General features: G+C 58.2%; 59 protein-coding genes and 1 tRNA gene (2 of these 60 cut by a window edge). 18 read left to right on the top strand and 42 right to left on the bottom strand.

The genetic code is table 11. From position 1 onward, the window contains the following. A protein-coding gene (gene cysE / locus BWR59_RS11340) for a serine O-acetyltransferase (protein ID WP_081565729.1) crosses the window boundary here: on the bottom strand, nt 1-671 show its 5' portion. Its footprint begins 118 nt before the window's first position; only the first 671 of its 789 coding nucleotides appear in the window; its start codon is at nt 669-671; its stop codon lies off the left edge, out of view. Then, on the bottom strand, nt 671-1,444 hold the full coding sequence (gene trmJ, locus BWR59_RS11335) for a tRNA (cytosine(32)/uridine(32)-2'-O)-methyltransferase TrmJ (protein WP_081565728.1): 774 nt from the start codon (nt 1,442-1,444) through the stop codon (nt 671-673). Before trmJ ends, cysE begins: the two co-directional genes overlap by 1 nt. Nucleotides 1,445-1,680: 236 nt before the next feature. Between trmJ and suhB the strand changes: the two genes are divergently transcribed. After that, nucleotides 1,681-2,496, top strand: a complete 816-nt coding sequence (gene suhB, locus BWR59_RS11330; RefSeq protein WP_081565727.1) for an inositol-phosphate phosphatase — start codon at nt 1,681-1,683, stop codon at nt 2,494-2,496. A 41-nt stretch (nt 2,497-2,537) separates the two neighbouring features. On the opposite strand, the gene BWR59_RS11325 is transcribed toward suhB, so the two are convergent. Then, complete coding sequence (locus tag BWR59_RS11325; RefSeq protein ID WP_081565726.1) at nt 2,538-3,473, bottom strand: LysR family transcriptional regulator; 936 nt, start codon at nt 3,471-3,473, stop codon at nt 2,538-2,540. Between the two features lie 134 nt (nt 3,474-3,607). Between BWR59_RS11325 and BWR59_RS11320 the strand changes: the two genes are divergently transcribed. Next, nucleotides 3,608-4,852, top strand: coding sequence for a cation:dicarboxylase symporter family transporter (locus tag BWR59_RS11320; RefSeq protein ID WP_081565725.1), 1,245 nt, complete (start codon nt 3,608-3,610; stop codon nt 4,850-4,852). Nucleotides 4,853-4,923: 71 nt separating this feature from the next. Here the strand turns inward: BWR59_RS11320 and BWR59_RS11315 are convergent, their stop codons facing one another. The 8 genes from BWR59_RS11315 to queA form a co-directional block, all read right to left on the bottom strand. After that, a complete protein-coding gene (locus BWR59_RS11315; protein ID WP_081565724.1) occupies nt 4,924-6,525 on the bottom strand; it encodes an argininosuccinate lyase in 1,602 nt (533 codons plus the stop codon). 66 nt (nt 6,526-6,591) lie between these two features. After that, a complete protein-coding gene (locus BWR59_RS11310; RefSeq protein WP_081565723.1) occupies nt 6,592-7,833 on the bottom strand; it encodes an OprD family porin in 1,242 nt (413 codons plus the stop codon). Nucleotides 7,834-8,052: 219 nt separating this feature from the next. Then, nucleotides 8,053-8,595, bottom strand: coding sequence for a glycine zipper 2TM domain-containing protein (locus BWR59_RS11305; RefSeq protein WP_081565722.1), 543 nt, complete (start codon nt 8,593-8,595; stop codon nt 8,053-8,055). 119 nt (nt 8,596-8,714) lie between these two features. After that, nucleotides 8,715-9,626 carry a protein translocase subunit SecF gene (secF, locus tag BWR59_RS11300; RefSeq protein WP_081565721.1) on the bottom strand — a complete coding sequence of 304 codons (912 nt, stop codon included), beginning with the start codon at nt 9,624-9,626 and terminating at the stop codon, nt 8,715-8,717. A gap of 9 nt (nt 9,627-9,635) precedes the next feature. Further along, a complete protein-coding gene (gene secD / locus BWR59_RS11295) occupies nt 9,636-11,504 on the bottom strand; it encodes a protein translocase subunit SecD (RefSeq protein ID WP_081565720.1) in 1,869 nt (622 codons plus the stop codon). Nucleotides 11,505-11,565: 61 nt separating this feature from the next. Beyond that, on the bottom strand, nt 11,566-11,904 hold the full coding sequence (gene yajC, locus BWR59_RS11290) for a preprotein translocase subunit YajC (protein ID WP_081565719.1): 339 nt from the start codon (nt 11,902-11,904) through the stop codon (nt 11,566-11,568). A gap of 55 nt (nt 11,905-11,959) precedes the next feature. After that, nucleotides 11,960-13,075: a tRNA guanosine(34) transglycosylase Tgt gene (tgt, locus tag BWR59_RS11285; protein ID WP_143490821.1), complete on the bottom strand. Its 1,116-nt coding sequence runs from the start codon at nt 13,073-13,075 to the stop codon at nt 11,960-11,962. Between the two features lie 14 nt (nt 13,076-13,089). Next, on the bottom strand, nt 13,090-14,169 hold the full coding sequence (queA, locus tag BWR59_RS11280) for a tRNA preQ1(34) S-adenosylmethionine ribosyltransferase-isomerase QueA (protein WP_081565717.1): 1,080 nt from the start codon (nt 14,167-14,169) through the stop codon (nt 13,090-13,092). Nucleotides 14,170-14,277: 108 nt separating this feature from the next. On the opposite strand from queA, the gene BWR59_RS11275 reads away from it, so the two are divergent. After that, a tRNA-Leu gene (locus tag BWR59_RS11275) sits at nt 14,278-14,362 on the top strand. Nucleotides 14,363-14,659: 297 nt separating this feature from the next. On the opposite strand, the gene BWR59_RS11270 is transcribed toward BWR59_RS11275, so the two are convergent. The 3 genes from BWR59_RS11270 to BWR59_RS11255 all read right to left on the bottom strand — a co-directional run bounded on the left by BWR59_RS11270 (nt 14,660) and on the right by BWR59_RS11255 (nt 16,716). Further along, the gene (locus BWR59_RS11270; protein WP_081565716.1) at nt 14,660-15,043 is read right to left on the bottom strand and encodes a hypothetical protein; all 384 of its coding nucleotides are present in this window, start codon (nt 15,041-15,043) and stop codon (nt 14,660-14,662) included. Between the two features lie 396 nt (nt 15,044-15,439). Continuing rightward, nucleotides 15,440-15,823, bottom strand: coding sequence for a hypothetical protein (locus BWR59_RS11260; protein ID WP_081565714.1), 384 nt, complete (start codon nt 15,821-15,823; stop codon nt 15,440-15,442). Between the two features lie 47 nt (nt 15,824-15,870). Continuing rightward, complete coding sequence (locus BWR59_RS11255) at nt 15,871-16,716, bottom strand: RNase A-like domain-containing protein (protein WP_081565713.1); 846 nt, start codon at nt 16,714-16,716, stop codon at nt 15,871-15,873. Between the two features lie 365 nt (nt 16,717-17,081). Here BWR59_RS11255 and BWR59_RS11250 point away from each other — a divergent pair, with 365 nt between their 5' ends. After that, a complete protein-coding gene (locus tag BWR59_RS11250) occupies nt 17,082-17,408 on the top strand; it encodes a hypothetical protein (protein ID WP_081565712.1) in 327 nt (108 codons plus the stop codon). A gap of 113 nt (nt 17,409-17,521) precedes the next feature. Here the strand turns inward: BWR59_RS11250 and BWR59_RS11245 are convergent, their stop codons facing one another. The 3 genes from BWR59_RS11245 to BWR59_RS11235 form a co-directional block, all read right to left on the bottom strand. Beyond that, a complete protein-coding gene (locus BWR59_RS11245; protein ID WP_081565711.1) occupies nt 17,522-17,896 on the bottom strand; it encodes a hypothetical protein in 375 nt (124 codons plus the stop codon). A gap of 19 nt (nt 17,897-17,915) precedes the next feature. Beyond that, nucleotides 17,916-18,290: a hypothetical protein gene (locus tag BWR59_RS11240; protein ID WP_143490814.1), complete on the bottom strand. Its 375-nt coding sequence runs from the start codon at nt 18,288-18,290 to the stop codon at nt 17,916-17,918. Between the two features lie 276 nt (nt 18,291-18,566). Beyond that, nucleotides 18,567-19,310, bottom strand: coding sequence for an SDR family oxidoreductase (locus BWR59_RS11235; protein WP_081565709.1), 744 nt, complete (start codon nt 19,308-19,310; stop codon nt 18,567-18,569). 145 nt (nt 19,311-19,455) lie between these two features. On the opposite strand from BWR59_RS11235, the gene BWR59_RS11230 reads away from it, so the two are divergent. The 3 genes from BWR59_RS11230 to BWR59_RS11220 all read left to right on the top strand — a co-directional run bounded on the left by BWR59_RS11230 (nt 19,456) and on the right by BWR59_RS11220 (nt 21,931). Beyond that, entirely contained in the window at nt 19,456-20,382 is a 927-nt protein-coding gene (locus tag BWR59_RS11230) for a LysR family transcriptional regulator (protein WP_081565708.1), read from the top strand. A gap of 159 nt (nt 20,383-20,541) precedes the next feature. Further along, on the top strand, nt 20,542-21,204 hold the full coding sequence (locus BWR59_RS11225; RefSeq protein ID WP_081565707.1) for a hypothetical protein: 663 nt from the start codon (nt 20,542-20,544) through the stop codon (nt 21,202-21,204). Nucleotides 21,205-21,319: 115 nt separating this feature from the next. Further along, nucleotides 21,320-21,931, top strand: a complete 612-nt coding sequence (locus BWR59_RS11220) for a DedA family protein (RefSeq protein WP_081565706.1) — start codon at nt 21,320-21,322, stop codon at nt 21,929-21,931. A 1-nt stretch (nt 21,932) separates the two neighbouring features. Here BWR59_RS11220 and BWR59_RS11215 read toward each other — a convergent pair whose 3' ends face one another. Both BWR59_RS11215 and BWR59_RS11210 read right to left on the bottom strand, forming a co-directional pair. Then, nucleotides 21,933-22,229: an addiction module antidote protein gene (locus BWR59_RS11215; protein WP_081565705.1), complete on the bottom strand. Its 297-nt coding sequence runs from the start codon at nt 22,227-22,229 to the stop codon at nt 21,933-21,935. Continuing rightward, a complete protein-coding gene (locus BWR59_RS11210; protein WP_081566024.1) occupies nt 22,222-22,518 on the bottom strand; it encodes a type II toxin-antitoxin system RelE/ParE family toxin in 297 nt (98 codons plus the stop codon). Before BWR59_RS11210 ends, BWR59_RS11215 begins: the two co-directional genes overlap by 8 nt. Before the next feature lie 114 nt (nt 22,519-22,632). Here BWR59_RS11210 and BWR59_RS11205 point away from each other — a divergent pair, with 114 nt between their 5' ends. Both BWR59_RS11205 and BWR59_RS11200 read left to right on the top strand, forming a co-directional pair. Beyond that, complete coding sequence (locus tag BWR59_RS11205) at nt 22,633-23,418, top strand: transporter substrate-binding domain-containing protein (RefSeq protein ID WP_081565704.1); 786 nt, start codon at nt 22,633-22,635, stop codon at nt 23,416-23,418. An 88-nt stretch (nt 23,419-23,506) separates the two neighbouring features. Then, a complete protein-coding gene (locus tag BWR59_RS11200; RefSeq protein ID WP_081565703.1) occupies nt 23,507-24,475 on the top strand; it encodes an ATPase in 969 nt (322 codons plus the stop codon). Here BWR59_RS11200 and BWR59_RS11195 read toward each other — a convergent pair. The 9 genes from BWR59_RS11195 to hmpA all read right to left on the bottom strand — a co-directional run bounded on the left by BWR59_RS11195 (nt 24,472) and on the right by hmpA (nt 33,559). Then, entirely contained in the window at nt 24,472-25,095 is a 624-nt protein-coding gene (locus BWR59_RS11195) for a CatB-related O-acetyltransferase (protein WP_081565702.1), read from the bottom strand. The two genes, BWR59_RS11200 and BWR59_RS11195, sit on opposite strands and share 4 nt — an antisense overlap. Before the next feature lie 40 nt (nt 25,096-25,135). After that, nucleotides 25,136-26,038, bottom strand: a complete 903-nt coding sequence (locus tag BWR59_RS11190) for a glycosyltransferase family 2 protein (protein WP_081565701.1) — start codon at nt 26,036-26,038, stop codon at nt 25,136-25,138. Nucleotides 26,039-26,283: 245 nt separating this feature from the next. Then, nucleotides 26,284-27,174: a heme o synthase gene (gene cyoE, locus BWR59_RS11185; RefSeq protein ID WP_081565700.1), complete on the bottom strand. Its 891-nt coding sequence runs from the start codon at nt 27,172-27,174 to the stop codon at nt 26,284-26,286. Nucleotides 27,175-27,184: 10 nt separating this feature from the next. Further along, nucleotides 27,185-27,517: a cytochrome o ubiquinol oxidase subunit IV gene (cyoD, locus tag BWR59_RS11180; protein ID WP_081565699.1), complete on the bottom strand. Its 333-nt coding sequence runs from the start codon at nt 27,515-27,517 to the stop codon at nt 27,185-27,187. Beyond that, the gene (locus tag BWR59_RS11175; RefSeq protein ID WP_081565698.1) at nt 27,518-28,150 is read right to left on the bottom strand and encodes a cytochrome o ubiquinol oxidase subunit III; all 633 of its coding nucleotides are present in this window, start codon (nt 28,148-28,150) and stop codon (nt 27,518-27,520) included. It abuts the gene before it with no gap. Between the two features lie 3 nt (nt 28,151-28,153). Beyond that, nucleotides 28,154-30,172 carry a cytochrome o ubiquinol oxidase subunit I gene (cyoB, locus tag BWR59_RS11170; protein ID WP_081565697.1) on the bottom strand — a complete coding sequence of 673 codons (2,019 nt, stop codon included), beginning with the start codon at nt 30,170-30,172 and terminating at the stop codon, nt 28,154-28,156. Nucleotides 30,173-30,175: 3 nt separating this feature from the next. Next, the gene (gene cyoA / locus BWR59_RS11165; RefSeq protein ID WP_081565696.1) at nt 30,176-31,111 is read right to left on the bottom strand and encodes a ubiquinol oxidase subunit II; all 936 of its coding nucleotides are present in this window, start codon (nt 31,109-31,111) and stop codon (nt 30,176-30,178) included. 469 nt (nt 31,112-31,580) lie between these two features. Beyond that, nucleotides 31,581-32,090: a disulfide bond formation protein B gene (locus tag BWR59_RS11160; protein ID WP_081565695.1), complete on the bottom strand. Its 510-nt coding sequence runs from the start codon at nt 32,088-32,090 to the stop codon at nt 31,581-31,583. A gap of 287 nt (nt 32,091-32,377) precedes the next feature. After that, nucleotides 32,378-33,559, bottom strand: a complete 1,182-nt coding sequence (gene hmpA / locus BWR59_RS11155; protein ID WP_081565694.1) for an NO-inducible flavohemoprotein — start codon at nt 33,557-33,559, stop codon at nt 32,378-32,380. 290 nt (nt 33,560-33,849) lie between these two features. On the opposite strand from hmpA, the gene BWR59_RS11150 reads away from it, so the two are divergent. From BWR59_RS11150 to BWR59_RS11130, 5 genes are all read left to right on the top strand, one after another. After that, on the top strand, nt 33,850-34,746 hold the full coding sequence (locus BWR59_RS11150; protein WP_081565693.1) for a chemotaxis protein: 897 nt from the start codon (nt 33,850-33,852) through the stop codon (nt 34,744-34,746). Further along, nucleotides 34,701-35,249 (top strand): GNAT family N-acetyltransferase, encoded by a 549-nt coding sequence (locus BWR59_RS11145; RefSeq protein ID WP_230981992.1) that lies wholly within the window; start codon nt 34,701-34,703, stop codon nt 35,247-35,249. Before BWR59_RS11150 ends, BWR59_RS11145 begins: the two co-directional genes overlap by 46 nt. A 52-nt stretch (nt 35,250-35,301) precedes the next feature. Continuing rightward, on the top strand, nt 35,302-35,625 hold the full coding sequence (locus BWR59_RS11140) for a hypothetical protein (RefSeq protein ID WP_081565691.1): 324 nt from the start codon (nt 35,302-35,304) through the stop codon (nt 35,623-35,625). 172 nt (nt 35,626-35,797) lie between these two features. After that, entirely contained in the window at nt 35,798-36,550 is a 753-nt protein-coding gene (locus tag BWR59_RS11135) for a YkgJ family cysteine cluster protein (RefSeq protein ID WP_081566023.1), read from the top strand. 9 nt (nt 36,551-36,559) lie between these two features. Then, nucleotides 36,560-37,522, top strand: coding sequence for a GlxA family transcriptional regulator (locus BWR59_RS11130; protein WP_081565690.1), 963 nt, complete (start codon nt 36,560-36,562; stop codon nt 37,520-37,522). Nucleotides 37,523-37,531: 9 nt separating this feature from the next. Here BWR59_RS11130 and BWR59_RS11125 read toward each other — a convergent pair whose 3' ends face one another. The 7 genes from BWR59_RS11125 to BWR59_RS11095 form a co-directional block, all read right to left on the bottom strand. Continuing rightward, the gene (locus BWR59_RS11125) at nt 37,532-37,768 is read right to left on the bottom strand and encodes a hypothetical protein (protein ID WP_081566022.1); all 237 of its coding nucleotides are present in this window, start codon (nt 37,766-37,768) and stop codon (nt 37,532-37,534) included. Nucleotides 37,769-37,874: 106 nt separating this feature from the next. After that, nucleotides 37,875-38,798: a fimbrial protein gene (locus tag BWR59_RS11120; protein ID WP_230982001.1), complete on the bottom strand. Its 924-nt coding sequence runs from the start codon at nt 38,796-38,798 to the stop codon at nt 37,875-37,877. 71 nt (nt 38,799-38,869) lie between these two features. Continuing rightward, on the bottom strand, nt 38,870-39,631 hold the full coding sequence (locus BWR59_RS11115) for a molecular chaperone (protein WP_081565688.1): 762 nt from the start codon (nt 39,629-39,631) through the stop codon (nt 38,870-38,872). After that, nucleotides 39,628-42,051: a fimbria/pilus outer membrane usher protein gene (locus BWR59_RS11110; protein WP_230981991.1), complete on the bottom strand. Its 2,424-nt coding sequence runs from the start codon at nt 42,049-42,051 to the stop codon at nt 39,628-39,630. The genes BWR59_RS11115 and BWR59_RS11110 overlap by 4 nt, the downstream gene beginning before the upstream one ends. Nucleotides 42,052-42,342: 291 nt before the next feature. After that, nucleotides 42,343-43,098 (bottom strand): molecular chaperone, encoded by a 756-nt coding sequence (locus BWR59_RS11105; RefSeq protein WP_081565686.1) that lies wholly within the window; start codon nt 43,096-43,098, stop codon nt 42,343-42,345. Nucleotides 43,099-43,156: 58 nt separating this feature from the next. Continuing rightward, nucleotides 43,157-43,738 (bottom strand): fimbrial protein, encoded by a 582-nt coding sequence (locus tag BWR59_RS11100; RefSeq protein WP_081565685.1) that lies wholly within the window; start codon nt 43,736-43,738, stop codon nt 43,157-43,159. Between the two features lie 335 nt (nt 43,739-44,073). Next, nucleotides 44,074-44,403: a hypothetical protein gene (locus tag BWR59_RS11095; RefSeq protein WP_081565684.1), complete on the bottom strand. Its 330-nt coding sequence runs from the start codon at nt 44,401-44,403 to the stop codon at nt 44,074-44,076. Nucleotides 44,404-44,702: 299 nt separating this feature from the next. Between BWR59_RS11095 and BWR59_RS11090 the strand changes: the two genes are divergently transcribed. The 4 genes from BWR59_RS11090 to BWR59_RS11075 are packed head-to-tail and all read left to right on the top strand — an operon-like array spanning nt 44,703 to nt 51,062. Further along, nucleotides 44,703-45,875, top strand: a complete 1,173-nt coding sequence (locus BWR59_RS11090; protein ID WP_081565683.1) for an efflux RND transporter periplasmic adaptor subunit — start codon at nt 44,703-44,705, stop codon at nt 45,873-45,875. Further along, nucleotides 45,872-49,006, top strand: a complete 3,135-nt coding sequence (locus BWR59_RS11085) for a multidrug efflux RND transporter permease subunit (RefSeq protein WP_081565682.1) — start codon at nt 45,872-45,874, stop codon at nt 49,004-49,006. The genes BWR59_RS11090 and BWR59_RS11085 overlap by 4 nt, the downstream gene beginning before the upstream one ends. A gap of 24 nt (nt 49,007-49,030) precedes the next feature. After that, nucleotides 49,031-49,708, top strand: coding sequence for a heavy metal response regulator transcription factor (locus tag BWR59_RS11080; protein ID WP_081565681.1), 678 nt, complete (start codon nt 49,031-49,033; stop codon nt 49,706-49,708). Then, nucleotides 49,698-51,062: a heavy metal sensor histidine kinase gene (locus BWR59_RS11075; protein ID WP_081565680.1), complete on the top strand. Its 1,365-nt coding sequence runs from the start codon at nt 49,698-49,700 to the stop codon at nt 51,060-51,062. Before BWR59_RS11080 ends, BWR59_RS11075 begins: the two co-directional genes overlap by 11 nt. Nucleotides 51,063-51,185: 123 nt before the next feature. On the opposite strand, the gene BWR59_RS11070 is transcribed toward BWR59_RS11075, so the two are convergent. From BWR59_RS11070 to pmbA, 7 genes are all read right to left on the bottom strand, one after another. After that, the gene (locus BWR59_RS11070) at nt 51,186-51,524 is read right to left on the bottom strand and encodes a zinc ribbon domain-containing protein YjdM (protein WP_081565679.1); all 339 of its coding nucleotides are present in this window, start codon (nt 51,522-51,524) and stop codon (nt 51,186-51,188) included. Between the two features lie 215 nt (nt 51,525-51,739). Beyond that, nucleotides 51,740-52,627 (bottom strand): ZIP family metal transporter, encoded by an 888-nt coding sequence (locus tag BWR59_RS11065; protein ID WP_081565678.1) that lies wholly within the window; start codon nt 52,625-52,627, stop codon nt 51,740-51,742. Nucleotides 52,628-52,654: 27 nt separating this feature from the next. Beyond that, on the bottom strand, nt 52,655-53,266 hold the full coding sequence (locus BWR59_RS11060) for a superoxide dismutase (RefSeq protein ID WP_081565677.1): 612 nt from the start codon (nt 53,264-53,266) through the stop codon (nt 52,655-52,657). A gap of 1 nt (nt 53,267) precedes the next feature. After that, nucleotides 53,268-53,729, bottom strand: a complete 462-nt coding sequence (locus BWR59_RS11055; RefSeq protein ID WP_081565676.1) for a hypothetical protein — start codon at nt 53,727-53,729, stop codon at nt 53,268-53,270. 44 nt (nt 53,730-53,773) lie between these two features. Next, nucleotides 53,774-55,150 carry a class II fumarate hydratase gene (locus BWR59_RS11050; protein WP_081565675.1) on the bottom strand — a complete coding sequence of 459 codons (1,377 nt, stop codon included), beginning with the start codon at nt 55,148-55,150 and terminating at the stop codon, nt 53,774-53,776. Further along, on the bottom strand, nt 55,143-55,538 hold the full coding sequence (locus tag BWR59_RS11045) for a FagA protein (RefSeq protein WP_081565674.1): 396 nt from the start codon (nt 55,536-55,538) through the stop codon (nt 55,143-55,145). Before BWR59_RS11045 ends, BWR59_RS11050 begins: the two co-directional genes overlap by 8 nt. Nucleotides 55,539-55,773: 235 nt before the next feature. Continuing rightward, nucleotides 55,774-56,116: the 3' portion of a metalloprotease PmbA gene (gene pmbA, locus BWR59_RS11040; RefSeq protein WP_081565673.1), read on the bottom strand. It continues 1,004 nt past the right edge of the window; the window shows 343 of its 1,347 coding nt (coding positions 1,005-1,347); its start codon lies beyond the right edge, outside the window; it ends in the stop codon at nt 55,774-55,776.

Raw genomic sequence — 56,116 nt, 5'->3', positions numbered from 1 at the left:
CCCATGTCTTCCATACGCACATCGACCGCCTGCAGATGATCGAGCAGTTGACCAATCGCCTTGGCCACCGGGTCCGGCATGTCTTCGCTGACCCCGTAGGCATCGAAACCGATCTTCTCGGCCATCGCCTTGCGCTTGGCTTCGGCCTCGCTTTCATCGGCTTTCACGATGATACGACCCGGAATGCCCACCACGGTCGCCCCAGCCGGAACCGGCTTGGTCACCACGGCATTGGAGCCGACCTTGGCGCCGGCGCCGACGGTAAACGGCCCAAGCACCTTGGCGCCCGCCCCCACCACGACGCCGGATTCCAGGGTCGGATGGCGCTTGCCTTTATTCCAGCTGGTGCCACCCAGAGTCACGCCCTGATAGAGCGTCACGTCGTCGCCGATCTCAGCGGTTTCGCCAATGACGATGCCCATGCCGTGATCGATGAAGAAGCGTCTGCCGACTTTGGCGCCGGGGTGGATCTCGATACCCGTCAACCAGCGGCCGAAATTGGAGACCATGCGCGCCGGCCATTTCAGGTCTTTGCGCCACAACCAGCCAGACAGCCGATGCAGCCAGATCGCGTGCATGCCGGGATAGCAGGTCAGCACTTCGAATGCGTTGCGGGCCGCCGGGTCGCGATGAAACACGCTTTGAATATCTTCTCGCAGACGCTCGAACATCACTGATCCTTCCGCTTGTAGGGCTCGCCGTTGGCCGCTTTCTGGGTCTCGGTGAGAATGCCACGCAAAATGCTCATTTCAGATCGGTTTACCGCGGAGCGTCCGTAGAGCCGGCGCAACCTCGCCATCAAATGACGAGGCTTTTCCGGATCGAGGAAGCCGATGTTGACCAGAGTCGCTTCCAGATGCTCATAGAATTTCTCCATCTCATCCATTGTCGCGAGCTCGGTACTGCGCACCGAATTGACCTCGAACTTCTCGACCTTGGTCGCCTGCCCACCCGCTGCCAGCCAGGCCATCCGCGTCTCGTAGCTGAGCACCTGAACCGCCGCAGCAAGATTCAGCGAGCTGAACTCCGGATCTGACGGGATGTGTACGTGGTAATGGCAGCGCTGCAGCTCCTCGTTGGTGAGTCCCGCATATTCTCGACCGAACACCAGCGCAATCTCTTCCCCGAGCGCAGCGTGCTCGACTGTCTTGGTACCTGCTTCGCGAGGGTCCAGCAGCGGCCACGGAATACGACGATCCCGCGCGCTGGTGCCCAGCACCAGGTTGCAGCCAACCAAGGCATCTTCAAGCGTGGCAACCACCTGCGCGCTTTCGAGGATGTCGCCGGCGCCGGAGGCTCGCGCGTCAGCCTCGTGATGCGGAAAGCTTGCCGGATCGACCAGCACCAGACGCGAAAGCCCCATGTTTTTCATGGCACGAGCAGCGCCACCGATATTTCCCGGGTGACTGGTGCCGACCAGGACAACACGAATATTTTGCAGCAATGGCGTGATCTCGCTAGCAGGTGAAAAGGGGGACGAATCTTACAGAAGCGCCCGGCCCAACGCTATGAACCCTTGAGCCGAAGGACCTACATACACCGATAAGGGCCCCCTAACCAGCGCCAATCCGTTTGTCATGAGGCGACCGGACGCATGGCAAAGGCTTCCTTCGCGCTGGAAATCGTCGGCGAGAACCCATAGAATGCCCGGCTCTCTTTAACGACCTAGGTGATACATCCATGCAGCCCATGCTGAATATCGCGCTGCGCGCCGCCCGCAGCGCCAGCGAATTGATTTTCCGCTCCATCGAGCGCCTGGATACCATCAAGGTCGACGAAAAAGACGCGAAAGACTATGTAACCGAGATCGATCGCGCCGCAGAAAAAACCATCATTGATGCCTTGCTCAAGGCCTACCCGACTCACGGCATCCTCGGCGAAGAAACCGGCCTGCGTGAAGGCACCGGCGAAGGCGCCGATTACCTGTGGATCATCGATCCGCTGGACGGCACCACCAACTTCGTTCGCGGCGTTCCGCACTTCGCGGTCAGCATCGCCTGCAAATACCGTGGTCGCCTGGAACACGCCGTGGTTCTGGACCCGGTTCGCCAGGAAGAATTCACCGCCAGCCGCGGTCGTGGCGCTCAACTGAACGGCCGCCGTCTGCGCGTCAGCCCTCGCAAGAGCCTTGAAGGCGCCCTGCTCGGCACCGGTTTCCCGTTCCGCGAGAACCAGTTGGACAACCTTGAAAACTACATGAACATGTTCCGCTCGCTGGTTGGCCAGACTGCTGGCATCCGCCGCGCTGGCGCAGCGAGCCTGGATCTGGCTTACGTCGCAGCCGGTCGCTTCGATGCGTTCTGGGAGTCGGGTCTGTCGGAATGGGACATGGCCGCTGGCGCCCTGCTGATTCAAGAAGCAGGCGGTCTGGTCAGCGACTTCAACGGTGGCCATGATTTCCTCGAGAAGGGCCACATCGTTGCCGGCAACACCAAGTGCTTCAAGGCCGTACTGACCTCGATCGCACCGTTCGTCCCGGCTTCGCTGAAGCGTTAACGCTCGGCAGCTGCAAAAAAACCGGCGGCGTGCCGGTTTTTTTATGCCTGTTGCGATGCCCTGCGGCCGCTCAGCTCCCGCGACAGGCTTATGAAATTCTGCAGCGGGGGCAGCTGATTGAAGCTGCGGCACACCAGCGTGATCGGCGCATGCAAGCGCGGCCTGGCGTTGGCAATCCGGCAATACACGACACTCTCCTTGTGCACATCCTTCATGGATGCCGGCACGATGGAAATCCCCGCACCGGCAGCGACGAGGCTGACGTTGGTCAGCATGCGCTCCACTTCGAAAGCGATCTTAGGATCGAAGCCTGCGTTCTGACACGCCTTGATCAGATTCGCATACATGCCGGGAGCGCCTGGCCGACGGACAAGAATGAACTGTTCGGCCTGCAGATCACCGAGTGAAATCGACGGAGCCTCAGCAGAACTATCATGCCCCGCCAGCAAGTGATGACCGACTGGCAACGTCAGCAGCATCTCCTCGTTGAGCAGACGATGAAATTCAATACTTTGATGCCGACTGACGGGTGCACGCAAAATCCCGACATCAACGCCGCCATCGACAGTCAGATCAGTAAGCTTCTGTGCACTGCCTTCCTTCAACGAGACGGCAACGCCCGGATAACGCTCGCGGTAAGCGCGGATAATGCGCGGGATCAGCGGGTGAGCTGCTGCCGAACTGGTGAAGCCGATACTCAACTGACCTTCGATGCCGTGAGCAGCGCGAGACGCCTTGAGCGAACCCTCTTTCACTCGCGCCAGAATGTCCTGCGCTTCTTGCAGGAAGACCAGCCCGCCCGCTGTCAGATCCACGCCTTTGGGATGACGCTTGAACAGGTCGAATCCCAGCTCCTCCTCCAACGCACGAATCTGCTGGCTCAGCGGTGGTTGCTGCATGTTCAAGCGGGCGGCAGCACGGGTGAAATGTCGCTCTTCGGCCACCATGACGAAATAGCGCAGATGACGAAGCTCCATGGTGGTCTATCCCGCAGCAAGGTTTTATGATTGTCGCCCGATCGATGCGACATTGACCGGCAAGCGTGCCCAATCCGCCCGACGCTGACAAGGCACGCTCATAACAATAAATACGCTGAAAAACCGGAACATCGATGCCAGCAAGGCTTCTGCGAACCGCCACCCTGCAACTTCTCTTGGCCATCGTCTGTGGCGCGCTGCTGGGCGTCTTCGATCCACAGCTCGCAATCGAAATGAAACCGCTGAGCGATGGTTTCATCCGCGTCATCGGCTGGCTGATGCCGTTCATGATGTTTCTTCTGGTCGCCTCCGGCGTCGCCGGCCTGCAGGTCAGGCAGCGCGGCCTTGGACGCAAGGTGCTGATCTATTTTCAGACCATGGCGCTGGTGTCGTTAGCGTTGGGTTGTTTGATCGCCGAGGTCGTGCATCCCGGTACCGGCGTCGGACCGGACGCCTCGCACGTTCCCGTTAATTTGTTAAGCGCACAAACCACAGGTGAGTTTTCATGGTCGACAGTCAGCGTGGTGCTCACCCGCGCACTCACGCAAAACCCGATACTGCAGATTATGCTCGCCGGTTTAGTCGCAGGCGCTGTTATCGCTCGCGCGAAAGACCATCGACACGCGGTGGCCCTTCGCGCTTTGCTTGAAAACGCCGTGGGCGTGCTATTCAAGATTCTGAAAGTGGTACTGCGCTTTGCACCGCTTGCGGCGTTCGGTGCCATTGCGTTCACCATCGGGCGATTCGGCCCGGCGTCGGCCGTACCCTTGCTCAAGTTCGTGGCCGTCATGTATCTGGCGTCTGCGGCGTTTGTTCTCCTGATTTTGGTGCCAGTAGCCCGAGCATCGGGTGCCCCGCTCTGGCGGCTGATCGTTCATCTGAAGGACGAACTGCTGCTGGTCACCTTCACGGGCTCATCCGTGGCCGCACTGCCAGGCTTGATCGAGAAAATGCAGACGCTGGGCTGTGACCGGCAACTCACGCGATTAGTGCTTACCTCCGGCTACAGCTTCAACCTCAGTGGATCGAATATCTACCTGATAACGGCGGTGCTGTTCCTGGCGCAGATGTCGGGGATCACGCTGACCGGAAGCGAACTGTCGACGCTGCTGCTGATAGCGCTTGTGACATCGCTCGGCTCAACCAGCATGGCAGGCTCAGCCTTCTTCACTTTGATTGCAACCCTGAACCTGTTCCACCTCGTGCCGCTGGAAGGTGTGGGTCTGTTGCTGGGGGTGGAGCGCCTGATGAAGTGCCGGGTATTGACCAACGTCTTGGGCAATTGTGTGGCGTGCCTGGCGATTGCGCGCTGGCAGAATGCGCTGGACCGGCCGGCGATGAAGGCCATGATTGAAGTTAAGCGAAGCGAGCCGCTGTAGCAGCCCGGTTTGCCGGCAGTGTCGACCTTGAGATCGCTGCCGTCGGCAATCGGACCACTACAGCGCGAGGGTTACGGAGCCTTGGAGGACAGTAGTTTCTCGAACGCCCGGTCCAGACCGCCTTCAGCCTGAGTCAACTTTTCCCGACGCTCACGCAACCACGCCTGATCCGCGTCCAGCGTCTTGTGCGCCTCCGCCAGCATGCGTTTGACTTCCTGCGGCTGAGGGCCGCCGGTGCCTTTGCGGGTGTTGACCATGTTCTCCGGCGACAGCGCCGCGCGAAATGTCGCTTCGTCCAGCGGCAGGGTGTTCTGCTTCCACTGATACTTGTCGGCTGCCTTGGCATACAGCTTCTGCGCATCGGCATACGGGAAAGTCTTCGGCGTGAAGCCTTCGCTACGCGCCTGCTCGACAATCAACGAAGCAAAGCTGTGACCGATGCGGAACGGCACCTTTTGCGTACGCTCCAGGGTGTCGGCCAACTCCATCGACGTGGTCCACTCATTCTCAAGCTCTTCACGAGCGCGCTGAGGATTGACCTGCAGGGCATCCAGCACGGCATCCATGGCGCCGAACATATCTTTGGTGGAATCGAAGACACCCAAAGAATCGAAGGCGAACTTGTAATCGGTCATGCCGGTGGTGACGTTGTGCGCGCGCAGGGTCACGGTCTGCGCCAGGCCCACCACATCAGAAGCGGTTTCGCGGGCGCGCATCAGCAGACCTGGGTTGCGCTTCTGTGGCATGGCGCTACTGGTGTAGGTCTTTTCCTCATCCAGCAGTAACCACGGGCGAATCTGGTGGTACTGCGTATGGATGTCGCCAATCATTGCGCCGACCCGAATCGCCGACGAAGACGCGATGTTCGCCGCCTCGATAGGGATGTCATAGGTCGATACCTGACTGGAATCCAGCGAATTCTCGCGCACACCGTCGAAGCCCAGCAGTTCAGCCATGCGTTCGCGATTCAACGGATAGGCCGAGTTCGCCAGCACCGCAGTACCCATCGGGCTTTGATTCAGGCGTTGATACAGCTCGCGAATCCGCTGGCCGTCACGATCGAACGCCGCTTCGAATGCCAGCAAATAATGCGCATATGTGATCGGCATCGCCTGCACGCCGTTGGTGTACGCCGGAATCAGCGTGTCGACGTTCTTGTCCGCCAGCTCCAGCAGGCGCTTGCGCGTAGCGTTCATCGCTTCGCTGTAGGCCAGCACGTCAGAGCGCAGCTTGGCCAGGCGGTAGGTCGCGAGCATGTCCTGACGGCTGCGCCCCGAGTGAATCAGCGAGGCTTCCGGCCCGATTTTGTCGGTCATGATTTGCTCGAGCTGGAGCACGTCGCTCGGGCGCTTGCCGTTGGGCTGGTCCGCCTGATCGATGGCATAACGCACACCTGTGGCGATTTTCTGGCCCATCTCGGGTTTGACGATGCCCTCCTCCGTGAGCATCACGATAGAGGCCTTGTTGATACGGTTAAGCCAGGAAAACTGGCTTTCGCCCTTGTTGCCTTTGGCCTTGGATTTGTCGACCGTGGCGCCGATTTTTGCGGCTTGGGCAGCGCACTGTTCAGTGGTGGCGCAGGGCAGCTCAGCGGTATTCGCTGCATAGGCGCCGTGGCTGTTGAACAGGGCAAAGGCGACGGCCAGATGGATGAGGGTCTTTCTTGTTGGCATTTCAGGCTCCGTTGCGGCGAGTGCCGAGGGTGAGCGTTGTAGGGATGATGCAGAAGACGTCAGGAATCAGAACAGCGGCAGCGTGTAGCTGACGATGACGCGGTTCTGGTCGATGTTATTGCCGCCGTTGCTGCGGTAAGTGCCGTTGCGCCACTTCAGTTCGAGGTTCTTCAATGCCCCGCTCTGGAACACGTAACCGATGTCGGTGTTGCGCTCCCATTCGGTTCCCTCCTTGTTGCCGCGTGCGAAATTATCGCCCTGTAGGTAGCGGGTCATGAACGTCAGGCCGGGCAGGCCAACAGCGGCAAAGTCGTAGTCATAACGGGCCTGCCATGAGCGCTCTTCCGGATTGGCGAAGTCCGGAGAAATCATCACGTAGTTGACGAGGAAAGAGTCGGTGCCAGCCAGGTGCGGAAAGCCAGTCTCGCCGTTCATGCGCTGATAGGCGACGCCAAAGCCGTGACCAGCAACGGTGTAGGTGAACTTCGCACCAACAGCCGTATTGTCGACGTTGGTGTTGCCGTCCTTGAGCGAGCGCGCGTACCGCAGATCACTCTTCAAGGATTGAGATTCGCCCAGCGGAAAGTTGTGAACCAGGGTCACGATGTGCTGCTTGTAGTTGTTCTCCAGACCGCCGTAGTTGTAAGACGTAGTCAGCCCCTTGGTCCAGTTGTAGCTGGCACTGGCAAAGTCGAACTTATCGCTCGGGCGGCCGCCCTTGATGCCTTTGCCTTCGGCCTCGATATCTTCGTGCCCGCTGTCGTTGCGTTCGGTGTTGCTGGTCAGCCGCCCGACGTTGAGCGTCATGTCGGTGATGTCTCTGGACGTCACCTGCGCACCACGAAAGGTCTGCGGCAACAGACGGCCATCGTTGGGCAACACGGTAGGCAATTTCGGCAGCAACGTACCGATTCGCAGCACACTCTTGGAGATCCGGGCCTTGGCAGTCACGCCGGCACGGCCGTAATCATCCGGAGCCTTCTCATCCCCAACCGGCAGCAAGCCGGTATTGCGACGGTCCGGGCTCGAATCCAGCTTCAACCCGAACAGGCCGATGGCATCGACCCCGAACCCGACCGCGCCTTCGGTAAACCCCGACTCGTAGTTGAGGATCAGGCCCTGAGCCCATTCATCGCGCTTGGACTGGCTGGCGCCGTCTTGACGGTAGTCGCTGTTGAAATAGAAGTTACGAAATTCGAGATCAGCCTTGCTGTCTTCGAAAAAATCGGCTTCGGCGAAGCCAGGGAAGGTCAGGCTCAGTCCGAGGGCAGCAGACGTGAGGCCGAGAGAAACGGAGCTTTTATGCATTTTTATTCCCGCGTGGCGTAGCTGATTTTTATTGGTTTTGTCGTATGAACCCGGCAACGCGTCAGTCACAGGGCCATGGGAAAAAGCTTACGCGGCGGTATTAGCGATTAAAAATATATAGTTACTACCAACTCCAGACGTTATAGATATGATGAAATCAAAGGCAAAAAAAACACCCCTGCCAGAGGGGTGTTTTGATGATGCGTCGAAACAGTGAGCTTACTGAGCCTGGCTCAACTCCAGCTGACCATCCTTGTTAACCGGGATCTGGCTGCCTGGATCGCGATCCATACGCACCTGACCGACCTTGTCGTTCAACTTGTATTTGACATTGTAGCCAACAACCTTGTCGCTGATATCGTTAACCGTGTTGCAACGGCTTTCGGTCGTGGTGTAGGTGTCGCGATTCTGCATGCCTTCCTGCACCTTGTTACCGGCATAACCACCACCGACAGCGCCCGCAACGGTCGCAATCTTTTTGCCGTTACCACCGCCTACCTGGTTACCGAGCAGGCCACCCGCTACGGCACCGATGACACTACCCACGATCTGGTGCTGGTCTTTGACCGGTGCGCGATGGGTGACCGCGACATCTTTGCACACTTCACGAGGGGTTTTGATCTGTTCTTTCACAGGCTCTACGGCAAGTACCTCCGCGTACTCGGGGCCGCTTGATTTAACGAGGCTATAGGTGGCCAAAGCACCACCGGCGGTTACACCGACAGCACCCAATACAGCACCAACTAGCAACGATTTGTTCACGTGAACCTCCTGACCATATTCAGCGCAATTGCTCGCGCTACTCCCAGCCTTGGAGCACAAAAAAAGGCGCGAGTTCACACTCGCGCCTTTTTGACTGGATGACCGGTCAGGAGCAATCGTTATGGACGATCATCAACCTTGTCGGTAGTCACAGGCGGCAGCAGGTCTTCGGTACGCAAATTCAGCCAGATCAGTACCACGTTGGCGATGTAGATCGAGGAGTAAGTACCGGCCAGCACCCCGATGAACAGCGCGACGGAGAAACCGTGCAGGCTGTCGCCACCGAAGATCCACAGCGCGACGATGGCCAGCAACGTGGAGATCGACGTCGCCATGGTGCGCAGCAGCGTCTGCGTGGTAGAAATATTGATGTTCTCGATCAGCGATGCCTTGCGCAGCAGACGGAAGTTCTCACGAACCCGGTCGAATACCACGATGGTGTCGTTGAGTGAGTAACCGATGATCGCCAGCACCGCTGCCAGTACCGTCAGGTCGAAGGTCACCTGGAAGAACGACAGGATACCCATGGTCACGACCACGTCGTGAATCAGCGAAACGATCGCGCCGACCGCGAATTTCCACTGGAAGCGGAAAGCCAGGTAGACCAGCACGCCGCCCAGGGCGAGCAACATGCCGATACCGCCTTGGTCGCGCAGCTCTTCACCGACCTGCGGGCCGACGAATTCGACGCGCTTGACGGTCACAGGGTTGTCAGCGCCAGTCTTGCGCAGCGCTTCGGCAACCTGAGCACCCAGCTGTGGATCTTCACCCGGCATACGCACGAGCAGGTCGGTGGTAGCACCGAAGCTCTGCACGATAGCCTCGTGATAACCCGAAGCGACCAGCTCCTCACGAACCTTGCCCAGATCGGCAGGGCGCTCGTAAGTCAGCTCGATCAGCGTACCGCCGGTGAAGTCCAGACCGAAATTGAGCCCTTTGCTGAACCAGCTAAATAACGCCAGCGCGGTGAGGAGCATGGTGATGGCGAACGCAACGTTGCGAACGCCCATGAAGTTGATGGTACGTTTCATGGCAGCCCCTTAAATCCACAACTTCTTGAAGTCACGACCACCGAAGATCAGGTTGACCATTGCGCGGGTCACCATGATGGCTGTGAACATCGAGGTAAAGATCCCCAGCGACATGGTCACCGCAAAGCCCTTCACCGGGCCTGTGCCCATGGCGAAGAGAATGCCGCCGACCAGCAGCGTCGTCAGGTTGGCGTCGAGGATCGCGGTGTAGGCGCGGTCGAAACCTTCGTTGATCGCACGTTGCACGGTCATGCCATTGGCGATCTCTTCACGAATACGCGAGAAGATCAGCACGTTGGCGTCCACCGCCATACCCATGGTCAGCACGATACCGGCGATACCCGGCAGGGTCAGCGTTGCACCCAGCAGCGACATCAGTGCCAGCAGCATGACCATGTTGAAAGCCAGTGCGACCGTCGCGATTAGACCGAAGAAGCGGTAGATGGCGAGAATGAACAGCGAGACGAACAGCATGCCCCACAGGGATGCGTGGACACCCTTGGTGATGTTGTCGGCACCCAGGCTCGGGCCAATGGTACGTTCTTCAGCGAAGTACATCGGCGCGGCCAGACCACCAGCGCGCAGCAGCAGCGCAAGCTCCGACGACTCGCCCTGACCGTTCAGGCCAGTGATGCGGAATTGAGCCCCCAGCGGCGACTGAATGGTCGCCAGGCTGATGATCTTCTTCTCTTCCTTGAAGGTCTGCACCGGAACGTCTTTCTCGACGCCACCCACAACCTGTTTGGTGTAGGTGGTCGTCGGTTTCTGTTCGATGAAGATCACGGCCATGCTTCGACCGACGTTGGCGCGGGTCGCGCGGCTCATCAGATCGCCACCGTGACCATCGAGTTTGATGTTCACTTGCGGACGGCCGTGTTCGTCGAAGCCCGCCTTGGCGTCGGTGACCTGGTCGCCGGTGATGATCAGACCACGCTCGACGGCGGCAGCCGGACGATCGCCTTCGCGGAACTCGAACATTTCGGTGGTGGCCTTGGAGTCATCGGGACCTGCGCCCAGACGGAACTCAAGGTTGGCGGTCTTGCCGAGAATACGCTTGGCTTCGGCGGTGTCCTGCACGCCTGGCAGCTCGACCACGATGCGGTTGGCACCCTGACGCTGAACCAGTGGCTCGGCCACGCCCAGTTCGTTGACCCGGTTACGGACGGTGGTCAAGTTCTGCTTGATCGAGTATTCGCGGATCTCGGCGACCTTGGCCTGAGTCATGGCCAGACGCAGGATCGGCATCTCGCCACGATCGCTCATGATGATATCGAAATCGGTGTAATCCTTGCGGATCAGGGCACGGGCCTGTTCGCGCGAATCGGTGTCGCTGAAACCCAGCTGAATGACATTGCCATCTTGCGGCAGGCTGCGATAACGCAGTTTTTCCTTGCGCAGCAGACTTTTCACTTCACCTTCGTAGACGTTCAGACGTGCGCTGAGGGCCTTGTCCATGTCGACTTCAAGGAGGAAGTGCACGCCACCGGAAAGGTCAAGACCCAGCTTCATCGGGCTTGCGCCGATGCTGCGCAACCATTTCGGAGTGGTCTGTGCCAGGTTCAGTGCAACGACGTAGTCGTCACCCAGCGCCTTGCGCGCGACATCCTTGGCTGGCAGCTGGTCTTCCTGTTTGGTCAGACGCAACAAACCGCCCTTGCCATTCTCGGCCAGAGACGCGCCCTTGACCGCGATGCCAGCATCGGTAAGCGCCTTGCTTACGCGATCCAGATCAGCCTGGTTGACCTGCAGCGCGGTGCTTGCGCCGCTGACCTGAATAGCCGGGTCATCAGGGTAGAGATTGGGTGCGGAATAAATAAAGCCGACCACCAGCACTGCCAGGATCAGGATGTATTTCCACAGAGGGTATTTGTTCAACATCACGCCGCCTGCTTAGAACGCGGGGCGCCTTGCGCGCCCCGTCGATTGGTAAAGGACTGAATCAGAGGGCTTTCAAAGTGCCCTTAGGCAGGGTGGCAGCGATTGCGCCCTTCTGGAACTTCAGTTCTACAGTGTCGGAAACTTCGAGCACGACGAAATCGTCGGTCACTTTGTTGATCTTGCCAGCGATACCGCCAGTGGTGACGACTTCATCACCTTTCTGCAAGTTGCCCAGCAGGTTCTTTTGCTCTTTGGCGCGCTTGGCCTGTGGACGCCAGATCATCAGGTAGAAGATGACCAGGAAGCCGACCAGGAAGATCCACTCGAAACCGCCACCCATTGGGCCCGCAGCGGCAGGTGCCGCAGCATCAGCCATGGCGTTAGAGATGAAAAAGCTCATTTAACACTCCAGTTGCATAATTTTAATAATAAGAAGCGGTTAGACCGGCTGTCAGTCAATCCAGCGGCGGCGTCGCAAGCCCGCGTTTGGCATAGAACGTATCGACAAAGGCGGCCAATGTACCCTGTTGAATAGCCTCGCGCAAACCAGCCATAAGCAGCTGGTAATGCCGCAAATTGTGGATCGTATTGAGCATGCTCCCCAGCATTTCGCCGCACTTGTCCAGGTGATGCAGATAAGCGCGGGAGAAGTTCTGGCAGGTATAGCAATCGCAGGTCGGATCCAGCGGCGACTCATCGTAACGATGGAACGCGTTTCGAATCTTCAGAACACCGGTGTCGATGAACAGATGACCGTTGCGAGCATTGCGCGTAGGCATGACGCAGTCGAACATGTCGACTCCGCGCCGCACACCTTCAACCAGGTCTTCGGGCTTGCCTACACCCATAAGGTAACGAGGTTTGTCAGCCGGCATACGGCCTGGCAAGTAGTCCAGAACCTTGATCATTTCATGCTTGGGTTCGCCCACCGACAGACCGCCGATGGCCAGGCCGTCGAAGTCCAGCTCGCTCAAGCCTTCCAGCGAGCGCATCCGCAGGTTTTCATGCATGCCGCCCTGAACGATCCCGAACAGCGCCGCAGTGCTCTCGCCATGAGCGATCTTCGAACGCTTGGCCCAGCGCAGAGACAGCTCCATCGAAGTACGCGCGACATCTTCGTCGGCCGGGTACGGGGTGCATTCGTCGAAGATCATCACGATGTCAGAGCCGAGATCGCGCTGAACCTGCATCGACTCTTCAGGCCCCATGAACACCTTGGCGCCGTCGACCGGAGACGCGAAGGTGACGCCCTCTTCCTTGATCTTGCGCATGGCACCGAGGCTGAACACCTGGAAGCCACCGGAGTCGGTCAGAATCGGGCCTTTCCACTGCATGAAATCGTGCAGGTCGCCGTGGCCCTTGATCACTTCGGTGCCAGGACGCAGCCAGAGGTGGAAGGTGTTGCCGAGGATGATCTGCGCACCCGTGGCTTCGATATCACGAGGCAGCATGCCCTTGACTGTGCCGTAGGTACCGACCGGCATGAACGCCGGGGTTTCGACCACGCCACGGGGGAAGGTCAGACGACCACGACGAGCCTTGCCATCGGTGGCCAACAGCTCGAACGACATACGACAGGTGCGACTCATGCTAGATCCTCTGGGGCCGAGTCCGCCGGGCTTGAAGCCTCAGGGGCAGTCGGCGCGGGATTGCGCGTGATGAACATCGCATCCCCGTAACTGAAGAAGCGGTACCCGTGCTCCACTGCAGCCGCGTAGGCCGCCATGGTTTCCGGGTAACCGGCGAAGGCCGAAACCAGCATCAACAGCGTGGATTCAGGCAAATGAAAGTTGGTGACCAGGGCATCGACCACGTGAAACGGCCGCCCCGGGTAGATAAAGATGTCGGTGTCGCCGCTGAACGCCTTGAGCACGCCATCACGCGCGGCACTCTCCAGAGAACGCACACTGGTAGTCCCCACCGCGACCACTCGACCGCCGCGCGCACGGCACGCCGCCACGGCATCGACCACTTCCTGAGTGACTTCCAGCCACTCGTTGTGCATGTGGTGATCCTCGATGCGCTCGACGCGCACCGGCTGGAACGTTCCCGCACCGACGTGCAGCGTGACGAAGGCGGTTTCGACGCCCTTCTCCGCAATCGCGTCCATCATCGTCTGATCGAAATGCAGCCCCGCCGTTGGCGCCGCCACCGCACCTGCACGCTGCGCGTACACAGTCTGATAACGCTCGCGGTCGGCGTCTTCATCCGGGCGATCTATATAAGGAGGCAACGGCATATGCCCGACGCGCTCGAGCAGCGGCAGCACCGGCTCGGCAAAACACAGCTCGAACAACGCATCATGGCGCGCGACCATCTCGGCCTCGCCACCGCCATCGATGAGGATCGACGAACCCGCTTTCGGCGACTTGCTGGAACGCACATGAGCCAGCACGCGGTGCTGATCAAGTACGCGCTCCACCAGAATTTCCAGCTTGCCGCCCGAGGCTTTCTGCCCGAACAAACGCGCAGGAATCACCCGGGTATTGTTGAAAACCATCAAATCGCCGGGACGCAAATGCTCCAGCAAATCAGTGAATTGGCGATGAGCCAGCGCACCGCTCGGCCCGTCTAGGGTCAGCAAACGGCTGCCGCGACGCTCCGCCAAAGGGTGGCGAGCGATCAGGGCATCAGGGAGTTCGAAGGTAAAGTCAGCAACACGCATGATGGGGTTCGTCTAGCAGGGCCGGGAAGTTTAGCCGAAAACATGAAAATTGACCATGAAACATGATTGACCAACGGTAGGCTCGTCTCTATACTTCGCCGCCATTGAGCCCTGATGGCGGAATTGGTAGACGCGGCGGATTCAAAATCCGTTTTCGAAAGGAGTGGGAGTTCGAGTCTCCCTCGGGGCACCAAACAGCAGCACCTTCAAGTGGTTACGTAGCTTGAAGCACAAAAAAACCGGCCAGATTTGAGCCGGTTTTTTTGTGGGCGGGATTTGGTGATTCAGCAGCACCAGGGCATCTGATGCGCCATGCCGGCGCCAGTGCTGGAAGGCTTCAGGCCAGGCTGGAAATCACTGGCTCCAGCGTTTTCCGCGGACAGTCGCTGCATGCCACGGCTTCAGGGCGCAAATAGCCCAAGATGCGGATCAGCGTCATGGGTCACCAACAACGCGACTCACGCCAACTCCAATGGTCAGGCGCTCATGGCTACGTGCGTGTAAAAAGGCCAAATACTGAGCCGACGAAGGTATCTAGAGCGCAATTACGTTTTCGACCGATTTCCGTATCCAGAACCTCGCTTACCTCAGTCAGAAATTCGAACAATCCGCAATTAAAGTAATACTCTACAAACATCAATTCCTGATTGAACGGCGGATCATAGTAATCCACGAACTGCCCTACTGAAAATTTTCTTAGATAGCGCTTTATTTGCTGCCTCAACAAAAATATATCCAGCCAATAGTACTCCTGCACATAGTCGTGCACTATCTCCGGCAACGTGACTTGCACCTCGTCCGAATCTTCCCCCGAGAATGCGTCGACTGCTCTGCCTGCCTCATACATAAACCCCATGATATGCCAATATGCCACACGCCCGCCTTAATCAGTAAACATCGACCGGCCCGTCGCAGGACCTTAAACCCCATCCAGAAACGCACTTGCTTCAGGGGATGGGAAAAGCAGTCAATACGTAATACGGCATAGAATTGAACTCCCTGAATTCAATAACCACCTCTACACGCCGCATTTCTACTTGCACATCCGGCTCTTCCTTCATCACGCCCCAGCCTACGACCCTATCCAGAGTCAGCTTGAATGAAACCACGTGTTTCCTTAGGTATGCGGCGACGAGTGAGTGCAACTTTATTCTCAGGTTATGAACGTGCACTACCTCCTTTAACGCCCACTCCGCAGTCTCAATATCGCTGAAAGTCGAAACCCTCCCTATACTTCTCATATCTGTGCCCCTGGCGTGACAACCAATGTCTATTTACGAATAAAAAATGAAAAAGCGTTGCCAATAATTACGTCCACAAAACGAGCTCTCTTCTTAGGGATTTCCGCATCTAAAAGCGTCAATACCTGATGCAAAAACGGGAATAATTCACATTGGAAATAATACTCGACGAAACACAACTCTTGATTGAACGGTGGGTCGCGATGATCTACCTTGCCATCCACCGCATACTTAGCCAAATAATTTATTATCTGCCTGCGCAACAAGAAAACATCAAGCCAATAATAATCATTCACATACGTATGAACAATTTCTTCCAAGGTATCGGGAACAATCACCTCGCCCTCCGGCATGAATTCGCCAACTGCCTCCCCGACGTCGTACATAAACCCCATAATATGACCGTATGCCATAGCTCCCTCATACTCTTAAAAACTAGAAACCAATCCGTCAAGCCAGATTAAGGCACTGGAAAAGCCGTAAATATGTACATCGGCATATTATTGAATTCTTTAAGCTCAATAATGACTCTAACCTTAGTCATCTCTAAAGGCACATCCGGAGCTACCCGTTTGATCCCCCACCCCACGGGGGTATTAAGCTCCATATTCAAAACAAGTCTCTCTTTTTTCAGTAGGAACCGCGCCTTTGAATAAAACTGGATTTTCAGTCTATTAGCCCGTAAAACTTGACTAACTGCCCATTCAGCCATCTCTACGGTCCGAAATGTAGACATGACTTCTGCATTACTTCTTTTCTTCAAGCGTCTCTGTAGCCCCGCCAAGACCATTGCGATGTGAAACTGTTTAGTATGCCCGCCAATGCCATTCCTAGGGGCATTAGGAAATCTTTCACTTACTTCGACCGTCATCCTCCCCGCCCGCACCGAAGAAATCCTGAACGCGTTATAGAGCGAAGCCGTAGATAGCGGCACCGCAAACTCAGCCGCAAGCGCGACGACTTGTCCGGTGGTGCGCGATGCACCCATCACTTCAGCAGCGCTCATGCCAGCTCTGAACGCATATGAGTCAGTTTCTTTGCCGGTTACCAATTGGTGTGCGCCGGCCGCCAACTGGTCGGCGGCGTGTACGCCCAATGCGACACAGCCTACTTTGGAAATCATCGTAGGTTCCGGGATGGCGCATAACACCCCAGCGCCGGCGAGTTCGATGATGCCTCCTACCAAACGCAGGCTGCCAAGGACTCGATTGGTGGAAATTTCATAGGGTGAGAGGGACTCGCGCTCCAGAATGGCTGCCATTTGGGCAAGGCTGAGCGTGACGCGAAACTCGTCCTGGTCGGGCAAAGGTCATTTCCTTATGATTAATGGATTGAGATTCCCAAAGTCGAGGACGTCAAAAAGACAGGTACTGCCGTGTGAATGCAGTGCTGCGCCAAGCAATTAATCAGCTGAGATTTTTGCTCTATGGGGAGTAGAAACTAGCGCGGGCTTTTTTGAGCAACAAGGCGGACGGCGAAAATCAGAAATGCCCTACAGGCATAGGGACTATTGGCTACAGATTGAGTATGGGCGGTCGGGTGTGTGAGCTTCACTCACTGTAGACATCACGACTTGCCATGCGACCCCGGACACGAGGTGTGACAATTCAGGTATTGGCTAGAAGAAAAAATCGCCTGAAAATGCGCCCGCCAAAAATCAGGAAGATCCCAATGGAAGTGGAACGTGTCCGGCACCTAGACTGCAGCGAGCCTGATAAATTCGGGATGCATGAGTACTACTATGAGTGGGATGACTACTGGTTCACTGACGGAGCCCTGTTCCTCTTGGCCCGAAGCCACACCGACGAACCGGAAGAAGCGGACTTTATGGGAATCAATCTTGATGGGGAATCTCGAGAAATCGCGCTGACGGACTTAAGCCACCCGTTATTTATAGCGGCATATGCCTATCTGTTGACCGAGGGGAAGGTTAAATTCAATCGGTTCACTGGCAAAGGGTACAAAGTCATGGATACACTTTCGCCAAACGAGATCTGAATGGGTGTCAGAACAGAAAGACTGGCGCGGACTATTTTGGCCAGTGGCACGGAGGAGAAAATGCAGAAATATCCTACGGGTCACTGTAGAGTCGCTTTCCGTTCGCAGACCACCTAGAGTGACCTGAACCACTTTACTAGATCAGCGAGCAAAGACCTGTGCGTCTCCGCCTCTCTCTGCTGAATCATCGGTAATACCTGAGAGAACAGAACCGATTCTTCGTAGCCAAATCGCTCAAGTACGAAGAGCAGGTTGTCATCATAGGGAAAGATTGCATCCAGTGAGTAATCCATCTCATCGCACTTTTTCAAATACGCCATCATATCTTTCTTAAGCGATCTAATTGCCAAGTATGATTTTTTGTCCACCCACAAAATCACGACTCCTTCCACTGAGAGCTGCTCGGTTCGCACTTCCTCAGGAAGATGATCCTGTATCCCATCCCCAAGGTCACACATAAAGCTATAAAGCTGACGATAGCTACGCATTACTGCCCCTATAACTGTGTCAATTGTGATAACCAATCTCTGATCTGAGCCACGCACTGAAGTCTTTGAGCACGGATCTATTTGTATTTACAGCCCTGGCCTTGAGTATCAGCAATACCTCGCCAAGCAATTCGGGTTCCTCACAGCCGAATCTTTCAGGTATGAATAACAGATCAAAATCAAAAAAGATCTGGTCAACCGAAAGGTCCCCCACGCTGGATTTTTTTATGTACGACGAGATATCCTTCTCAAGCGAACGGATGGCTAAGCAGGATTTGTTATCAACCCACTGAGCGACTATCTGATCTAAAGAAAGTGGTGCTGTCCGCTGTTCCTCCGGCAAATGATCTTGGATACCATCACCTAATTCCCGCATAAAATAGATCAGTTCCATATAGCTACGCATGACCACCTCAAAGGACGGAAACTAGCGCGGGCTTTTTTGATGAACAAGGCGGGAATGGAAATTCAGAAATGCCCTACAGGTAGAGGCGCAATTGGGCTACAGGTTTGGGTACGAAGGCGGGATAGGTGGGGTGTATTTGCCTCTGGCGAATGAACTCGCTTCTACGGCGGGGCGACGCAAAAGCTTCTGTCATAGGTATCGCAAGCATTGGGTTGGCTGCGGCAGAAGTCATCCTGCCGCAGCATCTCTCATCGCTCACTACATTTAGAAATCCTGCGAAGTAGGCCGCAGTACGATCTCGTTGATATCCACATCGCCTGGTTGCTCGATCGCGTAGGCAATCGCACGAGCAACCGACTCAGCCGGGATGGCCTGTTTGTAGAACTCATTCACGACATCGGCACTTGGCTGGTGGCCACTGCCGAATTTCAGTTCGGAGTCCACTGCACCCGGTTCGATGGTGGTGGTGCGGATTTTTCCGCCGACTTCGTGGCGCAGGCCGTCGGAGATGGCGCGGACGGCGTATTTGGTGCCGCTGTAGACGGAGCCGCCCGGGCTGAAGACCTTGATGCCGGCCACGGACGAGATGTTGATGAAGTGGCCGAAGCCTTGGGCTTCGAATTTTGGCAGTGCGGCGGCGATGCCGTACAGCACGCCTTTGACGTTGATGTCGATCATGCGGTCCCACTCGTCGACGCGCAGTTCGGCGATGGGCGAGATTGCCATGAAGCCGGCGTTGTTGATCATGACGTCGACTTTTCCGAAGTCGTTGACGGCGTTTTCGATCAGGGCGGTCAGGTCTTCTCTGCGGGTGACGTCGACGGTGTAGGCGGATGCTTCGCCGCCAGTGGCTTTGATTTCCTTGACGATGACGTCCATGCGCTCCTGGCGACGAGCGCCGAGGACGACTTTGGCGCCGAGTTTTGCCAAGTGGCGGGCGGTAGCTTCGCCCAGACCGCTGCTCGCGCCGGTGATGACGACGACTTTGCCTTGGATGCCGTTGCTCATGGTGAATCTCCTGCAGAGGGTGGGAAGTGGTTGAGCAGGAGTTTGCAGTGGATCTTCTGCTCAGAAAATGGAAGAGTTTGGCTTTTAGAATTCCACTTTCTGGAACACGCTGTTCATCTCATCGGCGCGACAAGGATCCCGATCAATGCTCAATCGCATGGAAATGCTCCGTGTCTTTCTGGTCGCGGTGGAAGCGCCGAGCTTTCGCGAGGCTGCGCATCGGCTGGGGACATCGCCGCAGAAGGTGACGCGGGCGGTCAAGGAGTTGGAGCGCACCTTTGCCGAGCCGCTCTTTCATCGCAGCACACGACAGGCGACGCTCACGGCGTTCGGGGCAGAGATCGCGCAGCAGGCGCGGGAGACGCTGAATCAGTTTGACCGGCTATTCGTGTCGCACTCAAAACCGCAGAGCGCCGATATCGCTGGCCGTGTCGGGATCACCGCACCCCATGCCATCGGCAAGCTGTACATGGCGGAGTTTTTAAAGCCGCTGATGCAACAACATCCGGGGCTGCGAATCGAGTTGAATCTGGATGACCAACTGACGGATGCGGTGCTGTCGCGGATCGACATCGGGATCCGTATCGGGGCGGTGCGTGATCGGCGATTCATCGCGCGGGCAGTGGCTCAGGTGCCGCTGAAGATCGTGGCGGCCCCCGCGCTGATTGCAGCGGTGGGCGCACCGTCGAGCATGGAGGCGCTCAAGCCGTTGCCGCTGTCGGTGCTGATCGACCGGAACAACGGCAGGCCGTGGCCGTGGTTTTTTTCGGACGGTGAGAGTTACTTGCCGCCCTCCCCTGCGTTCAGCTGCGATGACCCGGAAACGGAGCTGGAGTTTGTCCTGGCCGGTCTGGCGTTCGGGCAGATGCCGCACTATCTGGCGGAGCCTCATCTGAGTGATGGCTTGCTGGTCGAGGTGCTCGCCAACTGCGCGCCGCCGACGGTGGACTTGATTGTGTACCGCACACAGTCGGGGCCGGTGCCGCCCAGAATCCGATTGGTGTATGACCATCTGATCGCCTGTCTTTCGGACGATGCGATGTTTCCCAAGCCCTCGAGGGATAACGGATAGGGTTGGCGTGTTCGGTTTTGCTCTGAGCCCGGATTCGACCACCTGCCCTTTTTCGTGCCCTCGCCCCTGCAAAACCCCAGTTCTCAACTAGCCTGAAAATTGACTGATCCAGAGCGAATGGACCAAACGTTTAACCTCGCTGATCGGATAAAAACAACAATGAAAGATCCCTATGCGTTCGGTTTTTACTGCGCCATGTTCGCCCTAGCAGCGATGACCGGCGCGGTGTTCTACGAGTCCTACACGGGTGCGGGCATTTCGGGGTCGGCACGGGCGTATGACGTCATCAACTCCTGTTCTGCGCTGGTTCAGGCCCTGGCGGCGATAGGCCTGGTAGGGCTGGCGTTCAAGGCGTACCGGGCATGGAAGAACGAGATCATTCACAACAAGGCGCTGGGCATCATATGGGATGCCAATGTGGCGTTTCGCGAGATCGAGCTGAGCTTCAACGAGTGGTTTTTCGGCCCCAATGCTGTGGACAAGGCCAACAGCGATGGCACGCGGATCACCTCGCAACTGGCTGCGAGCCCCTTCGGCGCAAGCCTGCGCAGTTTCAAGAAGCAGTGCATTCTCATCGACAAGGTGGTGATCAAGGACAACTGGCAATGGGTGAACCACGCCACCGAGCTGGACATGCTGGCGCGCGTGTTGAGCATGGACGCCTTTCGCCCGACCACCAAGGCCAAGGAAACCGCCAACATCATCGACTTTCTCTACTCTCGCGAAGGCGAGGCGCTGAAACGCACTCAGGGCGAGTGGGAAATGCTGATGAAAGTGATTGAGAAAGATCTCGCCGCACTGGAAGCCGAGTACAGCGAATAGGTGGCACAGGCGGTGCGGCAACATTGATAGAACTGTTCGGTTGAGGGCCGGGTCGAACGGCATGCCTTCCGCCGGATGTTCCTGCGGCTAACCCTTATCGAGGCCGCTGGCTCTCATGTTCGAACACCTCGACGTCAACTCTCTACTTGTGAATTACGGCTACTGGGCGGTGTTCATCGGCTGCCTTCTCGAAGGCGAAACCATCCTGATCCTGGGTGGCCTGGCCGCGCATCAGAGCTCGTTGCGGCTGGTGCATGTGATCGTCATCGCCACTATGGGCGGGATGCTGGGCGACCAGATCCTGTTCTGGACTGGACGCTACTACGGCCCGCGCCTGCTGCCGCGCCTGCATCGACAACAGGCAACCATCGACCGGGTTTCCGGGCTGATCGAGCGCTACCCGACAGCGTCGATTTTCTCTGTGAGATTTCTCTACGGCATGCGTCTGATTGGCCCATTGGTGATCGGTGCGAGTCGACTGTCACCGATTCGTTTTTCCCTGATCAACCTGTTGGGCGCGGCGGTATGGGCCACGCTGTTTGTCATGGCCGGTTACTGGGCCGGCGAGGCATTGGAGAACCTGCTGGGTAACCTGAAACCTTATCGACTGCCGATTTTCATTGGGGTTGTGGTGGTTGCTGCGGGGGTGGCGTCGTTTCGGCATTATCGGGCGAAGACTCGTGCCGCGCAGTCCTCACAAAATGAAAGTAAAGCAACTCGACATTAAGCTACGCCCCTCCCCCGACCGATGTCGCACGAAGCTCCATACCGAGCGCATGCATAACCTTCACCACAGTGTCGAAGCGTGGTTTGGCGCCTGGAGACAGCGCTTTGTACAGACTTGCTCTTCCAAGTCCCGAGGCTTGCGCGATAGCCGACATACCACGCGCTTTGGCAACGTAACCTATTGCCCTGACAAATTCGTCGCTATCGCCGTCAGCCAGTACCTGGGTGAGGTACTCACCAACGGCCTCATCGGTGTCCAGAAACGAAGCCACATCGAAAGGTATAAGTTTCTTACTCATGCTCTAGCCTCTTTCCCAGTTTTTGAGCTCGGCGAATATCTGCGGACTGGCTCGACTTATCCCCGCCAGCGAGCAAAACGATCAGTGCTTCGTCACGGAAAGTGAAATAAATTCGATAGCCGCCTATGTCCAGACGCATTTCCGGAATACCGCCGCCTATCGACTTGAAATCCCCAAGATTACCTGCGGCAGCACGGTCAATACGACGAACAATCGCAAGCTTCGCCTGCAGATTGCGTAACCCGGAATGCCAATTCGCAAACTCCTCGGTTTGCAACACGGTGTACATAAGCGAGTGTATCCGAACGAAGACAAAGCGCAATGTTACAGATGGCGGATACGGATCGAACGTTACATAGTTACCACCCTCAACCTGGACTTCTTCCCACATGGAATCGACGCGATGAACAAACGCATCACCGCAAGCCTCTTGCTCGGGCTCACCGGCTGGGCTCACGCACAGGCCGCCGAGCCGACTTCGCACCTGGATGCAGTGCTGCAGAGGGGCGAGCTGGCCGTCTGCACCACGGGCGATTACAAGCCATATACCTTTCTCAAGCCGGATGGGCAGTACGAGGGCATCGACATCGAGTTGGCGCAGTCACTTGCCCAGAGCCTGAACGCGAAGATCCAGTGGGTGCCAACCACGTGGAAAACCTTGATGACCGATTTCACCGCGGGCAAATGTGACATCGCGGTGGGCGGTATTTCGGTGACGCTGGAGCGTCAGAAGAAAGCGTTTTTCAGCGACACACTGGACATCGACGGCAAGGTGCCATTGGTGCGTTGCGCCGACGTGTCGAAATACCAGACTGTCGAGCAGATCAACCAGGCCGGGGTGCGCCTGATCGAGCCTCAGGGCGGTACCAACGAGGCGTTCGCACATGCGTTTCTGCCCAGGGCCAGCCTCGAGTTCCATGACAACAAGACCATTTTCCAGCAGTTGCTGGACAACAAAGCCGACGTGATGATCACCGACGCCTCGGAGGCGCTGTATCAGCAGAAGCGCATGCCGGGGCTGTGCACGGTCAACCCGTCGCGTTACATGCAATACGGCGAGAAGGCCTACCTGCTGCCTCGCGATGACATGGCGTGGAAAAGCTACGTCGATCAATGGCTCCACCTGAGCAAGGCCACCGGGGTGTATCAGAAAGTGGTGGGCGAATGGCTGGCGATGCCTGCCCAGTAGGCTTCTGGCGCAAGTGAGGGTTGTGCAAGCATCTGGCTATTCAGCATCATGCTCGACATGACCCTCGGCAAAGGACCTCGCCGCCTTCATGAAAACCAGCAAGAGCATCACCCGTGCCTTCTGTGTCGAGCTACAGCAGGAGCTGTCGATTGTGGCGGCACGACGTGAGTATTTTTCTCAAGAGCCACCGCGGACGCGATTCAGTTTTCTGTGCTCGACCGAAGCGTGTCGCGCCCGGGGAGTGAAGATCACGGGTGTGCGCTACGACGTGAAACCGCAGGAGCACCCGACTTTTGTGGCGGCCCATTTCCGGGCAAATCCCAATTACCAGCACCACGCCGATTGCGAATGGGTGGATGAAGCGGATGGCGTCGAGGACGAGCCCAAGGTCAAGGAAACCGAAGAGGAAACGGCGCTGCGCAAGGCCAAGCGCAAGCTGGACGATTACATCGACGTGTTTGACCCGTCACTCAAGGAACGGGGGAAGCCCGAGCCTTCTTCAGTCACGGCTGACAAGCCAGTCGAGGATAGTCCTGCGACGCCAAAGGCACCGTCCGACGCACCAAAGAGCAAACAGCCGACCGAGACTCGCACCAACAACCTGGAGCGCCTGGTGGACAGCTTTCGTCAGGCCCAGGCGAATCTCAGCAAGGAAGAGTTCGCTTTGCTGACGCTGCGGATCCCGGGCCAAGGCGAAGTGTCGCTGCGCTCCTACTTTCGCCACATCAAGTTCGCGCAAGTGAGCGACGATCGACGCGTGCTCTACGGTGGCGGCCTGGTGGAACGCTACGGCACGGGGTTCAAGTTCAAGTTCTTCGATCGCCTGCAGGGCAAGCTGGTAACGCTGTACGTCTCTCCCGCGCAAATGCAGGCCTATCGCTCAAGCCGCTACATCAGCGAGTTGCTGAGCCATGCAGACGAGGTGCGTTTCTTTACCGTGTTTGCCTTGGGCACATTGGCTCAAAGCCCTTCAGGCAAGAGTTTCAGCGTGGAAATCGAGGACCTGCGCCATCTGGCAATCGTGCTGGGCCCGGCAAAGAAGACGGCGGCGGATTAAGCCGTCTTCCTCGACCTGATGTACACGAGGAAGCCGTCCAGGTCCGAGCCGGAGAGCATCCGCGCCACCGATTTCACTTCTTCCATCGGCCAGTCCCACCAGGCGGCTTCCAAAAGTTGGTCACGAATCGCTTCTTCAAAACGCCAGCGAATGAACTTGCAAGGGTTCCCGCCCACCACCGCGAAGGGCGGCACGTCGCGGGCCACCACCGCCCCGGCGGCCACGATGGCGCCATGGCCGATGGTCACGCCGGACAGAATGGTCGCATCGGCGCAGATCCAGCAGTCGCTGCCGATCACCACGTCGCCCTTGCTGGGTGCGTAGTCCTTGATGTCTTCCAGACCTTTCATCATGGCCGGGAATGGGTAGGTGGTCAGCCAGTCGGTGCGGTGCTCACCGCCCAGCAGCACCTTCACCCCTGCGGCGATCGAGGTGTAGGAGCCAACGCGAAGGACAGTGTCATCGCCGAACTCGAATACTTCCGGTATGCCATAGGTGCCGTTCCCCACAACATAGCGCGGGTAACGCAGACGAATCTTTTCCGGCTCCCGTTCGAGTTTGTCGAGGCTGCGCAGGCGCTTTCGGGTTTTTCTGGTTTTCAGCAGGTGCAGGAATTTCATGCGGGTGTCCGTGAACAGAAGCAGGCACGACAGAGGCTGATCAACTGCTCTGGCGATGCAGCAGGAGGCGTTTGAAGCGACGCAGGGTGGTTCTGTTGAACTGCCGAAGCGGAATCGACCGCAGCAATGTCCAGGCGTACTTCTTGTCGTTGACCACGGCGTACTTCAACGCCTTGTTGATGATCGCCGTCAGACCACGGTTGTAGGACGGATGCGACCGATAAGGCGCAATGGTGCGCATGTCTGCATCCAGCAAAACCTTGTAGCGGCGCGACAGGTTGTTGGGGTGACGGCGGTAGCGCGTGACACTGACAGGCAGGACGTGGACCTCGTAACCCTGATTGGCGATCTTCAGGGTCATCTGAAAATCCTGAACCCTGATCTCGGGATCGTAAAACCCTACAGTCCTGAGTGCGTCCATCCGGTACAGCGAAACAGGAGCCCCTACGACGATGGCGTCGCCGAGGATTTCGTCGAAGCTGAGTTTCTGGATACCTGCCAGCTTTTGCGTCTTGGTGTCGTTACCGTCGGAGTCCATGTAGATGATCAGCGCACCGACACAGCCGACTTCAGGATGTTGGTTCAGGTAATCGGCACGCAGACGCACCGATGACGGCAGCATGATGTCATCCAGATCAGGGGTGCAAACGTACTCTCCCCGGGCATGTTTCAGACCATGATTCAGTGCTGCGCTGACGCCTTGGTTGGCTTGGGCGTAGAGCTGAAAGTCGTACTTTCCTTGCAGCGCCTGAAGCATTGCCACGCTGTTATCGGTCGAGCCATCGTCGACGATGATGACTTCGAAATTCTGATAGTCCTGGGCGAAGATGCTCGCCATGGCAACGTCCAGATACCTTTCTGCGTTGTAGCAGGGCGCAATGATCGATACGAGGGGAATCGAGTCATTGTTCAGCCGGATTTCTGGAGTGATTTGGTCAGTCATAATTCTGTTTGTAGTTTCTCTACGACTGGATCGGAGCAGTTTCGCTACGATCCTTGTACAAAACTGACACATGATGCGGCAAAGCGACGACCTTTGTCATGGCCTGATTAGAGCACTGCGCGCTAAAAATGAGCATTTTGCTTACCCACCCTAGTAAAGCACCTACAGAGAACTCCAGTGAAACCCCATGAAAAAACCCCGCTGCTCTTTCGGGCAGCGGGGTTTTGTTTGTTTCATTTCAGATGTTAAGGAGCTGCGTACGTAATCAACAGCTCTTTGGTTACCTGAAAGTCCAGCGACATCGCCACGCTCAAGGCCGTGATGGTGAAGATGGAGAACACGAACAGCTTGCGTGCCCAAACGGTGTCGTCTTTGGCCTTGTAACCGGTCCAGGCCATGTACAACCAGTACATGCCCATCGCAGCGGCAACGGCCAGGTAGTTGAGCCCGGCGTAACCGCCGAAGGTCAGCATCAGGGTCGCCAGCACGAAAGCCAGGATGTAGATCAGGATGTGCCGCTTGGCCACCCGGATACCGCGCTTGACCGGCAGAACCGGAATCGAGGCAGCCAGATAGTCGTTGAAGCGGAAGATCGCGATCGCATACGAGTGAGGCATCTGCCACAGGCTGAACATGACCAGCAAGGTCAGCGCGGCGAGGTCGAAGCTGTTGCTCACAGCGACGTAGCCGATCACCGGAGGCATCGCGCCCGACAGACTGCCAACCAGTGTCCCGTGAACGGATTTGCGCTTGAGGTACAGGCTGTAGAAGCCAACGTAAATCACAAAACCGATCACTGCGAACAGGGCTGCCAGCGGGTTAGCCTTGTAATACAGCAGGCCAACACCGACCACACCCAGCACCGTGGCATAGGCCAGAGCCAGTTTCAGAGAAACCAGCCCCTGGACCAGAACACGGTTTTTGGTGCGTTCCATCTTCAGGTCGATATCGCGGTCGATGCAGTTGTTGAAGACACAACCGGATGCAACCACCAGCGAAGTACCGATCATCGCGATCAGGAACAGGCCGAAATCGACATGCCCCTTGGATGCGAGGAAAAAGCCACCAGCCACCGAAAGCACGTTACCGAAAATGATCCCCGGTTTGGTGATTTGGATAAAGTGCTTCAGTGACATCAGGTTTTCCTCACTTCGCCATCATGAAGGTGTGAATGCTGAACATGATCCAGACACTCAAACCAACCAGCAGCAAGATCACCAGCGTTGCGAACGCAAACGCGATTACGTTGTTGCGCTGGGCCGCGGAACGATCCAGGTGCAGGAAGTACACCAGGTGAACCAGAACCTGCACGACTGCGAAGATCAGCACGATCCACAGAGTCGCGACTTTCGAGATCGTCGGGAACATCACCAGACCGAATGGAATCGCGGTCAGGATGATCGACAGTACGAAACCGACCATGTACGACTTGAAGCTGCCGTGGCTGGAATCGTCATGGGATTGATGTGAATTAGCCATTTAAATGGTCCCCATCAGGTAGACAACGGTGAACACGCAGATCCAGACCACGTCCAGGAAGTGCCAGAACAGGCTGAGCATGCTCAGACGGGTTTGGTTGGTCGACGTCAGGCCGTTCTTGCTGACCTGATACATCATGATCGCCATCCAGATCAGACCGCTGGTCACGTGGACACCGTGGGTACCGACCAGCGTGAAGAACGCCGACAGGAAACCGCTGCGGTTAGGGCCGTAGCCTTCGGAGATCAGCAGGTGGAATTCGTTGATTTCCATGCCGATGAAGCCCAGGCCGAACAGGAAGGTCACGAACAACCAACCCAGAACGCCAGACTTGTTGCCTTTGTGCATCGCCAGCATGGCGAAGCCGTAGGTGATCGAGCTGAGCAACAGGCAGGCGGTTTCGCCGAGCACGTATGGCAGTTCGAAGATGTCGTGGCCCGAAGGACCACCGGCAACGTTGTTCACCAGTACTGCATAGATTGCGAAGATCGACGCAAACAGAATGCAGTCGGTCATCAGGTAGATCCAGAAGCCGTAGATCTTCATCTCGCCGGCGTCGTGGTGACCGTGGTCATGCTCATGGTCATGACCGTGGTCGTGACCCTTCGCACCTTCAAATACTAAGTTCGACATTGTTTATGCCTGCTCCAGCTTGTTGACAGGAGTGTTCGCCTGGGCGTTACGCACCGAGGCCAGGATCTTGTGTTGCTCGCCTTCGATACGTGCCACTTCCGAAGCAGGAACCATGTAGCCCTGATCGTCACGTGCAGCGTGGATGACGAAGTAAACGATGGTGCCTACCAGGCTCACGCCCGCCAGCCAGAAGATGTGCCAGATCATCGCGAAACCGAAGACCGTCAGCAGCGCACCCATGACCAGACCGGTAGCGGTGTTGTTCGGCATGTGGATGTCGGAGTACTTGGCCGGAACCGAGTAAGCCTCGCCATCACGCTTGGCTGCGTAGAACGCGTCGATCTCGTTCGCCTTCGGCAGTTCTGCGAAGTTGTAGAACGGAGGTGGGGACGAAGTCGACCATTCCAGGGTGTGGCCATTCCATGGGTCACCGGTCAGATCGCGGTTCTGCTCGCGGTCACGGATGCTCACGTAGATCTGGATCAACTGGCAGGCGATACCGACCATGATCAGCGCCGCGCCCCAGAAGGCAACGTGCAGATACGGAGTCCAGTCCGGGTTGTCAGTGGTGTTCAGACGACGGGTCATGCCCATGAAGCCCAGAGCGTACAGCGGCATGAATGCCACGTAGAAGCCCGAGATCCAGAACCAGAACGCTGCCTTGCCCCACTTCTCGTTCAGCTTGAAGCCGAACGCTTTAGGGAACCAGAACGCGAAACCTGCGATGTAACCGAATACGGCACCACCGATGATCACGTTGTGGAAGTGCGCGATCACGAACAGGCTGTTGTGCAGAACGAAGTCGGCACCCGGGATAGCCAGCAGAACGCCGGTCATACCACCGATGGAGAAGGTCACCATGAAGCCCAGGGTCCAGCACACTGGCGCGGTGAAGCGCAGACGGCCCTGGTAGATCGTGAATAGCCAGTTGAATAGTTTCACACCCGTCGGGATGGAAATCAGCATCGTCGCCAGACCGAAGAAGGCGTTGACGCTTGCACCCGAACCCATGGTGAAGAAGTGGTGCAGCCAGACCATGAAGCCCAGAATCGAGATCGCGCCGGAAGCGTAGATCATCGAGTGGTGGCCGAACAGACGCTTGCCGGTGAAGGTCGAGATGACTTCGGAGAAGACACCGAACGCCGGCAGAATCAGGATGTAAACCTCAGGGTGACCCCACGCCCAGAACAGGTTCACGTACATCATCGGGTTACCACCCAACTCGTTCGTGAAAATGTGGAAGTCAAGGTAACGGTCGAGGGTCAGGAACGCCAGGGTGCCGGTCAGGATCGGGAACGAGGCCACGATCAGGACGTTGGCCCAGGTGCAGGTCCAGGTGAAGATCGGCATGTCCATCAGCTTCATGCCGGGAGTACGCATCTTCAGAACGGTAACCAGGAAGTTCACGCCCGTCAGTGTCGTACCCAGACCCGATAGCTGTAGAGCCCAGATGTAGTAGTCGACACCCACGCCCGGGCTATAACCCAGCTCGGACAGCGGCGGATAGGCAACCCAACCGGTACGTGCGAATTCACCAACGCCCAGAGACACGTTCACCAGAACCACACCGGAGATCAGCAGGTACAGGGACAGCGAGTTCAGGAACGGGAAGGCAACGTCGCGAGCGCCGATCTGCAGAGGCAGAACGATGTTCATGAGACCGGTGAAGAACGGCATCGCCATGAAGATGATCATGATCACACCGTGAGCGGTGAAGATCTGGTCATAGTGTTCAGGCGGCAGATAGCCAGGCGAACCCTCGGTGGCCAAGGCCAGCTGGGAACGCATCATGATGGCGTCGGCAAAACCGCGCAGCAGCATGACCATGGCGATGATGATGTACATCACGCCGATTTTCTTGTGGTCGACCGAAGTCAGCCACTCGGTCCACAGGTAGGTCCACTTCTTGAAATACGTGATCAGACCGAAGACCGCCGCACCGCCGATAGCGATCATGGCAATCGTGATCATGACTATCGGTTCGTGGAACGGAATCGCGTCCAGACTTAATTTACCAAACATCGTTTACTCCTCTGCCTGCGCAGCTGAATGCTTACCCATGTCCATCCCTTCCATACCGGCCACTTCTTTCTTCTCGTGTTCAATCTTGCCCGGCTTCATACCTTCATACTTGTCGATGATGATCTGGAACAGGTTCGGAGTGACCGTGGAGTAGAGTTCAACGGGGTTACGTTCGCTAGGTTTGGCCAGAGCGGTGTATTCAGCCGTTGCCAGCTGTTTAGGTGAATTCTTGACTTCAGCAACCCAGGCGTCGAAGTCAGCCTGCGAGGTCGCGGTCGCCTTGAATTTCATGCCGGTGAAACCTGCGCCGCTGTAGTTGGCGGAGATGCCATCGAACTCGCCGTTTTCGTTGGCGATCAAGTGCAACTTGGTCTGCATGCCGGCCATCGCGTAGATCTGGCCACCCAGTGCAGGAATGAAGAACGAGTTCATGACCGAATCAGAGGTGATGCGGAAATTGATCGGGGTGTTCGCCGGGAAGACGATCTTGTTGACGGTGGCAATGCCCTGTTCCGGGTAGATGAACAGCCATTTCCAGTCAAGCGCGACCACTTCGATGGTCACAGGCTTCACGTCCGATTCAAGAGGACGGTATGGGTCCAGTGCGTGGGTGGACTTGTAGGTCACGTAGCCCAGCACGATGATGATGGCCAGCGGAACCAGCCAGACAACCAGTTCAATCTTGGTCGAATGCGCCCAGTCAGGCGTGTAAGTGGCGCTCTTGTTCGATGCGCGATACTTCCAGGCGAAGATGATGGTCATGAAAATGACCGGCACCACCACCAGCAGCATCAGCAAGGTAGCGGTGATGATCAGATCACGCTCCTGCACGCCGACATGGCCCTTGGGATCCAGCAGGGTGTAATCGCACCCGCTGAGCAGGAGCATGCTGAAAAGGGCCAAGAAGCCAAAAAACCTGGGGTACCTTTTTTTACTCATCTCACGACCTCTAAAAGCAGCTTTCGCATCGCAGTTGGGTTTCGACCGCCAACACTTCACCCTGCCAGGTGCTGGCAAATTTTTGGATTGAACAGGGGCCTGTCAGGAAGCGTGTGGCCTCGTAACAAATCCGGGTTTAGCTGTGGTTTCTTATTCGAATGGTGGCAACCGCCGAAGCGGTCCAAATCCCTTGGCGCAGACATTCTGAACGTGACGCAGGAGGCCATCCAAACGGCGTCTACAAAGGCGTAAAAACGCTTTCTGACCTCGATTTCCGCCGACCATCAAGTGACGGGGGCGTTAATTGGGGGCGATTGTAGATACGTAAAGTTTTATTGACTATGAGTCATTGCGCAACAGTTAATTTCCGATTCTGTAAGAATGCGGTCTTATGTCGCACCTCGAAAAGCCCGGATAGCCCCAAATTTCCTAAGGAATTCGGGGCAGTCTTTACCGCAACACTTTGTAATCAACGCGCTTTCAATCGGTTCCGGATGATACCGGCCGGTACCAGAATTACGGTCAGAACAAAAGCAATCAATGCCCACTGCGCCAGCGAAAGTCCGAAAACTGGCGGATATGGCGTCTCACAGAAGCCCCCCACCTGAAAACCCAATGGGAACAGCGATGCCAGCGGCAGACCGTCGACGATGGGCTGCAGGATATCGATACCGCAACTCTCGGTCGGATGGGTCTGGATGTAGACATGACGTCCTGCTGCAACAATCCCGCCGACCGCGCTGAGGGTAACCAGCACCTCGCAGATGGTCAGGCTCAGGCGCCCCGGCATGGCGGCGCCAATGAAGGCGAAAATGGCGATGAACAGCAAGGCATAGCGCTGCAGGATGCACAGCGGGCACGGCGCCTCGCCCAGCACGACCTGCATATACAGCGCCCCGCCGATCAGCCCGAGGCAGATAATGCCCAGCAGAACCAGGAACTGCTTTTCGCGTCGCAGGTAAAACATCTCGTCAGTCATTCACATACCCTTTGAATTAGGTGTCCATCCAGATCGACAGATCTGCGTTGTTGCGTGCGCCGGCTGTCCGGAAAGCCGGCAATTCTACCATCGTCGCAGCAGCACGCCGGCGCAGATGGTGAACAGGTTGGCATTACCCGAACATTAAGCGAAACACGTAACAATCGACCGGCACCCAAACCGACCTCTTCTATATATAGAAGAGTGCGACGCTTTGCCGCAGGGACCAAACGCCGCACTCCCTCCTTATATATAGAAGCATGCGTCCATATGTCGCAGCCCACCCATCACTCCAGCGCCGAAGCCGGACCAAAAAACTCGTAACGCGCCTGACCCTCTGGAACGCCCGCTGCCTTCAGCTGGCGTTTGATGGCTGCCATGAAACCCTTCGGCCCAAGGAAGTACGCATCCACATCACGATCCTCCGGCAGCCACTGCTCCAGACGAGCCTGGTCGAGCAGGCCAACGCCATGGGCGGCAGGGCTGACACCGTCGTCTTCGCTGTACAGATAGAAGCGCTTGAGCTGCGGGTGTTTGCCCGCCAGGTCTTCGATCCAGTCGCGGAAAGCGTGCACCGAACCGTTGCGCGCACAGTGGATGAAGTGAATCGGGCGCTGAGTGCCAAGAGCCGCTTCCAGCATGGCCAGGGTCGGGGTGATGCCGACACCGCCGCTGATCAGCACCAGCGGTTTATCGCTGTGGGCCAGAGTGAATTCACCCGATGGCGTGAACAGGTTGATGCTGTCGCCTACGTTCAGTTTGTCATGCAGATAGTTCGAGGCGCGGCCGCCGGGTTCGCGCTTGACGCTGATGCGGTACTGGTTGTTGCCCGCCAACGCCGACAGCGAGTAATTGCGGCGGATTTCTTCGCCCTCGAGGAACAGCTGCATGCCAATGTACTGGCCGGCAGTGAACGCCAGAATGGGCTGCCCATCGGCAGGTTCGAAGTAAAAGGAGGTGATCTCGGCACTTTCCTGCACTTTGGCCACAACCTTGAATTCTCGAGCACCGCGCCAGCCGCCAGGGGCCGCTGCCTTCTCGTCGTAGATGGTTTTCTCTGCGCCGATCAGAATGCCAGCCAGTTGCCCGTAGGCATTGCCCCAGGCATTGATGACTTCGTCAGTCGCGATTTCAGCGCCGAGTACTTCGCGGATGGCTTCCAGCAGGCATTCGCCCACCAGCGGGTAGTGCTCAGGGAGGATTTGCAACGCGACGTGTTTGTTGATGATCTTGGCCACCAGATCGCCCAACTGTTCAAGCTGGTCGATGTGGCGGGCGTACATGAGGACGCCATTGGCCAGCGCGCGAGGCTGATCGCCGCTTGCCTGGTGCGCCTGGTTGAACAGTGGCTGGACCTGAGGATACCGGGTGAGCAATTTCTTGTAGAAATAAGTGGTCAGCGCTTCACCGCCACTTTCCAGCAAAGGCACGGTCGATTTGACGATGGCACGATCCGAAGCATTCAACATGATTGACTCCTGAGACTCGGTGAGTAAGTGATGTCTTGTATATATCAGGAAGCGTGCCAGCTATTAATTCCATTAAAATCAATGATATATACATAAATAGTCATTTTGACCAATCTTTGATTACGGTCATAAAGACACGAACAGTGTCATTTAGACTACGCCTCAGATCCGCCGGCTAACCTGACCTTCGGAGAAAGCGCTAAAGCCTGCCTGCGGGGGGTCGATAAACCGTCATCGAAAGCTGTTTGCCCGTTCAGATGCAATCAGACACCGCATCACAGAAGGTTCATATGTCCAAAAACGTCCGCGCAGATTCACTCTCGCTTCTGCTGTTCACGTTACGCAGCGGAAAGCTGATGGCGATCAACCTGCTCAAGGTCAGCGAGATCATCCCCTGCCCTCCCCTCACACGTTTGCCCGAGTCGCATCCGCACGTCAAAGGGGTCGCGACGCTGCGCGGCAACTCGCTGTCGGTGATCGACCTGAGCCGTGCCATCGGCGAGCGCCCGCTGCTTGACCCTGATGGTGGCTGCCTGATCGTCACCGACGTCAGCCGGTCCAAGCAGGGGCTGCATGTGCAAGCCGTCAGCAAGATCGTCCACTGCCTGACCACCGACATTCGCCCGCCGCCCTTCGGTTCCGGCAACAAGTCGTTCATCACCGGCGTGACGCAGGTCGAGGGCACGCTGGTTCAGGTGCTGGATATCGAAAAGGTCATCCACGGCATCGCCCCGGCGCGCATTCTCGCCGAGCCCACCGAGCTTAGCCCGGAAGAAATCGACGTGCTGACCAAGGCGCGCATTCTGGTGGTCGACGACAGCCAGGTCGCCCTGCAACAGTCGGTGATTACCCTGCGTAACCTGGGGATCGAATGCCACACCGCGCGGAGTGCGCGAGAGGCCATCGACCATCTCCTGGACCTGCAAGGCACGGCGCAGCAAATCAATGTTGTCGTGTCGGACATCGAAATGTCCGAAATGGATGGCTACGCTTTCACACGCACGCTGCGCGAAACCCCTGACTTTCAGGAGCTTTACGTGCTGTTGCACACCTCGCTGGACAGCGCGATGAACGCCGAAAAGGCCAAGGCCGCAGGTGCCAATGCCGTGTTGACCAAATTTTCCTCGCCCGAGCTGACACGATGCTTGATCGAAGCCGCACGTACGGTCGAAGCCCAAGGGATCTGAGGCCCAGCCCCTACGACGCTTCCACCGGCCACTACTGGTTGATGCGTCGCGACCTGGGCTTGCCGCGTCGCGCGGTGGTGTGGCCGCACTCATTGCATGAGGTCGAGTTCACTACGGAAAATGCGTTCGCCGTGCATCAGCTATTCATGCTCGGCACTGGCCATGGCGGGGGACGTGTAGAGGATTTCACGACCTGGCTGAACGCTTTCGAAAGCGATCCGGAATTCGATCGGCAGCTATGCACTGTCATAGCAGACCCGCTGGGCGTGGTTGCTGTCGCGCAATGCTGGACCAGTGCTTTCATCCGCAATCTGGTGGTTCACCCTCGCGCCCAGCGCCGAGGTGTAGGGCTGGCACTGCTCGACCGCGTGTTCGAAGCCTTCGCTGAACGCCGCGAAGGGCACGTCGACCTCAAAGTCATGGAATGCAATCTGACGGCGCGACACCTCTACGAACGGGCAGGCATGCAATATGTGCAGCGCTGCGAACTCGAGCCGCGCTAAGCCAGTCCAACTCGCTGTCATACCTGCCAACAAGACAACGACGGAGACGCTTATGAAAACGACCACCCTGATGCTGCTCGCCCTGACCGCAATCGCCGGCCAGGCCAGTGCATCCAGCGAAGACGCATGGAAAGCGTTCGACAAGACGCTGGTCGACAGTTGCGTTGCTGCCAGCTCACTGAAGAACGCCAAACCTGCGGGTACTTCCGCGATGTTCGACGACAGCGTCGGATATAGCGCGCTGCTGATCAAAGGCCAGTACAAACAGGCGTTCATGAAGAACAAGACCGGCACCGAGTTGTGCCTGTACGACCGTAAAAACAAGAAAGCCCTGATCACCGAGTGGGATAACGCGACGACGTTACCCAAGAAATAATTACGCTCCCGAGCCCAAGCTTCTTCCTACAGGGCCCCTCACCGCCCTCAATACGCCTGTATGGCGCATAACTTGCTGCAAATCCCCCATTTACAGTCTCCTGCCCCGCGCTGACGGATAATCAGCGCAGGATCAGGGCTTTTTTCTTTGTAAATTGGCGGCGTTTTTTTCGATGAACACTCAGTTTTCCTGCGTCGGCTGTGGCAAATGCTGCACCGATCATCACGTCCCGCTGACACTCGCGGAGGCTGCGCAGTGGGCGGCTGACGGCGGTTCGGTAGTTGTGCTGACCGAGGCATTTCTGGCCGATGGCTACGGCGTCCCCTCGGAACAACTCACCCACGCTACCCGCCGCTCACACCCGGTCATCAGCGGTTCGGCTCAAGTGTGGGTAGCAATCACCTTCGCGGCCTATAACGCCGGACGCTGCCGAAATCTTGACGCGGACAATCTCTGCCGCATCTACGAACGTCGCCCGCTGGTATGTCGGATTTATCCGATGGAGATCAATCCCCATATCCCGCTGCGCCCTGAGGCCAAAGACTGTCCCAGCGAGTCATGGACTCAAGGTCCGGATCTGATCGTCGGCGGGCAACTGGTGGATCAGCAGTTGATAGCGCTGATCGAGCAATCACGCCAGGCAGACCGCGATGACATCGCTCGCAAACAGGCGATCTGCATGGCATTGGGTATTAACACCACCGCCCTGAAGGGCAATGGCTTCGTCGCCTATTTGCCGGAGATGAACGCGTTTGCCGAAGCCGTCGCCCGGTTCAGCGACGGGGAGCTGCCGCCGGTGGCAGACGATGGCTGGAGCTTTCGCGTGGCTGGGGATCAAGCCACGCTAAGGTTGCAACACGCTGGCGCGCGGCTGGAGACAGCAGAGTCGATGAGCTATATGTTCATCCCTTTGCAAAGCGCCTGAGACTGATCGATGAAAAGCGTCGCGATTGTGCTGTTCCCCCATGTCCAGTCGCTGGATGTCGCGGGGCCGCTGGATGTATTCGCCGAGGCCAATCGCTTCGTGGCCGAGGGGGACGGCTACCGAATCACCACTATCGGCGCGGCGCCCTATCCGATCATTGCCTCCAATGGCATGCCACTCGGCGCTGAGTATGACCTGACCGACGCGCCCAGGCAGTTCGATATTCTGTTGGTGCCTGGCGGGCCTCTGTTGCCTGAGGGTCACGAGATGCCGCACATCACGGCCTGGCTGAACGAGGCCACGCCGCTGGCTGGCCGCTACGGGTCGATATGCACCGGCGCGTTCATTCTCGGTCATGCCGGTTTGCTCGATGGCAAGAGCGCCGCGACCCACTGGAGCCACGCGCAGCAGTTGGCCGACCTGTTTGCGCAGGCTCTGGTCGAGCCTGATCGGATCTACGTTCGCGATGGCAGATTGGTGACTTCAGCCGGGGTGACGGCGGGCATAGACATGGCGCTGGCGCTGGTCGCCGAGGACCATGGCCCCGCTGTTGCGCTGGCGGTCGCCAAGCGGTTGCTGGTCGTGGCGCAACGTCAGGGCGGACAGTCGCAGTTCAGCCCTTATCTCACGGCCTCGGTGGACGACGATTCGCCGGTCGCGAAAATTCAGCGTTATGTCATGGAGCACATCAGCGAGCCGTTTTCAGTGGAGCGTCTGGCTGAAGTCGTTTCCATGAGCCCGCGCAGCTTTGCCAGGGTGTTCGCTCGCGACGCCAAAGTCACGCCAGCCGAATTCGTGCAGCGCGCTCGAATCGACGCCGCCCGGCATTTGCTTGAAGGCAGCGAAATGGCGATCAAGGCCGTGGCGTATCACTGTGGTTTTGGCAGCGCAGCGCGGATGCGACTGATCTTCAGCCAGCGCCTGGGCGTAACGCCGACGCAGTATCGGGACAGTTTTCGCAAGGAGGGCTGAAAGCCCTGCTCAGCGCTTGCCCATTGAGCGACGAGTACCGGACGGCGCAGCGCCCGGGCGTTTGTCGTGATTGGACTTGCCCGGCCCCTTGTAACGAGGCTGATCCTTTTTCGCCTGTGCCAGCTCGCCCGGTTTGAACGGGAAGCGGAAAGCCGGAATGGCCGGTTTTTCTTCTGTCGGCGAAGTATTGGCATCGGCCGATTCGACGACGAGGTCAGGAGCCGGGGTGTGTTCGGGGAGGGTCATGGAAGCTCCGAATCGCGAAACGGTCGAGGGATGAGCAGGCAGTGCCCGCAGGCCGCGCAGCATACCTGAATCGCCACGCAGCCGCCTGTGGCAACCGAGCAACGGCTTACTTGTAGAACAAGTCCACCATCACCTCCGCCGAGAACGGCCCGGGCTTGGGGGATGGGGTCTGCCACACCAGCTCGGCATTGAAATCGGCGGTCGCCGAATAGGTGCCTTCCGGCAGGTCGGTGGCGTGAAAGGGTTCGTTGTAGCGAACCGGTTTGTTGGTGATCGCGTCGGTGATACGGATGCCAATGCTGTCGTTATTCACCGGCACCAGTACATCGCCGGCCAACGTCCCTGACACTGGCGTGAACCGCGCATTCAGGCTGAAAGGCGAATCGCAGGTACGGCTAGTCGCCAGCGCGAATCGCTGAAAGGCCGCCACCTCTCCGACCCGCACGTTTCTGATCGCCACATCGCCAAACTCGACCGTTTCCGGCATCACCCTCAATTCGGCATCGCAGGCCACGAAACGCAGGCCGGCAAGGTTGTTGATGACATAGTTGAGGTTGTTGTCCGGCACCGGATTCATCCCGCTGCCGCTGTCGAGTTGAAACATGCGGTAGTCGAGCAAATGGCTGGCGATACCGGACGGAGGCGTCGGCCCGTACTTTTGAATGAACACCGAAAATGGCAAGTTGAAGCTGACGGCGGGACAGGCCCTTATGCTCTGCCCCGTTTCGCTGCACCCAGGTAGCATCTGTTGCGTCGCAATTCGCCCATTGCTCTGCAGGTAATCGACGCCATTCAAGGTCAGCCCAGCGCGGATCCCCTCCCCGATCTGCAGGTTTTCAGGGTTCAGATAGAGGAACACTTCCTCGGCAGCGCCCGGCTGCTCCCTGGCGCATTCGACAGGGATGTTGAGCCGCTCGGAGCGCCAGACCACGCTGCCGTCCGGCAGAGTCGCCGGAATCGCGACACTGCTGGACAGATCGGCCCGAACCACCGTTTCGCCGGACCCCTGAGCCTTGCAGGTCATGGCCATTCCAGTGGCGGGCAGCAGAAAGGTCAGAAGAAACGTCGGACACCAGCGGGTGTAAAAGGATGTCGTCATAGTCAGCATTTCCCTATGGATGATTGAGCGCTCGGCATCCGTAGCCGTGCGTTGAATGGCGTGTTTTCCTCGACCTGCGCGCAGAAATCGCGCTGACCGCCGTAGTCCGTCAGTGCCTTGAAACTCAATTGCCCGGACCTCAAACGAGCGCCGGCACTATTGGTAAACGGCAGCAACACCTCCGCGAACGGCGCGAGCATCAGGTCCTCGCTGACTTCGACGCCACTGATTGCAATACGCTGAAGCACCACATGAAAAGGCGTCGGGTTGCGCACTTTGAGCGTTGAGCGATCGAACGCGGCCCCCTGCCAGACAAGGCTTTGCGCTGCGTCGGCAGGATCCCCGGGCAGCCCTTCAGGGCGGTAGAAAACCTTGATGCGCTGACGTACCGCAATGCTCAGTTGCTGACGGGCTTCGCTTCGACGTGGCACTTCGAGCACGTATAAATGCAGCAATGACTCCCGATCGACCGGCATGCCAACGCCCTCATACATCACCCGCAGTGCCTGTTTGCCCAACGCTGGCAGTTGCGCCAGATGCGGGGTGACCACGAACGGCAACTGGGTGGACGCGGTGTCTGGATTGCGTGCATCCGCCAACCACGCCTGAATCAGTACCTGAGCATTGCCGCGATTACTGACCTCGATCGTCGCCTCACGAAACCGGCCATCAAAGATCAAACGCGTCCCTGACAACGACACCAACGCCTGCACATCGTCGCTGAAAAACACCATGACCGCGCACAGCAAGCTCTTCCAGATCATTGGCAAATCACCCTGATTCGGTCGTACGTGCGCTGAGGATTTCTCGGTGGCAGATCGAAGCGCGCGCGGCATTGCTGATCCGACCATCTGGCGATGAGTTCGCCACGGTCCTGCTCGCTCAACACCAGTGCGCGGCTGGTGGGGTCGACCGCGGCCAGCAGCTTGCCATGCTCGTCTTCGATCATAGCCCCGAGGGGCAATCGGCTGCCGTCCGGGCGAACCAGCTCGAACTGCACCCGGCGCCCGACTGCGGTTTTAAAGCTGACCAAAGGCACCGCGCCGCGGCGCGGCACCACCTGTGTGACGGCGTTTTCCAGCTCGATATCGGCCCCCAATTGCCGCGTATCGAGGCTGACCCAGTTGGCGCGATACGGCTGGCTGTACGGCAGAATGGCGTAGCCGTTGCCGGAGGTTTGCACGTTGCGGTCGTTGGTCAGGCGGGCACCGTCGACGTCCTCGACCTGGACCAGCGCGAAAGTTTCACCCAATGGCTGACCGAAGTTCACGCCGCCTGCATGGGCCACGACCGAACCTGAGGCTCCCACGCTGACTGCGCGATAGTCGCGCCCCTGACCGTAACCGGCATCGAAGCGCCCGTAAGGGGTCGTGGTATTGAGTTTGCCGAAGCCGGCAGAACCCGAGCGGTTGTCGTGACCGGCCTGCAGCGAATAGAACGTGTTGCGGTCATCGAATACCTGACCGTTCAGGCCTGCCTGCATGTCGTAGTCCCCGGCACTGTCACGTACAGCGTTGAAAAACGCCCGCGACGCAGCAGAACTGTTGCCCAATGGCAGGCTCAACGTCAGCGCGATGCGGTTGTCGGTCTCGCTTCGCCCGTCACGCTCGAAGGTCTGATTGCGCTCTACCGAGAGGCTGTAACTGAGGCTGCGCCAGGCAGAGTTCCAGGACAGATAGAACTGCCGGGTCTTGCCGGTCATATCCCAGTAACGCTGCTCGGAGCCGGTCAGGCTCAGAGACGCTGATTGCCGGGGCAACGATTGGGTAAGGCTGAACTCGACGCGATCCTTGGCCCGTCCGAAACGTGTGGCGTCACTCGCCTGCAATTGTTCGACATGTTCATCGAAGGTGCGGTACTGGTCAGTGGAGTAGCGGTATCCGGCCACAGCCAGCGTGGTGTTGGTCAGATCAAGCGTGTTGGCATAACGCAAACGCAGGCTCTGGCCGCTGTAGGTCTGACGCCGCTGCTGGCTGACGGATTGCGTGAGATCCAGCGATACAGCGCCCAGCCCGGTGTTGATTCCAGCGCCGATATTGCCGGCCTGGAAGTCCTCGGCCACTTGCGCACCACCGGCGGCGGTCACAAGGTCTGTCAGGCCATAGATCAGTGTTGCGCTGGTGAAAGTCGGCGACTGACCGCCGTCGACATTGCTGTCGTACTGTCCCGCCGCCAGGCTGTAGCGCAACGTCCCTTTGGGGACCATGATCGGCAGCGATGCGTAGGCCTGAACGAACACCCGCTTGCGGCCATCGGCCTCGACTACGGTCACTTCCAGATCGCCATTGGACCCGCTGGGGTAGATATCGGAAATCTCGAACGGCCCGGGCGAAACGTTGCCGCTGTAGAGCATGAATCCGTTCTGGCGCACCTCGACCGTAGCATTGGTTTCGGCGATGCCGCGAATCACCGGCGCGTACACACGTTCGCTGTCCGGAAGCATTGCTTCATCGGAGGCCAGCGTCGCCCCGAGGAAACGCACACTGTCGAACACCTGCGAGTCGGTAAAGGTTTCACCCAGGGTCAACTGACTTTTCAAGGTACTGATATCGCGCTGAGCGAACGTCCGATTGCTGCGAAATCGGTAAGGCTGGGCGTCGCCGTAGATCAGCGACGCTTCGTTGCGCAAACGCCAGGCCCCGATATTCAAGCCGTTGCGCAGTCCGAGATAGTACTGGTCGCGAGACTCACGCCCTTGGGTACGGCGCGAACCGCTGAAGTTGTAATTGACGAAAGCGGCTGTTTCGCCCTCGTCCCACAGTTCGGGCGACACGTAGCCTCGAGTGCTGCGCGACATCATCGCCTGAGGGACGCTGATGTTCAGTCGCAAGCTGGCGGGCTGGTATTCGACGTGGGCAAACTCGACCTTCGCCGACAGGTCGAAACAACCGCTCGACGTAGCATCGGAGGCTTCCAACTCGCTCATGTTCACACCGAACTGGCGCAGCATATCCAGCGTCAGGCACGCTTCGACGGTGTCATTGGCAGGGTTGGCAACGAAACTGATATCACGTCGACCGCTCAAGGTCCGATTGACGTAGACATCGACACGATAAGTGCCGGGGACCACGCTGTTACCCTCCAGGAAGGTATTGAGGTCCGCGGGTTGATCGGTCCCCTGAATGAATGCAGTGTTGAATTTCACCGCACGTGGCGGGCTGTTTCCACTGTCTGATTCGGTCATGGCCATGGCGCCGGAACCGATCATCCAGGCGGTTGCGGCCGCGATAAAGGCGGGCAATGGATGACGCTTGAACGTTTTTGGGTGATCCGTCTTGCGCTTGCCCGTGCAAGGCAAGATGAATACCGAGATACATCCGTTGTTATTTTCTCGCCGTTCCATTAGCTGATTTCACTCGTATTCTGCGTGTCGATGCGCTGCCGAATCCCTTGATGCAGGCGGACGACGCTGAAGCCGGAATCAAGTCCGGCTCAAAAAGGGTCAACAGGAAAATCCCGACCAGCGCGTCAATGGCTAGTCAGGACGAGACTCGAGCTTGCGGGCTTTTGTGGTTCGATCACCAAGCACGTTGGCGCGGTAGGATTCCTGAGCGCCGAAGTCGTTGATGCTGATGAATGCCAGCTCCACAGGCCCGGCCTTGATTGTTTGCTTCAATGGCAATCGCAACCGCTGCCGGGGAGCCAGCATCCGGCTGTCTTGCTGAATCAGCACACGCCCTTGTTGCCTGACGTCGAGCTTGATCATCGACACGTGGTAGGGCCCGGGATTACTGACCTCAAGCTGGCCGTCGCGAAGCTGCCACTGCAACGCTTGCGCGGCTTCCAGAGGATTCTCGGTAAAGCCCTGGGGTCGGAAGAACAGTTTGATTCGCTGGCGAATGGCGATCTGCAGCTGGTTTTCGGTGGCCGTTTGCGGGATTTCCTGGACGTTGAGCCAGAGCACGGACTCACGATCAGCGGGCAGGCCCTCTCCCGAATAGATGATCCTGATCAGTTGTCTGGCGTTGCTCTGCATTCGTGCAAGCGCGGGGGTGATTGCAAACGGCGGAGTGTCAGACGATACATTTTCTCCGTCGGTTTCCAGCCACGACTGCGCGAGGATTTCTCCCGCTCCGGTGTTATGCACTTGCAGGCTGATCTCTTTGTCCGTTGCCGGATAGATGACACGAGTGGTGTTCAGCACAATGCCGGCTTGAGCGTGGGCGGCCAACGTCAGCGCCAGTCCCGAGCACAACCAGCGTGCCGATCGACGGATAAGATTAGAAAACATGAAGGAACCATCTTGAATTCAGAGGTAGGCAGGGCGAGCGCTCGCCCTGCCTGTTAAATCACTGATAGTCCATCACGAAGGGCAGGAAGCCATCTGCGTTACCAGGATTGGTGGTCGCGGAGTTGAGGACGTACACGGCGCCGAAGTTCAGTTCGGCAGTTTTGGCATCGCCGGTTCCCTCGAGTGCCGCGTTGATGGTTTCATTACCACTGAGATCCATCAGCTGATCGGCAGCGTTGATCAGGCCGATACCTACACCGTCCGCTGCGCCGGTAGTGCGCAGCAGTCGTTGATCGAGGTTATCCAGACCGCTACCCTGACGCGCAATGAAGCGCATGCTCACCTGACTGTATTGACTGGCACCACCGGTGCAGTTGACCAGCAACTGGATTGGCGACGCAGTTTCGAGTTTCCCCGCGGCGAAGTCGCCGATGTCCGAGAACGAGACGTTACCCAGATCGACGTTGATGTCGCCTGGATTGTTACCCGGGCTCGCGCCGGCACCGGCAGACACGTCGCAGGAAATGTCGGTGAGCGTACCGTTGAAGATCAACTTGCCGTTGTTTGCAGCGTTGGCAGTCCCCGCCAGGCCAAGACCCATTGCGGCCACGACAGCCAGAGAAAGAGAAATCTTTTTCATGTTAACGACGTTCCTTGTGTCAATTCGTGTGTGCCCAAGAGGACGGCGAGAACTATAAGTGGGACGTCGATTAACGGCTGTCAGGCTTTCTACCTTGAACGTGCAGAAACGACAGTGAGATGCGCAAGAATTTTCCGTAGGAAATGACAGAGCGATGACAGCGCCCGGAAATCACGTGGTCTGGCGGGGAGTCGCCAAAAAAAAGGTTGGGCCAACCTTTGCGGGCAAATTGTCAGAATTGATACGGGTCACCGAATCGCAGGCAGAAAAAAGCCGCCCGGGCGCAAGCAACCGGGCGGCTCTTCGTGCGCCGCACCTCGCGCGTTTGAAGTGAGTTACTGGTAAGTCAATGTCACGACACCGCCGCGCAGATCTGCGGAGATGGAAATGTGTTCGGCGTAAGCGGTAGACACTGGCACTGCGGCGCCGTCGCAAGCGTCGTCATGGTTGACCAGACCGATGCTGAGAACGGGATTGATCTTGAGTGCCTTCAGATCGTGCTGCTGAATGCCCGCCCCGATGACCTTGGCGTCGCAACCCGCGTTGACGAGGTGTCCGTGGAACATCAAGACATTCTCCTTCGCCGAGGCGGCTGATCCGCCCAGAACGCAGGCCCCGATTAATGCGATCGAAAAAAACATCGAAACAGTCTTCTTGCTTTTCATCGCCATACTCCGGAGTGAACACTCGCTTATAGAAGTTAAGTCGAGCCTGGGACAGCCGACAAGAATTCACGACAATCTCTGTAGGATTTATCCGGAGACCGAGGCATCGCGCGCCTCGAAAATCATGCCTTCCTGATTTCTATCGCCCCGTTGCGCGTTTTCTTTACGCCACTCCATCCTCCGCCCTTCCCCAGCTGACAATATTGACAGGTAGCAGTCATTTTGCTGACCGGGTCGAGGGGTTATAAAGGAGGCTCTCGATTATCCGCCCTCCACATATTCGCTGGCGTTATCCCTGTATGCACAAACAGAAAAAATCTGTGATAGCCATTACTGCGCTGGTTGCCTTGATCGCAATCGGTACCTGGTTCGCGACCCGCCCAACTGCAAAAAAAGTCAGTGCGCCAGTGGCGGTGCCGGTTCAGGTGATCAACGTTGTGAAAGAGGATGTACCCCGCTACGTCACCGGTATCGGTTCGGTGTTATCACTGCAAAGTGTGGTGATTCGCCCGCAGGTAGACGGCATCCTGACAAAGCTGATGGTGAAGGAAGGGCAGCAGGTCAAAACCGGTGATCTGCTGGCGACGATCGATGACCGCTCGATCCGCGCCGCACTGGAGCAAGCCAAGGCGCAACTGAGTCAGAGCGAGGCGCAGCTGGATGTGGCGCAGGTGGACCTCAAACGCTACAAGCTGCTGACGGTCGACAACAGCATTTCGAAGCAGCAATACGATCAGCAACAGGCTCTGGTTAACCAGCTGAAGGCCACCGTGCAGGGCAATCAGGCCTCGATCAATGCTTCGCAAGTGCAGCTTTCCTACACCCAGATTCGCTCTCCAGTGACCGGTCGTGTCGGCATCCGGACTGTCGACGAAGGCAACTTCCTGCGTGTCAGCGATGCGACGGGCCTGTTCTCGGTGACTCAGATCGACCCTGTTTCCGTAGAGTTTTCCCTGCCGCAACAGATGCTGCCAACCCTGCATGATCTCTTGGCCGACACCACGCCTGCCAAGGTCAATGCCTATCTGGGCGAAGGGGCCAACGGCACGTTGCTTGGCGAAGGCAGGCTGACGCTGATCGACAATCAGGTAGCGGCCACCACCGGGACCATCCGCGCCAAAGCCACCTTCGACAACGCGGCAGAAAAACTCTGGCCGGGCCAGTTGGTGACGGTGCGTATCCAGACGGCGATTGATCGTGATGCGCTGAAGGTACCGCCACAAGTGGTGCAGCGTGGGATCGACCAGCACTACGTTTATCGCGTCAAGGATGACAAGGTCGAGGTGGTGCCCGTCAAAGTGCTCTATCAGGACAGCAACCTGACGCTGATCAGCGGCGTCAGCGCCGGCGACGTGCTGGTCAGCGACGGTCAGTCGCGGCTCAAGAACGGCACGCAGATCGAGGTGGTCAAGGCTGATGCGACAGACACCTTGGCTGACGTGGCCAGCGCGCCAGCTGGAGCGTCGAAATGAAAGGTCACGGATCGATTTCCGCGTGGTGCGTGAATCACCCGATTGCCACGGTCCTGCTGACGTTCGCCCTGGTTCTGCTTGGCTGTATCGCCTTTCCTCGCTTGCCTGTGGCGCCTTTGCCTGAGGCCGAATTTCCGACCATTCAGGTCTCGGCGACGTTGCCCGGCGCCAGTCCGGAGACCATGGCGTCATCCGTGGCCACGCCACTCGAAGTGCAGTTCAGTGCCATTCCCGGCATGACCCAAATGACGTCGAGCAGTGCACTGGGCTCCACCAACCTGACCCTGCAGTTTGTCTTGAACAAGAGTATCGATACGGCTGCACAGGAAGTGCAGGCAGCGATCAACACGGCGTCCGGTCGCCTGCCCGCCGATCTGCCGACCGCCCCCACCTGGCGTAAGGTCAATCCCGCCGACAGCCCGGTGCTGATTCTCAGCGTCAGCTCCAACCTGATGCCGGCCACTGAGCTGAGCGACGTCACCGAGTCCCTGCTGGCGCGCCAGTTGAGTCAGATCAACGGCGTGGGACAAGTCTCTATCACCGGCCAGCGACGCCCGGCCATTCGGGTGCAGGCTGCGCCGGAAAAACTCGCCTCCATCGGCCTGACCCTCGCGGACCTGCGTGCAACGCTGCAACAGACCAGCCTGAACCTGGCCAAAGGCGCGCTGTATGGCAAGGACAGTGTTTCCACCCTGGCGTCCAACGACCAGTTGTTTCAGGCCAAGGATTACGACCAGTTGATCGTTTCCTACAAGGATGGCGCGCCTGTCCACCTGCGCGACGTCGCCAAGGTCATCGACGGTTCGGAAAATGCCTACGTGAAGGCATGGTCGGGTAATCAGCAAGGCGTGAACATCGTGGTCTTTCGCCAGCCTGGGGCCAATATCGTCGAGACCGTCGACCGCGTGCTCGGCGAGCTACCGCGCTTGCAGGAAATGCTGCCTGCTTCGGTCGACGTGTCAGTGCTCAGCGACCGGACCAAGACCATTCGTGCTTCATTGCATGAAGTGGAGATGACTCTGCTGATCGCCATCGTGCTGGTCATCGCCGTGATGGCGCTGTTCCTGCGCCAGCTGTCGGCGACCCTGATCGTGACAGCGGTGCTGGGCGTATCGCTGGTCGCCAGTTTCGCGCTCATGTACGTGCTGGGATTCAGCCTGAACAACCTGACGCTGGTGGCGATCGTGGTGGCGGTCGGTTTTGTGGTCGACGATGCCATCGTGGTGGTGGAGAACATTCATCGGCATCTGGAAGCCGGCGAGAGCATGCGCGATGCGGCGATCAAGGGGGCGGGCGAGATCGGTTTCACCGTGGTGTCCATCAGCTTTTCGCTGATCGCTGCCTTCATTCCGCTGCTGTTCATGGGCGGTGTGGTGGGTCGGTTGTTCAAGGAGTTTGCCCTCACCGCGACGTCGACTATTTTGATTTCAGTGCTGGTTTCGCTGACGTTGGCACCGACGTTGGCCGCGCTGTTCATGCGCGCGCCCAAACACGATGCTCACGCCAACCCGGGCTTCGGCGAAAAACTGCTGGCGCATTACGCCCGGGGGGTGCGCTATGCCCTCGCCCATCAGCGCATGATGCTGGGCATTTTCGGCCTGACCCTGGTGCTGGCGGTGGCCGGTTACGTGCTGATCCCCAAAGGCTTCTTTCCGGTTCAGGACACCGGCATGGTGCTGGGGACCAGTGAGGCGGCGGCGGATATTTCCTACCCGGATATGGTGGAGAAGCATAAACAACTCGCGAAGATCATAGGCGCCGATCCGGCAGTCAAGGCGTTTTCCCATTCGGTGGGCGTCAGCGGCAGTAACCAGACCATCGCCAACGGCCGTGTCTGGATCGCCCTGAAAGATCGCGAGGATCGCGACGTGTCCGCCAGCCAGTTCATCGACCGTATCCGACCGAAACTGGCGAAGATACCGGGCATCGTGCTGTACCTGCGCGCAGGGCAAGACATCAACCTGAGCTCCGGCCCGAGCCGCGCGCAGTACCAATACGTGCTCAAGAGCAACAACGGCGCGCTGCTGAACGAGTGGACGCAAAAGCTCACGGAAAAACTGAAGTCGATTTCAGCCTTCCGCGACCTCTCCAACGACCTGCAGCTAGGTGGCAGCGTGACGCATCTGGACATCGACCGCAGTGCCGCCGCGCGTTTCGGCCTGACCACCGCCGATGTGGATCAGGCACTGTATGACGCGTTCGGCCAACGGCAGATCAACGAGTACCAAACCGATATCAATCAGTACAAGGTCATCCTCGAACTGGATCCGTCGCAACGCGGCAAGGCCGAAAGCCTCAACTATTTCTACCTGCGTTCACCGTTGACCAACGAAATGGTGCCGCTGTCGGCGCTGGCCAAGGTCGGGGCGCCGAAGATGGGTCCACTGTCAATTGCTCATGACGGCATGTTCCCGGCCGCCAATCTGTCGTTCAACCTGTCGGCCGGCGTTGCCCTGGGCGACGCCGTGGTGATGCTCGATCAAGCCAAGAACGAAATCGGCATGCCTGCCGCCATCATCGGTAACTTCCAGGGCGCGGCCCAGGCGTTCCAGAGTTCGCTGGCCAACCAGCCGTGGCTGATTCTGGCGGCGCTGGTGGCGGTGTACATCATTCTGGGTGTGCTTTATGAAAGCTTCGTTCACCCGCTGACGATCATTTCCACCCTGCCCTCTGCGGGTATCGGCGCACTGTTGCTGCTGTGGCTGATGGGCCAGGATTTCTCGATCATGGGCCTGATCGGTATCGTGCTGCTGATCGGTATCGTCAAGAAGAACGGCATCCTGCTGGTCGATTTCGCACTGGAAGGCCAGCGCCATCGCGGGCTTTCTCCACAAGATGCGATCTATGAGGCCTGTCTGACGCGGTTTCGGCCGATCATCATGACCACACTGGCGGCGTTGCTCGGTGCTCTGCCGCTGATGCTCGGCTATGGTGTCGGTGCCGAGTTGCGTCAGCCGTTGGGTATCGCGGTAGTCGGCGGTCTGCTGGTGAGCCAGGCCCTTACGCTGTTCACCACGCCAGTGATTTATCTGCAGCTGGAACGGATTTTCCATCGCAGACATCCAACGGCCACACCGACCCCGCCTTCAACGGCCAAGAAACCTGCGGCAATACTCGCTACTGAAAAGTAAGCACGGAAAAGTGAGAGTGGACCGATGCGTGTCCTGATTATCGAAGACGAAGAGAAAACCGCGGACTATCTGCATCGCGGTCTGACCGAACAGGGTTACACCACGGACGTTGCCCGGGATGGCATCGAAGGCCTGCACATGTCCCTGGAGAGCGAATACGGGGTGATCATCCTCGACGTCATGCTGCCCGGCCTCGACGGTTATGGCGTGTTGCGGGCACTGCGCGCGCGCAAGCAGACGCCAGTGATCATGCTCACCGCTCGGGAGAACGTCGACGATCGGATTCGCGGCTTGCGTGAAGGCGCCGATGATTATCTGGGCAAACCATTTTCGTTTCTGGAACTGGTGGCTCGTTTGCAAGCATTGACCCGACGCAGTGGCGGCCATGAACCGGTTCAGATCAGCATCGCCGATCTTTGGATCGACCTGATCAGCCGCAAGGCGACCCGCTCGGGAGCCCGCCTGGACCTGACCGCCAAAGAGTTTTCGCTGCTCAGCGTGCTGGCCCGGCGCCATGGAGAAATCCTCTCCAAGACCTCGATTGCCGAGATGGTCTGGGACATCAATTTCGACAGTGACGCCAACGTCGTGGAGGTGGCAATCAAGCGCCTGCGCGCCAAACTCGACGGCCCGTTCGAACAGAAACTGCTGCACACCATCCGTGGGATGGGCTATGTGCTGGAGAGCCGTCGTGTCGAGTAACTCCATCGCCATTCGCCTGAGCGGCATGTTCGCGCTGGTGGCGTTGCTGGTGTTTCTGCTGATCGGCTGGGCGTTGTACCTGCAGGTGGACAAGAGTCTGGGCCTGCTGCCGGAAGCCGAAGTGGATGCGCGTTACAGCGTGCTTGAGTCTGCCGTGCAGCGTTACGGCAACCCGGAGCATTGGGCCAAGATCAATGCCAAGCTCAGGTTGCTCAGCGAAGAAGACAAACGCCTGCGGTTCTGGGTGGTCAGCGACAATCCAACCTACGAGTTCGGCAATCCTGACGCGCAGATTCGCAAATTCGCCAACGGTCCGCTGGGCATGCGTGACCTGAACCTGTCCGATCACGACTATCCCTTCAAGGTTCGTGTGAGCCAGTTCCCGGCCAAGGACCAGCGACCTCCCCTGCGCTTTCTCACCGCCATCGACACTGAAACGTTCTGGCAGACCCAGCACTCGTTGCTGACCGCGCTGATCAGCCTTGCAGCCATCGGCATCGCGCTGGCTTCGGCTCTGGGCTACTGGGTGGCGAGGATCGGCCTCAAACCCCTGCACGACCTGTCGCTGGAAGCCCGCAAACTGGCGCCGCCACGGTTGTCCGGCCGTTTGCAGCTGTCGTCACTGCCACCGGAACTCGACCAGTTCGTGACCTCGTTCAACTCCACGCTGGAGCGTGTGGAGCAGGCCTATTCGCGCCTTGAATCCTTCAACGCCGACGTGGCCCATGAGCTGCGCTCGCCACTGACCAATCTCATTGGTCAGACCCAAGTGGCGCTGACTCGGGGCCGTTCCGCCGAGCATTACTTCGAGGTATTGCAATCCAATCTGGAGGAGCTGGAACGGCTGCGCTCGATCATCAACGACATGCTGTTTCTGGCCAGTGCCGATCAGGGCAGCAAGGCCACGGAACTGACGCAATCGTCCCTCGCCGAGGAAGTGGCGACGACCCTGGATTATCTGGATTTCATTCTGGAGGACGCACAGGTGCAGGTTCAGGTGCGCGGCGATGCGCATGTCCCGTTCGAAAAGGCCCACCTGCGCCGCGCGCTGATCAACCTGCTGCACAACGCGGTGCAGCACACCTCGTCGGGGCAGATCATTCATGTGGATATCAAGGAGGAAGGCGATCACATCAGCATTGGCGTGACCAACCCGGGGGCGCAGATCTCCGGCGAGCACCTGCCCAAGCTGTTCGAGCGCTTTTATCGAGTCGATGCGTCACGCAGCAACAGCGGCGCCAACCATGGGCTGGGCCTTGCCATCGTCAAGGCCATCGCATTGATGCACGGCGGCACCGTGTTTGCGCGCAGCGAGCACGGAGAGAATACGTTCGGGATCAATTTGCCGAGTTGAAACGGCATGACCCCGGGGGCATCACGGTCGCAGTCCGGCTTACAGGCGATAGCAAATTCAAGGACGCCACCGCCGGCAAGCCGGACAGCTACCTAGGTCGTCTGACTGCGCGGTGCTCGCGCCTCAGCCCTTCTTCACGAACTCGGACTTCAGCTTCATTGCGCCGATGCCGTCGATCTTGCAGTCGATGTCGTGATCGCCATCGACCAGGCGGATGTTCTTGACCTTGGTACCGACCTTGACCACGAGTGACGAGCCTTTGACTTTCAGGTCCTTGATCACAGTGACGGTGTCGCCGTCCTGCAGGGTGTTGCCGACTGCATCCTTGATGATTTTCACGTCATCGCTGGTTTCAGCGGCGCCATCGGCAGACCACTCGTTGGCGCATTCCGGGCAGACGAACTGGGTGCCGTCTTCATAGGTGTATTCGGAATTGCATTTCGGGCACGGCGGTAAACTCACGGCGGATCTCGCATCAGGATGAATAGGCGCAGGATTATAAGGGTTTTTATCCTGAGAGATCACGCCACGCTGTTTACATGCTCAACATGGTCTCTGTAGGAGTCATCAGAGGCACGACGGTCGCGATGACAATGTGCCAGGTAAACCGCATCGCGACCCTCGTTCCTCGGATCCCTCCCACATGGTTAATCGGGTCGCTGCGCAAACAGGCAGCGTCAAGCCAGCGCCGTATCCATCACCATCATCAGGCAGAACCCGACCAGCAGCCCGAAGCTGGCGATCTTGTCGTGTCCGTTGCGGCGTGATTCGGGGATGATCTCGTGGGTCACGACCAGCAGCATCGCACCCGCCGCCAGCGCCAGTCCGAGTGGCAGCAACAGCGCGGCAATCTCCACTAGCCAGGCGCAGAGCACGGCAAACACCGGCTCGACCAGCCCTGATGCGGCCCCGATCAGAAAGGCATTTACGCGAGACATGCCCGCAGCGGCGAGTACCAGTGCAATCACCAGGCCTTCCGGCACGTCCTGCAGCGCAATGCCCATGGCAAGGCTGTCGGCGTGAGCAAGCCCGCCGCCGGCCGAGACGCCCACGGCCATGCCTTCGGGAATGTTGTGGGCGATGATCGCGATGACGAACAGCCAGATATTCGAAGGAATCGCCGGTTTTTCTGTGACGTCCGACAGCTGCGGCCCACGGGACACCAGCGTGTCGACGACGAACAGGCCGACAGCGCCAGCCAGAATGCCGAAGCTGATCAGCGCACCCGCGCCCCACTGTGAGAAGCCCAGGCCTTGAGCAGCGCTGAGGCCCGGCACGATCAGAGAAAAGGCAGTCGCTGCGAGCATGATGCCCGCGCCGAAACCCAGCAATCCGTCGGACACCGCCACCGGCATCCCGCGGATAACCAACACTGGAACTGCGCCGAGGGCCGTGCCCAAGGCGCACAATGCTCCGCCTTCCAGAGCCCTCAACATGCGGGGTTCGAGGCTCATCCACGATAACCCTTGAGCGATGAGCAAACCTGTTCCGGCCAGTAACAGAATCGAACCGATGGCCAGTCGAAACAGGCGTCCACTGCTGATGGTGAGGAAATCCGAAGGCATAGATCGTCTACTTCTCGTCAGGGGGATTCAAGCCAGAGCAGCGGCATAGCGCTTGGCGACTTCGCCCCAGTTCACGACGTTGTAGAACGCAGCGATGTATTCCGGGCGACGGTTCTGGTAGCGCAAGTAGTAGGCGTGCTCCCAGACGTCCAGACCGAGGATCGGCGTGTTGCCGTTCATCAGCGGGCTGTCCTGGTTGCCGCTGCTTTCCACGACCAGTTTCTTTTCCGGGGTCACGCTCAGCCAGGCCCAGCCGCTGCCGAACCGGGTCAGCGCAGCCTTGGTGAACGCTTCCTTGAGGGCTTCGATCCCGCCCAGTTGCTCATCAATCGCCTTGGCCAGCGCGCCACCTGGCAAGCCACCGCCTTTAGGGCTCACGACGTCCCAGAACAGCGAGTGGTTGGCGTGACCGCCGCCCTGGTTGATCACCGCCGGGCGCAGTTTTTCCGGCAGTTGCCCGACGCTGGCGACCAGTTTCTCGATTGGCCACTCGGCGTATTCGGTGCCATCGACGGCGGCGTTGAGGTTGTTGATGTAGGTCTGGTGGTGCTTGGTGTAGTGAATTTCCATGGTCTGCGCATCGATGTGCGGTTCAAGGGCATCGTAAGCGTATGGCAAGGCAGGCAAGGTATACGGCATATCAATGAACTCCAAAGGACAATGTGCCGGCGGCAGCGGCATTACGCTGAAGCGCCGAGCGTGAGTGTTCGCCGCTGCTGTTGAGCAGGCGATGGGTACGTGGGTATTCACCGTGTTCGTTGATGAAGCCCAGCAGTTCGCTGTAGGTCTTGTTGCTGTGACGGAACGCGGCCTGACGCAACGCAGGCGTCAGACGCGGGTTCTGGATCACTTGCAGCAGGCGTTGATGCGCCGCACACAGATACTCGGCGCTCTCCTCCGGCTGATGCAGGCTCAGGTGCAGATCGGCCAGGTTGTGATGGGAAATCACGAAAGCCGCCACGGCCTCGTCGGGGTCACTCCAGCGCTCCAGCAGCACCTGCGCGAGGGCCAGGGCTTGCAGATAGAGTTCGCGGGCGTCGATCAGGTCGCCACGGTTGAAACAGCTATTGCCTTTCAGAATGGTGCTTTTCCAATGCTCCATGGCGTGCCCTCCACAGGCGCTGACGTGAACAGAAACGCGGGCGGTCAGATGCCGCCGGCAGTGAGTTTTTCCGGATTGAGCAGGGTTTCCAGCTGGCTGCGATCAAGGTCGGTGTGCTCCAGCGCGACGTCCATGATCGGCCGGCCTTCCTTGTAGGCGGTCTTGGCGATCTCGGCGGCCTTCTGATAGCCGATGATCGGGTTCAGCGCGGTGACCAGAATCGGGTTGCGTGACAGCGCCTCTTTCAACTTGGCTTCGTTGACCTTGAAGGTCGCAATGGCCTTGTCCGCCAGCAAGCGGCTGGAGTTGGCCAGCAGCTCGATGCTCTGCAGCAGGTTGTGGGCGATGATTGGCAGCATCACGTTCAGTTCGAAGTTGCCCGACTGACCGGCAACGGTGATTGCAGCGTCATTGCCTATCACCTGGGCGGCGACCATGGCGGTGGCTTCCGGAATCACCGGATTGACCTTGCCCGGCATGATCGACGAACCCGGCTGCAAGCCTTCCAGTTCGATTTCACCAAGGCCCGCCAACGGGCCGGAATTCATCCAGCGCAGGTCGTTGGCGATTTTCATCAGCGACACGGCGGTGGCCTTGAGCTGGCCGGAAACGGCGACGGCGGTGTCTTGCGAGCCGATCAGCGCGAACAGGTCCTTGCCAGGCACAAAGCCGACGTTGCTCAGGCGGCTCAACTGAGTGGCAAAGCGTGAAGCGAATTCGGGATGCGCATTGATACCGGTACCCACCGCAGTGCCGCCTTGCGCCAGGGCCTGTAGGCTCGGCAGCAGGTTTTCGATGTGCTCGACGTTGGCCTTGATCTGTTGCGCCCAGCCATTGAGGACCTGGCTCATGCGCACGGGCATGGCGTCCATCAGGTGCGTACGGCCGGTTTTGACGTAAGGGTGAACCTGCTCGGCTTTGTGCTCGATGACCTGAATCAGGTGCGCCAGCGCGGGCAGCAACTGCTCGTGAATCGCCAGTGCGGCGCTGACGTGGATGGTGGTCGGAATGATGTCGTTGCTGCTCTGACCGCAGTTGACGTGATCGTTGGCGTTCACCGCATCGCCCAGCACGCGGGTGGCGAGGGTCGCGATCACCTCATTGGCGTTCATGTTGGTGCTGGTGCCGGAGCCGGTCTGGAAAACGTCCACCGGGAAATGGGCCATGTAGTCGCTGGCCAGCAGTTCCTTGCAGGCGGTCACGATAGCTTTGCTCTGCCCTTCGGAAATCTGCTTGAGCTCAAGGTTGGCTTGCGCGGCAGCAGCTTTTGCCAGCAGCAACGCGCGGACGAACTGGCTGGGCATGCGCAACTGGCTGATCGGGAAGTTGTTCACCGCACGCTGGGTCTGCGCGCCGTACAGGGCCTCGGCCGGGACCTGCAACTCGCCCATGCTGTCGCGTTCAATACGGGTATTACTCATCGGTAGATCCTTGCATCAGTTCAGCGAGAGAAATCGAGGGCTGCAACACGCAGGTCGCCAGTTGATGGGCGAAGGCCTGCCAGCGTTGACGTTGGGGAATGGAATGGGCGAGTGCCTGCAGGTCGCGCAACGGCCGCCACGCCTGATCCAGACACAGACAGCGCCAGTGCCAAGGCAGCGCGGTGTCGCGGGCTGTGTCGATCAGCAGCCGGAATGTGCTTTCGGCGATAAGCGTCTGCGGCGTTGCGGTGAAACGCGCCAGGTAGCGGCCCTCTGCCAGATAGTGTTCGATGACACGTGGCTCGTCGGGATCAAGGGCGCAGCGAATCCGAAGACTCAGCGCACGCCAGTTTTCCAGATACGGCGACTCGTGCAGAACAGTACCCATGACCGAGGCTCATTTAGCGAATGATATTCATTATTAAATGAGTTTAAGAATCAAAACAACCCCGACATTTGCATAGGTGTGAAGGAAGATCGCCCATATCGGGGTCACGGATGAACCCTTGTGGGAGCTGCAGGTTCTGGGGCCGTCTCAAGGATTCTGTGGAAGTTATCAACTCACACGCATAAAAAAGGCCTGCGCATGGCAGGCCTTGGGTGACACGGGGCTCAGGGAGAAATCAGCTCCCCGCCACCATCATCTTCTCGATCAATACAGAGCCCGTGCGGATGTTGCTGCGCATTTCCAGGTCGCTACCAACGGCAACGATCTGCTTGAACATGTCCTTCATATTGCCGGCAATGGTCACTTCCTGAACCGGGAACTGGATCTCGCCGTTCTCGACCCAGAAGCCCGCTGCGCCGCGCGAATAATCGCCGGTGACCATGTTCAGGCCGCTGCCCATCAGTTCGGTCACCAGTAGCCCGCGCCCCATCCGCCGAATCAGGGCTTGCTGGTCCTCAGTGCCATGGGAGACGAACAGGTTGTGAACGCCGCCCGCGTTCGCCGTGCTCGGCAGGCCC

The organism is Pseudomonas sp. Bc-h (assembly GCF_002080045.1).
Classification (GTDB): domain Bacteria; phylum Pseudomonadota; class Gammaproteobacteria; order Pseudomonadales; family Pseudomonadaceae; genus Aquipseudomonas.
This window is presented reverse-complemented; position numbering and strand designations above follow the sequence as displayed.

Bases quoted from the DNA above. Each gene is read 5' to 3' on its own strand.
- suhB (WP_081565727.1), top strand. From the start codon at position 1,681: ATGCAGCCCATGCTGAATATCGCGCTGCGCGCCGCCCGCAGCGCCAGC.
- BWR59_RS11325 (WP_081565726.1), bottom strand. From the start codon at position 3,473: ATGGAGCTTCGTCATCTGCGCTATTTCGTCATGGTGGCCGAAGAGCGA.
- BWR59_RS11320 (WP_081565725.1), top strand. From the start codon at position 3,608: ATGCCAGCAAGGCTTCTGCGAACCGCCACCCTGCAACTTCTCTTGGCC.
- BWR59_RS11315 (WP_081565724.1), bottom strand. From the start codon at position 6,525: ATGCCAACAAGAAAGACCCTCATCCATCTGGCCGTCGCCTTTGCCCTG.
- BWR59_RS11310 (WP_081565723.1), bottom strand. From the start codon at position 7,833: ATGCATAAAAGCTCCGTTTCTCTCGGCCTCACGTCTGCTGCCCTCGGA.
- secF (WP_081565721.1), bottom strand. From the start codon at position 9,626: ATGAAACGTACCATCAACTTCATGGGCGTTCGCAACGTTGCGTTCGCC.
- secD (WP_081565720.1), bottom strand. From the start codon at position 11,504: ATGTTGAACAAATACCCTCTGTGGAAATACATCCTGATCCTGGCAGTG.
- yajC (WP_081565719.1), bottom strand. From the start codon at position 11,904: ATGAGCTTTTTCATCTCTAACGCCATGGCTGATGCTGCGGCACCTGCC.
- tgt (WP_143490821.1), bottom strand. From the start codon at position 13,075: ATGTCGTTCGAGCTGTTGGCCACCGATGGCAAGGCTCGTCGTGGTCGT.
- queA (WP_081565717.1), bottom strand. From the start codon at position 14,169: ATGCGTGTTGCTGACTTTACCTTCGAACTCCCTGATGCCCTGATCGCT.
- BWR59_RS11260 (WP_081565714.1), bottom strand. From the start codon at position 15,823: ATGGCATACGGTCATATTATGGGGTTTATGTACGACGTCGGGGAGGCA.
- BWR59_RS11250 (WP_081565712.1), top strand. From the start codon at position 17,082: ATGGAAGTGGAACGTGTCCGGCACCTAGACTGCAGCGAGCCTGATAAA.
- BWR59_RS11245 (WP_081565711.1), bottom strand. From the start codon at position 17,896: ATGCGTAGCTATCGTCAGCTTTATAGCTTTATGTGTGACCTTGGGGAT.
- BWR59_RS11240 (WP_143490814.1), bottom strand. From the start codon at position 18,290: ATGGAACTGATCTATTTTATGCGGGAATTAGGTGATGGTATCCAAGAT.
- BWR59_RS11235 (WP_081565709.1), bottom strand. From the start codon at position 19,310: ATGAGCAACGGCATCCAAGGCAAAGTCGTCGTCATCACCGGCGCGAGC.
- BWR59_RS11230 (WP_081565708.1), top strand. From the start codon at position 19,456: ATGCTCAATCGCATGGAAATGCTCCGTGTCTTTCTGGTCGCGGTGGAA.
- BWR59_RS11225 (WP_081565707.1), top strand. From the start codon at position 20,542: ATGAAAGATCCCTATGCGTTCGGTTTTTACTGCGCCATGTTCGCCCTA.
- BWR59_RS11220 (WP_081565706.1), top strand. From the start codon at position 21,320: ATGTTCGAACACCTCGACGTCAACTCTCTACTTGTGAATTACGGCTAC.
- BWR59_RS11215 (WP_081565705.1), bottom strand. From the start codon at position 22,229: ATGAGTAAGAAACTTATACCTTTCGATGTGGCTTCGTTTCTGGACACC.
- BWR59_RS11210 (WP_081566024.1), bottom strand. From the start codon at position 22,518: ATGTACACCGTGTTGCAAACCGAGGAGTTTGCGAATTGGCATTCCGGG.
- BWR59_RS11205 (WP_081565704.1), top strand. From the start codon at position 22,633: ATGAACAAACGCATCACCGCAAGCCTCTTGCTCGGGCTCACCGGCTGG.
- BWR59_RS11200 (WP_081565703.1), top strand. From the start codon at position 23,507: ATGAAAACCAGCAAGAGCATCACCCGTGCCTTCTGTGTCGAGCTACAG.
- BWR59_RS11195 (WP_081565702.1), bottom strand. From the start codon at position 25,095: ATGAAATTCCTGCACCTGCTGAAAACCAGAAAAACCCGAAAGCGCCTG.
- BWR59_RS11190 (WP_081565701.1), bottom strand. From the start codon at position 26,038: ATGACTGACCAAATCACTCCAGAAATCCGGCTGAACAATGACTCGATT.
- cyoE (WP_081565700.1), bottom strand. From the start codon at position 27,174: ATGTCACTGAAGCACTTTATCCAAATCACCAAACCGGGGATCATTTTC.
- cyoD (WP_081565699.1), bottom strand. From the start codon at position 27,517: ATGGCTAATTCACATCAATCCCATGACGATTCCAGCCACGGCAGCTTC.
- BWR59_RS11175 (WP_081565698.1), bottom strand. From the start codon at position 28,150: ATGTCGAACTTAGTATTTGAAGGTGCGAAGGGTCACGACCACGGTCAT.
- cyoB (WP_081565697.1), bottom strand. From the start codon at position 30,172: ATGTTTGGTAAATTAAGTCTGGACGCGATTCCGTTCCACGAACCGATA.
- cyoA (WP_081565696.1), bottom strand. From the start codon at position 31,111: ATGAGTAAAAAAAGGTACCCCAGGTTTTTTGGCTTCTTGGCCCTTTTC.
- BWR59_RS11160 (WP_081565695.1), bottom strand. From the start codon at position 32,090: ATGACTGACGAGATGTTTTACCTGCGACGCGAAAAGCAGTTCCTGGTT.
- hmpA (WP_081565694.1), bottom strand. From the start codon at position 33,559: ATGTTGAATGCTTCGGATCGTGCCATCGTCAAATCGACCGTGCCTTTG.
- BWR59_RS11150 (WP_081565693.1), top strand. From the start codon at position 33,850: ATGTCCAAAAACGTCCGCGCAGATTCACTCTCGCTTCTGCTGTTCACG.
- BWR59_RS11145 (WP_230981992.1), top strand. From the start codon at position 34,701: ATGCTTGATCGAAGCCGCACGTACGGTCGAAGCCCAAGGGATCTGAGG.
- BWR59_RS11140 (WP_081565691.1), top strand. From the start codon at position 35,302: ATGAAAACGACCACCCTGATGCTGCTCGCCCTGACCGCAATCGCCGGC.
- BWR59_RS11135 (WP_081566023.1), top strand. From the start codon at position 35,798: ATGAACACTCAGTTTTCCTGCGTCGGCTGTGGCAAATGCTGCACCGAT.
- BWR59_RS11130 (WP_081565690.1), top strand. From the start codon at position 36,560: ATGAAAAGCGTCGCGATTGTGCTGTTCCCCCATGTCCAGTCGCTGGAT.
- BWR59_RS11125 (WP_081566022.1), bottom strand. From the start codon at position 37,768: ATGACCCTCCCCGAACACACCCCGGCTCCTGACCTCGTCGTCGAATCG.
- BWR59_RS11120 (WP_230982001.1), bottom strand. From the start codon at position 38,798: ATGGCCATGACCTGCAAGGCTCAGGGGTCCGGCGAAACGGTGGTTCGG.
- BWR59_RS11115 (WP_081565688.1), bottom strand. From the start codon at position 39,631: ATGATCTGGAAGAGCTTGCTGTGCGCGGTCATGGTGTTTTTCAGCGAC.
- BWR59_RS11110 (WP_230981991.1), bottom strand. From the start codon at position 42,051: ATGACCGAATCAGACAGTGGAAACAGCCCGCCACGTGCGGTGAAATTC.
- BWR59_RS11105 (WP_081565686.1), bottom strand. From the start codon at position 43,098: ATGTTTTCTAATCTTATCCGTCGATCGGCACGCTGGTTGTGCTCGGGA.
- BWR59_RS11100 (WP_081565685.1), bottom strand. From the start codon at position 43,738: ATGAAAAAGATTTCTCTTTCTCTGGCTGTCGTGGCCGCAATGGGTCTT.
- BWR59_RS11095 (WP_081565684.1), bottom strand. From the start codon at position 44,403: ATGAAAAGCAAGAAGACTGTTTCGATGTTTTTTTCGATCGCATTAATC.
- BWR59_RS11090 (WP_081565683.1), top strand. From the start codon at position 44,703: ATGCACAAACAGAAAAAATCTGTGATAGCCATTACTGCGCTGGTTGCC.
- BWR59_RS11085 (WP_081565682.1), top strand. From the start codon at position 45,872: ATGAAAGGTCACGGATCGATTTCCGCGTGGTGCGTGAATCACCCGATT.
- BWR59_RS11080 (WP_081565681.1), top strand. From the start codon at position 49,031: ATGCGTGTCCTGATTATCGAAGACGAAGAGAAAACCGCGGACTATCTG.
- BWR59_RS11065 (WP_081565678.1), bottom strand. From the start codon at position 52,627: ATGCCTTCGGATTTCCTCACCATCAGCAGTGGACGCCTGTTTCGACTG.
- BWR59_RS11060 (WP_081565677.1), bottom strand. From the start codon at position 53,266: ATGCCGTATACCTTGCCTGCCTTGCCATACGCTTACGATGCCCTTGAA.
- BWR59_RS11055 (WP_081565676.1), bottom strand. From the start codon at position 53,729: ATGGAGCATTGGAAAAGCACCATTCTGAAAGGCAATAGCTGTTTCAAC.
- BWR59_RS11050 (WP_081565675.1), bottom strand. From the start codon at position 55,150: ATGAGTAATACCCGTATTGAACGCGACAGCATGGGCGAGTTGCAGGTC.
- BWR59_RS11045 (WP_081565674.1), bottom strand. From the start codon at position 55,538: ATGGGTACTGTTCTGCACGAGTCGCCGTATCTGGAAAACTGGCGTGCG.